59 protein-coding genes (2 of these 59 cut by a window edge) are annotated in these 55,126 nt (G+C 67.4%); 28 read left to right on the top strand and 31 right to left on the bottom strand.

The window, feature by feature from the left end; translation table 11 throughout:
- Positions 1-311 carry the 5' portion of a hypothetical protein gene (locus ADBZ9K_RS11215; protein WP_526620264.1) on the bottom strand. 4 nt of this gene lie to the left of the window's left edge, so the window shows 311 of its 315 coding nt (coding positions 1-311); its start codon is at positions 309-311; the stop codon falls past the left edge of the window.
- 323 nt (positions 312-634) lie between these two features.
- On the opposite strand from ADBZ9K_RS11215, the gene mbp1 reads away from it, so the two are divergent.
- Complete coding sequence (gene mbp1 / locus ADBZ9K_RS11210; protein WP_526620262.1) at positions 635-868, top strand: microaggregate-binding protein 1; 234 nt, start codon at positions 635-637, stop codon at positions 866-868.
- Positions 869-916: 48 nt separating this feature from the next.
- Here mbp1 and ADBZ9K_RS11205 read toward each other — a convergent pair whose 3' ends face one another.
- A complete protein-coding gene (locus ADBZ9K_RS11205) occupies positions 917-1,252 on the bottom strand; it encodes a YnfA family protein (RefSeq protein ID WP_526620260.1) in 336 nt (111 codons plus the stop codon).
- A 98-nt stretch (positions 1,253-1,350) separates the two neighbouring features.
- On the opposite strand from ADBZ9K_RS11205, the gene ADBZ9K_RS11200 reads away from it, so the two are divergent.
- On the top strand, positions 1,351-2,985 hold the full coding sequence (locus tag ADBZ9K_RS11200; RefSeq protein ID WP_526620259.1) for a long-chain fatty acid--CoA ligase: 1,635 nt from the start codon (positions 1,351-1,353) through the stop codon (positions 2,983-2,985).
- A 36-nt stretch (positions 2,986-3,021) separates the two neighbouring features.
- Here the strand turns inward: ADBZ9K_RS11200 and ADBZ9K_RS11195 are convergent, their stop codons facing one another.
- From ADBZ9K_RS11195 to mrf, 7 genes are all read right to left on the bottom strand, one after another.
- Complete coding sequence (locus ADBZ9K_RS11195; RefSeq protein WP_526620918.1) at positions 3,022-3,879, bottom strand: metal ABC transporter permease; 858 nt, start codon at positions 3,877-3,879, stop codon at positions 3,022-3,024.
- A gap of 62 nt (positions 3,880-3,941) precedes the next feature.
- Entirely contained in the window at positions 3,942-4,730 is a 789-nt protein-coding gene (locus ADBZ9K_RS11190) for a metal ABC transporter ATP-binding protein (protein WP_526620257.1), read from the bottom strand.
- Positions 4,717-5,691 (bottom strand): metal ABC transporter solute-binding protein, Zn/Mn family, encoded by a 975-nt coding sequence (locus ADBZ9K_RS11185; RefSeq protein WP_526620255.1) that lies wholly within the window; start codon positions 5,689-5,691, stop codon positions 4,717-4,719. The genes ADBZ9K_RS11190 and ADBZ9K_RS11185 overlap by 14 nt, the downstream gene beginning before the upstream one ends.
- A 50-nt stretch (positions 5,692-5,741) precedes the next feature.
- A complete protein-coding gene (locus tag ADBZ9K_RS11180; protein ID WP_526620254.1) occupies positions 5,742-7,883 on the bottom strand; it encodes a heavy metal translocating P-type ATPase in 2,142 nt (713 codons plus the stop codon).
- 9 nt (positions 7,884-7,892) lie between these two features.
- On the bottom strand, positions 7,893-8,177 hold the full coding sequence (locus ADBZ9K_RS11175; protein WP_526620916.1) for a DUF1490 family protein: 285 nt from the start codon (positions 8,175-8,177) through the stop codon (positions 7,893-7,895).
- Between the two features lie 54 nt (positions 8,178-8,231).
- The gene (locus ADBZ9K_RS11170) at positions 8,232-8,486 is read right to left on the bottom strand and encodes a type B 50S ribosomal protein L31 (protein WP_526620252.1); all 255 of its coding nucleotides are present in this window, start codon (positions 8,484-8,486) and stop codon (positions 8,232-8,234) included.
- Positions 8,483-9,679, bottom strand: a complete 1,197-nt coding sequence (gene mrf / locus ADBZ9K_RS11165) for a ribosome hibernation factor-recruiting GTPase MRF (RefSeq protein WP_526620914.1) — start codon at positions 9,677-9,679, stop codon at positions 8,483-8,485. The genes ADBZ9K_RS11170 and mrf overlap by 4 nt, the downstream gene beginning before the upstream one ends.
- Before the next feature lie 110 nt (positions 9,680-9,789).
- Between mrf and rpmB the strand changes: the two genes are divergently transcribed.
- The 5 genes from rpmB (at position 9,790) to ADBZ9K_RS11140 (ending at position 11,122) form a co-directional block, all read left to right on the top strand.
- Entirely contained in the window at positions 9,790-10,026 is a 237-nt protein-coding gene (gene rpmB / locus ADBZ9K_RS11160; protein ID WP_526620250.1) for a 50S ribosomal protein L28, read from the top strand.
- Positions 10,026-10,190, top strand: a complete 165-nt coding sequence (rpmG, locus tag ADBZ9K_RS11155; protein ID WP_526620249.1) for a 50S ribosomal protein L33 — start codon at positions 10,026-10,028, stop codon at positions 10,188-10,190. Before rpmB ends, rpmG begins: the two co-directional genes overlap by 1 nt.
- Before the next feature lies 1 nt (position 10,191).
- A complete protein-coding gene (gene rpsN / locus ADBZ9K_RS11150; protein WP_526620247.1) occupies positions 10,192-10,497 on the top strand; it encodes a 30S ribosomal protein S14 in 306 nt (101 codons plus the stop codon).
- A 62-nt stretch (positions 10,498-10,559) separates the two neighbouring features.
- Complete coding sequence (rpsR, locus tag ADBZ9K_RS11145) at positions 10,560-10,748, top strand: 30S ribosomal protein S18 (RefSeq protein WP_526620912.1); 189 nt, start codon at positions 10,560-10,562, stop codon at positions 10,746-10,748.
- 2 nt (positions 10,749-10,750) lie between these two features.
- Positions 10,751-11,122: a hypothetical protein gene (locus ADBZ9K_RS11140; protein WP_526620246.1), complete on the top strand. Its 372-nt coding sequence runs from the start codon at positions 10,751-10,753 to the stop codon at positions 11,120-11,122.
- 13 nt (positions 11,123-11,135) lie between these two features.
- On the opposite strand, the gene ADBZ9K_RS11135 is transcribed toward ADBZ9K_RS11140, so the two are convergent.
- Complete coding sequence (locus tag ADBZ9K_RS11135; RefSeq protein ID WP_526620244.1) at positions 11,136-12,326, bottom strand: thiolase family protein; 1,191 nt, start codon at positions 12,324-12,326, stop codon at positions 11,136-11,138.
- Positions 12,327-12,471: 145 nt separating this feature from the next.
- On the opposite strand from ADBZ9K_RS11135, the gene ADBZ9K_RS11130 reads away from it, so the two are divergent.
- The 3 genes from ADBZ9K_RS11130 to ADBZ9K_RS11120 are packed head-to-tail and all read left to right on the top strand — an operon-like array spanning position 12,472 to position 14,877.
- Positions 12,472-13,530 carry an NAD(P)H-dependent amine dehydrogenase family protein gene (locus tag ADBZ9K_RS11130; RefSeq protein WP_526620242.1) on the top strand — a complete coding sequence of 353 codons (1,059 nt, stop codon included), beginning with the start codon at positions 12,472-12,474 and terminating at the stop codon, positions 13,528-13,530.
- Positions 13,531-13,544: 14 nt separating this feature from the next.
- The gene (locus ADBZ9K_RS11125) at positions 13,545-14,018 is read left to right on the top strand and encodes an SRPBCC family protein (protein WP_526620241.1); all 474 of its coding nucleotides are present in this window, start codon (positions 13,545-13,547) and stop codon (positions 14,016-14,018) included.
- A 4-nt stretch (positions 14,019-14,022) separates the two neighbouring features.
- Entirely contained in the window at positions 14,023-14,877 is an 855-nt protein-coding gene (locus tag ADBZ9K_RS11120) for a class II glutamine amidotransferase (protein WP_526620239.1), read from the top strand.
- A gap of 1 nt (position 14,878) precedes the next feature.
- Here ADBZ9K_RS11120 and ADBZ9K_RS11115 read toward each other — a convergent pair whose 3' ends face one another.
- On the bottom strand, positions 14,879-16,054 hold the full coding sequence (locus ADBZ9K_RS11115; RefSeq protein ID WP_526620237.1) for an acyl-CoA dehydrogenase family protein: 1,176 nt from the start codon (positions 16,052-16,054) through the stop codon (positions 14,879-14,881).
- 66 nt (positions 16,055-16,120) lie between these two features.
- Here ADBZ9K_RS11115 and ADBZ9K_RS11110 point away from each other — a divergent pair, with 66 nt between their 5' ends.
- Together ADBZ9K_RS11110 and ADBZ9K_RS11105 are read left to right on the top strand one after the other, a co-directional pair.
- A complete protein-coding gene (locus ADBZ9K_RS11110) occupies positions 16,121-17,314 on the top strand; it encodes an NAD(P)/FAD-dependent oxidoreductase (RefSeq protein ID WP_526620236.1) in 1,194 nt (397 codons plus the stop codon).
- Between the two features lie 17 nt (positions 17,315-17,331).
- A complete protein-coding gene (locus ADBZ9K_RS11105; protein WP_526620234.1) occupies positions 17,332-17,679 on the top strand; it encodes a cupin domain-containing protein in 348 nt (115 codons plus the stop codon).
- Positions 17,680-17,695: 16 nt separating this feature from the next.
- Here ADBZ9K_RS11105 and ADBZ9K_RS11100 read toward each other — a convergent pair whose 3' ends face one another.
- From ADBZ9K_RS11100 to xylA, 4 genes are read right to left on the bottom strand one after another with little or no spacing between them, the layout of a single operon-like run.
- Positions 17,696-18,973, bottom strand: coding sequence for a sugar ABC transporter permease (locus ADBZ9K_RS11100; RefSeq protein WP_526620233.1), 1,278 nt, complete (start codon positions 18,971-18,973; stop codon positions 17,696-17,698).
- Positions 18,974-18,984: 11 nt separating this feature from the next.
- Positions 18,985-19,761: an ATP-binding cassette domain-containing protein gene (locus ADBZ9K_RS11095; protein ID WP_526620231.1), complete on the bottom strand. Its 777-nt coding sequence runs from the start codon at positions 19,759-19,761 to the stop codon at positions 18,985-18,987.
- Between the two features lie 6 nt (positions 19,762-19,767).
- Positions 19,768-20,835, bottom strand: coding sequence for a sugar ABC transporter substrate-binding protein (locus ADBZ9K_RS11090; RefSeq protein ID WP_526620910.1), 1,068 nt, complete (start codon positions 20,833-20,835; stop codon positions 19,768-19,770).
- 53 nt (positions 20,836-20,888) lie between these two features.
- Positions 20,889-22,109, bottom strand: coding sequence for a xylose isomerase (gene xylA / locus ADBZ9K_RS11085; RefSeq protein ID WP_526620229.1), 1,221 nt, complete (start codon positions 22,107-22,109; stop codon positions 20,889-20,891).
- Between the two features lie 109 nt (positions 22,110-22,218).
- Here xylA and ADBZ9K_RS11080 point away from each other — a divergent pair, with 109 nt between their 5' ends.
- Positions 22,219-23,313 carry an ROK family protein gene (locus ADBZ9K_RS11080; protein WP_526620228.1) on the top strand — a complete coding sequence of 365 codons (1,095 nt, stop codon included), beginning with the start codon at positions 22,219-22,221 and terminating at the stop codon, positions 23,311-23,313.
- Here ADBZ9K_RS11080 and ADBZ9K_RS11075 read toward each other — a convergent pair.
- Together ADBZ9K_RS11075 and ADBZ9K_RS11070 are read right to left on the bottom strand one after the other, a co-directional pair.
- The gene (locus tag ADBZ9K_RS11075) at positions 23,310-25,343 is read right to left on the bottom strand and encodes an acetate--CoA ligase family protein (RefSeq protein ID WP_526620226.1); all 2,034 of its coding nucleotides are present in this window, start codon (positions 25,341-25,343) and stop codon (positions 23,310-23,312) included. The genes ADBZ9K_RS11080 and ADBZ9K_RS11075 overlap by 4 nt on opposite strands.
- A gap of 5 nt (positions 25,344-25,348) precedes the next feature.
- Positions 25,349-26,992, bottom strand: a complete 1,644-nt coding sequence (locus tag ADBZ9K_RS11070; protein ID WP_526620225.1) for a phytoene desaturase family protein — start codon at positions 26,990-26,992, stop codon at positions 25,349-25,351.
- 115 nt (positions 26,993-27,107) lie between these two features.
- Between ADBZ9K_RS11070 and ADBZ9K_RS11065 the strand changes: the two genes are divergently transcribed.
- Positions 27,108-27,791: a TetR/AcrR family transcriptional regulator gene (locus ADBZ9K_RS11065; RefSeq protein WP_526620223.1), complete on the top strand. Its 684-nt coding sequence runs from the start codon at positions 27,108-27,110 to the stop codon at positions 27,789-27,791.
- Between the two features lie 6 nt (positions 27,792-27,797).
- On the opposite strand, the gene ADBZ9K_RS11060 is transcribed toward ADBZ9K_RS11065, so the two are convergent.
- Both ADBZ9K_RS11060 and ADBZ9K_RS11055 read right to left on the bottom strand, forming a co-directional pair.
- Entirely contained in the window at positions 27,798-28,958 is a 1,161-nt protein-coding gene (locus tag ADBZ9K_RS11060; RefSeq protein ID WP_526620221.1) for an ABC transporter ATP-binding protein, read from the bottom strand.
- Between the two features lie 25 nt (positions 28,959-28,983).
- Positions 28,984-30,360: an aspartate aminotransferase family protein gene (locus ADBZ9K_RS11055; protein WP_526620219.1), complete on the bottom strand. Its 1,377-nt coding sequence runs from the start codon at positions 30,358-30,360 to the stop codon at positions 28,984-28,986.
- A gap of 122 nt (positions 30,361-30,482) precedes the next feature.
- Here ADBZ9K_RS11055 and ADBZ9K_RS11050 point away from each other — a divergent pair, with 122 nt between their 5' ends.
- The 5 genes from ADBZ9K_RS11050 (at position 30,483) to ADBZ9K_RS11030 (ending at position 36,073) form a co-directional block, all read left to right on the top strand.
- The gene (locus ADBZ9K_RS11050) at positions 30,483-31,727 is read left to right on the top strand and encodes a polyamine ABC transporter substrate-binding protein (protein WP_526620217.1); all 1,245 of its coding nucleotides are present in this window, start codon (positions 30,483-30,485) and stop codon (positions 31,725-31,727) included.
- 5 nt (positions 31,728-31,732) lie between these two features.
- On the top strand, positions 31,733-32,671 hold the full coding sequence (locus ADBZ9K_RS11045) for an ABC transporter permease (protein WP_526620216.1): 939 nt from the start codon (positions 31,733-31,735) through the stop codon (positions 32,669-32,671).
- A gap of 61 nt (positions 32,672-32,732) precedes the next feature.
- Entirely contained in the window at positions 32,733-33,611 is an 879-nt protein-coding gene (locus ADBZ9K_RS11040; protein WP_526620214.1) for an ABC transporter permease, read from the top strand.
- 49 nt (positions 33,612-33,660) lie between these two features.
- Positions 33,661-34,809 (top strand): aromatic ring-hydroxylating oxygenase subunit alpha, encoded by a 1,149-nt coding sequence (locus ADBZ9K_RS11035; RefSeq protein ID WP_526620212.1) that lies wholly within the window; start codon positions 33,661-33,663, stop codon positions 34,807-34,809.
- Positions 34,810-34,912: 103 nt separating this feature from the next.
- Positions 34,913-36,073, top strand: coding sequence for an ankyrin repeat domain-containing protein (locus tag ADBZ9K_RS11030; protein ID WP_526620210.1), 1,161 nt, complete (start codon positions 34,913-34,915; stop codon positions 36,071-36,073).
- Positions 36,074-36,091: 18 nt separating this feature from the next.
- Here ADBZ9K_RS11030 and ADBZ9K_RS11025 read toward each other — a convergent pair whose 3' ends face one another.
- Complete coding sequence (locus ADBZ9K_RS11025; RefSeq protein ID WP_526620209.1) at positions 36,092-36,679, bottom strand: GNAT family N-acetyltransferase; 588 nt, start codon at positions 36,677-36,679, stop codon at positions 36,092-36,094.
- Here ADBZ9K_RS11025 and ADBZ9K_RS11020 point away from each other — a divergent pair.
- On the top strand, positions 36,678-37,529 hold the full coding sequence (locus ADBZ9K_RS11020; RefSeq protein WP_526620207.1) for a patatin-like phospholipase family protein: 852 nt from the start codon (positions 36,678-36,680) through the stop codon (positions 37,527-37,529). The genes ADBZ9K_RS11025 and ADBZ9K_RS11020 overlap by 2 nt on opposite strands.
- Here the strand turns inward: ADBZ9K_RS11020 and ADBZ9K_RS11015 are convergent.
- The 4 genes from ADBZ9K_RS11015 to lpqV form a co-directional block, all read right to left on the bottom strand.
- Positions 37,510-38,565 carry a patatin-like phospholipase family protein gene (locus ADBZ9K_RS11015; protein WP_526620206.1) on the bottom strand — a complete coding sequence of 352 codons (1,056 nt, stop codon included), beginning with the start codon at positions 38,563-38,565 and terminating at the stop codon, positions 37,510-37,512. The genes ADBZ9K_RS11020 and ADBZ9K_RS11015 overlap by 20 nt on opposite strands.
- A gap of 89 nt (positions 38,566-38,654) precedes the next feature.
- The gene (locus ADBZ9K_RS11010) at positions 38,655-38,855 is read right to left on the bottom strand and encodes a hypothetical protein (RefSeq protein ID WP_526620204.1); all 201 of its coding nucleotides are present in this window, start codon (positions 38,853-38,855) and stop codon (positions 38,655-38,657) included.
- 131 nt (positions 38,856-38,986) lie between these two features.
- On the bottom strand, positions 38,987-39,976 hold the full coding sequence (locus tag ADBZ9K_RS11005) for a PE-PPE domain-containing protein (RefSeq protein WP_526620202.1): 990 nt from the start codon (positions 39,974-39,976) through the stop codon (positions 38,987-38,989).
- Positions 39,977-40,049: 73 nt separating this feature from the next.
- Complete coding sequence (lpqV, locus tag ADBZ9K_RS11000) at positions 40,050-40,472, bottom strand: lipoprotein LpqV (RefSeq protein WP_526620201.1); 423 nt, start codon at positions 40,470-40,472, stop codon at positions 40,050-40,052.
- 112 nt (positions 40,473-40,584) lie between these two features.
- On the opposite strand from lpqV, the gene ADBZ9K_RS10995 reads away from it, so the two are divergent.
- Together ADBZ9K_RS10995 and ADBZ9K_RS10990 are read left to right on the top strand one after the other, a co-directional pair.
- Positions 40,585-41,145, top strand: a complete 561-nt coding sequence (locus ADBZ9K_RS10995) for a cysteine dioxygenase (RefSeq protein WP_526620200.1) — start codon at positions 40,585-40,587, stop codon at positions 41,143-41,145.
- Between the two features lie 4 nt (positions 41,146-41,149).
- Positions 41,150-41,533, top strand: a complete 384-nt coding sequence (locus ADBZ9K_RS10990; RefSeq protein WP_526620199.1) for a rhodanese-like domain-containing protein — start codon at positions 41,150-41,152, stop codon at positions 41,531-41,533.
- Here ADBZ9K_RS10990 and ADBZ9K_RS10985 read toward each other — a convergent pair.
- The 5 genes from ADBZ9K_RS10985 to ADBZ9K_RS10965 form a co-directional block, all read right to left on the bottom strand.
- Positions 41,526-42,710 (bottom strand): PE-PPE domain-containing protein, encoded by a 1,185-nt coding sequence (locus ADBZ9K_RS10985; RefSeq protein WP_526620197.1) that lies wholly within the window; start codon positions 42,708-42,710, stop codon positions 41,526-41,528. The genes ADBZ9K_RS10990 and ADBZ9K_RS10985 overlap by 8 nt on opposite strands.
- 17 nt (positions 42,711-42,727) lie before the next feature.
- Positions 42,728-43,831 (bottom strand): PE-PPE domain-containing protein, encoded by a 1,104-nt coding sequence (locus tag ADBZ9K_RS10980; RefSeq protein WP_526620196.1) that lies wholly within the window; start codon positions 43,829-43,831, stop codon positions 42,728-42,730.
- Between the two features lie 117 nt (positions 43,832-43,948).
- Positions 43,949-45,643 (bottom strand): alpha/beta hydrolase, encoded by a 1,695-nt coding sequence (locus ADBZ9K_RS10975; RefSeq protein WP_526620194.1) that lies wholly within the window; start codon positions 45,641-45,643, stop codon positions 43,949-43,951.
- Between the two features lie 10 nt (positions 45,644-45,653).
- Positions 45,654-46,439 carry an enoyl-CoA hydratase gene (locus ADBZ9K_RS10970; RefSeq protein ID WP_526620192.1) on the bottom strand — a complete coding sequence of 262 codons (786 nt, stop codon included), beginning with the start codon at positions 46,437-46,439 and terminating at the stop codon, positions 45,654-45,656.
- Positions 46,436-47,485 carry a 3-hydroxyisobutyryl-CoA hydrolase gene (locus ADBZ9K_RS10965; protein WP_526620191.1) on the bottom strand — a complete coding sequence of 350 codons (1,050 nt, stop codon included), beginning with the start codon at positions 47,483-47,485 and terminating at the stop codon, positions 46,436-46,438. The genes ADBZ9K_RS10970 and ADBZ9K_RS10965 overlap by 4 nt, the downstream gene beginning before the upstream one ends.
- 218 nt (positions 47,486-47,703) lie before the next feature.
- Here ADBZ9K_RS10965 and ADBZ9K_RS10960 point away from each other — a divergent pair, with 218 nt between their 5' ends.
- Positions 47,704-48,552, top strand: a complete 849-nt coding sequence (locus ADBZ9K_RS10960; RefSeq protein ID WP_526620190.1) for a Bax inhibitor-1/YccA family protein — start codon at positions 47,704-47,706, stop codon at positions 48,550-48,552.
- Positions 48,553-48,683: 131 nt separating this feature from the next.
- On the opposite strand, the gene ADBZ9K_RS10955 is transcribed toward ADBZ9K_RS10960, so the two are convergent.
- A complete protein-coding gene (locus ADBZ9K_RS10955; protein ID WP_526620189.1) occupies positions 48,684-49,901 on the bottom strand; it encodes an acetyl-CoA C-acetyltransferase in 1,218 nt (405 codons plus the stop codon).
- A 38-nt stretch (positions 49,902-49,939) separates the two neighbouring features.
- The gene (locus tag ADBZ9K_RS10950) at positions 49,940-50,905 is read right to left on the bottom strand and encodes an SGNH/GDSL hydrolase family protein (protein ID WP_526620187.1); all 966 of its coding nucleotides are present in this window, start codon (positions 50,903-50,905) and stop codon (positions 49,940-49,942) included.
- A 190-nt stretch (positions 50,906-51,095) separates the two neighbouring features.
- On the opposite strand from ADBZ9K_RS10950, the gene ADBZ9K_RS10945 reads away from it, so the two are divergent.
- The 5 genes from ADBZ9K_RS10945 to ADBZ9K_RS10925 all read left to right on the top strand — a co-directional run.
- Positions 51,096-52,148: an alpha/beta hydrolase gene (locus ADBZ9K_RS10945; RefSeq protein ID WP_526620185.1), complete on the top strand. Its 1,053-nt coding sequence runs from the start codon at positions 51,096-51,098 to the stop codon at positions 52,146-52,148.
- Positions 52,149-52,182: 34 nt separating this feature from the next.
- The gene (locus ADBZ9K_RS10940; RefSeq protein WP_526620183.1) at positions 52,183-53,577 is read left to right on the top strand and encodes a cystathionine beta-synthase; all 1,395 of its coding nucleotides are present in this window, start codon (positions 52,183-52,185) and stop codon (positions 53,575-53,577) included.
- 123 nt (positions 53,578-53,700) lie between these two features.
- Positions 53,701-54,276, top strand: a complete 576-nt coding sequence (locus tag ADBZ9K_RS10935) for an Rv1078 family RDD domain-containing protein (RefSeq protein ID WP_526620181.1) — start codon at positions 53,701-53,703, stop codon at positions 54,274-54,276.
- 14 nt (positions 54,277-54,290) lie between these two features.
- Positions 54,291-54,947 carry an Rv1078 family RDD domain-containing protein gene (locus tag ADBZ9K_RS10930; protein ID WP_526620180.1) on the top strand — a complete coding sequence of 219 codons (657 nt, stop codon included), beginning with the start codon at positions 54,291-54,293 and terminating at the stop codon, positions 54,945-54,947.
- A gap of 75 nt (positions 54,948-55,022) precedes the next feature.
- Positions 55,023-55,126, top strand: partial view of a cystathionine gamma-synthase gene (locus ADBZ9K_RS10925; RefSeq protein WP_526620178.1) — the 5' portion only. It continues 1,069 nt past the right edge of the window; 104 of the gene's 1,173 nt are visible here — the first part of the coding sequence; it begins with the start codon at positions 55,023-55,025; its stop codon lies beyond the right edge, outside the window.

Here is a 55,126-nt window from a genome sequence, read left to right as displayed (position 1 = left end):
CGGCCGGTGCAGTCCAGCGACACCGAGATCGTTTGGCTGGTCACCACCGGAACCAGAATGGTGCGGTCGTTCCCGCGTCCAGGACCCACGTAGGGCACCCACTGGGTCACGGTCTGTGGATTGCGCACACTGGTGACCACGCACTTCGACATGGGACCGGTTCCGACGCGGTCGATGTTGACGGTGTAGCCCTGCTGCTGCAGCTGGTTGATCGTGCTCTGTGCCGAATCGTCGGCCCACGCCGTCGCAGCAGGCCCCGCGATGATGCCACCTATTGCCGCCATCGCGGCAAGCGTCCATGCGGTCCGCATAACCGCGCCTCCTCGTTTCCGACCCAATGATCCTCCAGGTACATCGCCGTCGCGCGGGAAAACGTTCCGTCGCGCGTCGGCGGTTTCGCCCCAAGCGGAACCCCCGGGTGTCGGCCCTGGTCCAGCCATCGCCCGGGCCGCAACGAATTGCTTTCGTGCCGAACATGTTTACTCACCGCACCAGAGGGAATCCACTGCGCGTGGGCGGCTGAGGCAGCCGGGTCGTTGCAGATCTCTGCTGATGCGATCGCCCACCGAACGGGGATGTCAGGGCGCATCAGGTGCCCCATCCTGCACAGCAATCACATTCTCGAGGAGGACCCATGGGAGAGAACAGCGGACCCGCAGAGGGCATCAAGGGCGTCGTCGAGGACGTCAAGGGCAAGGCCAAGGAGGCCGTGGGCACGGTGACCGGTCGAGGCGACCTCACCGAAGAGGGCAAGGCTCAGCAGGACAAGGCCGAAGCTCAGCGTGACGCGGCGGCCAAGGAAGCCGAAGCCGAGAAGGCTCGCGGCGAGGCCAAGGTTCAAGAGAAGCGCCAAGAGTCGCACCAGTAGCGACCAGCAACGAGCCCGGCCGGTGTATCCGGTCGGGCTCGTCTGCGTTCACCCCCGACGCGGGGCGTACATGATCAATGCCACCCCGGCCAGGCAGATTGCCGAGCCGATGACATCCCAGCGGTCGGGGCGAAATCCGTCCGCGGCCATTCCCCATAGCAGAGATCCGGCGACGAACACCCCACCGTAGGCGGCCAAGATCCGGCCGAAGTTCGCATCTGGCTGCAGCGTGGCGACGAATCCGTAAGTCCCCAAGGCGATTACACCGAATCCGGCCCACAGCCAACCGCGGTGTTCGCGCACCCCCTGCCACACCAGCCAGGCGCCCCCGATCTCGAGGAACGCCGCGGCGACGAACAAGATGATCGACTTGAGCACGCTCACCCGGTGAGCATGGCATGCCGGCGAGTTCGGCGCCGGGAGCCCACCGGCTGGCGCATCCTGGGGATCTACGCCGGCGGTGCGCGATAGCATTCGGCCCCATGCAGAGCACGATGCAAGACTTCGGATTGACGGTCTCGGCAATTCTCCGGTATGCGGTCAGCGTTCACGGCGACCGAACGGTGACCACCGCGACCGGTGACGGTGGTTACCGGCACGCGACGTACCGCGAGGTGGGCCGGCAGGCGGCGCGATTGGCCAACGCCTTGCGCCGGCTCGGCGTCGAGGGTGACGACCGGGTGGCCACCTTCATGTGGAACAACCAGGAGCACCTGGAGGCCTACGTCGCGGTGCCCTCGATGGGTGCGGTGCTGCACACGCTCAACATCAGGCTGTTCCCCGAGCAGATCGAGTTCGTCGCCTATGAGGCCGAAGACCGCGTGGTGATCGCCGACCTGTCGCTGGCGCCGATCCTGGCCCCGGTGCTGCCGAGGATGGAGACGGTGCACACCGTGATCGCGGTCGGCTCCGGGGACCTGGCCCCGTTCGAGAAGTCGGGCAAGAAGGTGCTGCGCTACGACGAGCTCACTGCCGCTGAATCGGACGATTTCGATTGGCCCGATGTCGACGAGAACTCGGCCGCCGCCATGTGTTATACCAGCGGAACCACTGGCCACCCAAAGGGCGTGGTGTACGGGCACCGGTCCAGCTATCTGCATTCGATGGCCGTCTGCAGCGGTAACGGCATGGGACTGAGCTTCTCCGACAAGGCGTTTCCGATCGTGCCGATGTTCCACGCCAATGCCTGGGGGTTGCCGTACGCGGCGCTGATGGCCGGCGCTGACATGGTGCTGCCCGACCGCTACATGGATGCCAAGTCGCTGGTGAACCTGATCGAAACCCAGCGGCCCACCGTGGCCGGCGCGGTGCCGACCATCTGGAACGACGTGATGAACTACCTGGATCATGAACAGGGGCATGATATTTCGTCGCTGCGGCTGGTCGCCTGCGGCGGATCGGCGGTGCCGGTCTCGCTGATGAAGACGTTCGAAGAGAAATACGGGGTGCAGATCCGCCAGTTGTGGGGGATGACTGAGACCTCACCGATGGCGACGCTGGCCTGGCCCGCGCCAAACACACCGGCGGACAAGGTGTGGGACATCCGCGGAACGCAGGGCCGCCCGATGTGCGGCGTGGAGGCCCGCATCGTCGACGACGAGGGAGCGGTGCTGCCCGCCGACGGTGAGTCGGTCGGCGAACTGGAGGTCCGCGGCCCGTGGATCACCGGGTCCTACTACCGCAACACCGACGAATCGAAATTCCAGTCGGGCTGGCTGCGCACCGGCGACGTGGGCCGCATCGACGGGCAGGGATACATCACCCTGACCGACCGCGCCAAGGACGTCATCAAGTCGGGCGGCGAGTGGATCTCGTCGGTGGACCTGGAGAACCAGCTCATCGCGCACCCGGCGGTGCGGGAGGCAGCGGTGGTCGGAGTGCCGGACGACCGGTGGCAGGAACGCCCGTTGGCCGCGGTGGTTGTGCAGGAGGGTGCTCAGGTCACGGCGCAGGAGTTGCGGAATTTCTTGGCCGACAAGGTAGTCCGCTGGTGGTTGCCGGAGCGTTGGACGTTCGTTGACGAGGTCCCGCGCACCAGTGTCGGAAAGTACGACAAGAAGACGATCCGGGCACGCTATGCCGAGGACGCTTACAAGGTCGTACTGGCGACGGACTGACCGTCAACGATCGCGGCGCACCGTCCGGTCCGCCGATCATGCGGTCGGAGCGGCCCGCGTCCCCGACGTGGTCGGTGCGGAGGAAATACTCGGCGCGACTTGGGGATCGGGCCGAGCGACCCGGCGCGTCCGACGGCTCAGTGGCCACACCGTCAACCAGATCCCGCAGGCGATACTCACGATCAGAAAGCTGGGTGGCATGTTGAACACCGCCGCGGCGACGAGCCCGGCCCAGACCGACAGCAGGCTGATGGCGGCCGAGACCGCCATGGCGATGACCGGTCGTGGCGTGAGCGTGATCGCCGTCGCCGCGGGAGTGATGAGCAGCGCGAACAACAGCAGGGTTCCGACGGCCTGAACGGCCATTGTCACCGCCAGGGCCAGCAGCACCATGAAGACGACCGAGAGCGCACGTACCGGAACACCCTTGGCCTCGGCGACCGGGGGATTGACCGAGCTGTACAGCAGCGGGTGGTACATCGCGCCGACGCTCAGGGCAAGGGCGAGCAGCAGTCCCGCGAAGGTGAGCAACTGGTCGGTGGAGATGGCCAGCAGATTGCCGAACAGCACGTTGGTCATGGTGTTGGAGCTCTTGGTGGCCATCGAATTGAAGAACAGCCCCAACCCGGTAGCGAAGGCCAGGGTGGTTCCGGTGACGACGTCGCGGTCGGTGGCCCGCTTGCCGAGAATGCCGATCACGAACGCGCCGCCCAGGCAGAACACGCCGAGGCCCACCACCGGCGGGATGCCGAGTAGCACTGCCCCGGTGGCGCCGGGAAGTCCGATGTGTGCCAGCGCGTGTGCGGCGAATGCGGTCTGCCGGACCACGATGAAGTACCCGATCAACCCGGCCGCCAGGGCGACGATGGTGCCGCCGGTGATGGCGTTTCGCATGAACGGTGAGGTGAGGATTGCCCACCAGTTGTCCTGGTAACCCATCGCCACCAACGTGGTTGTCATAGCTGGCTCCTCATGTACAACTCGCCCTGCGGTGTATGCGCCACCTGGATCGGCGTGCCGTAGAGATGGGTCAGCAACCTGTCGTCGACCACCTCGCCGATGGGCGCGTAGTGCGGATGACCGTCCAGCAGATAGATGGCGCTGTCGAGAATCGGCAACAGCGGATTGATGTCGTGGGCGACGAGCAGGATCGTCACGCCGAGGTCGCGATGCAGGCGTGCGAGCAGCAGGACGATCTCACGCTGGCTACGCAGGTCGAGTGATGCCAGCGGTTCGTCGAGGATCAGCATCCGCGGTGCAGACACCAGTGCCTCGGCGATCGCGACCCGCTGCCGCTGCCCGCCGGACAGCGCCGAAAGCCGTTCATGGGCAAAGCTGTCCGCCTCGACTGCGGTCAGCGCCTCGTCGACCTGGCGCCGCTGTTGCTTGGTGGCCCGGCCGAGCCTCCAGCCGTTGCCGGTCAGCCCGAGTAGTACCGCATCGGAGGCCCGGATGGCGTCGCCGGCCGTGGCCGCGTAGTGCTGGGGAACGTAACCGATGCCGTCGTTGTCCTCGCCCGGCTTGCGGCCGAACACCCTCAGATCGCCGGATGCCACCGGCAGCAGGCCGAGCACCAGGTGCAGGAGAGTGGTCTTGCCCGCGCCGTTCGCACCGATCACCGCGACGATGCCGCCGGCAGGAACGGTGAACGTCGCCTGCGACCAGATCAGCCGCCCACCGCGCACCGCACTGACGTCGTTGAACGCCAGTGCGGTGGGTGAAGCCTCGCGGTCAGACTGCGACACCGAGTGCCTTGGCCAGCGCCGTCAACTGATCGTCCTGCCAGGTGACGAACGAGGTGATGCCCGGCGGGACGGTTTCGGTGACGTTGACGACCGGGACGCCGGCCTTCTCCGCCGCGGTGCGGATCTGCTCAGGGATGGACCCCTCGGTCTGGGTGTTGTAGATCAGCACGTCGATCTGGTGGTTGGCCAACGCATTCCGGAAGGCTTCGATGTCGGCGGGGGAGGGATCGGACTCGTTGGCCGAAGCCTTCTGGTAGCCCTCGGGCGTCTTGTTGACCAGACCCATGGCCTCAGCCTGGTAGTCGAAGATCCCCTCGGTGGCGGCATATGACTTGCCCGCAGCGGCGGCCTTGATCTTCCCGATCAGGGTGTCGTAGGGCTGCAGCGAGGTGGTGAACTCCGACCGCTTGCCCGTGAAGTAGTCGGCGGCCTGCGGGTCGATCTTGCTCAACTCCGCCGTCACCGCGTCGGCCACGGCCGTCACCGCGGTCGGGTTGTACCAGAGGTGCGGGTTGGCGCCGTCGGGCGTCTTCGTCACGTCGGCGGCGCTGACCACCGGTGCCGAGGCGGCCGACGTGGCGGCCAGGTCCGCCGCCCAATGGTCGTAATCCGCGCCGTTGAGGACCACCAGCTTGGCGCCGGCGAAGGTGGCGGCGTCCGACGGGGACGGCTCGTAGTCGTGCGGATCGATCGAGGAACTGGCGATGACCGTCTTCACCGTCGTACACGCGCCGCCGAGCTGGGACACGATGTCGCCCCACTGGTCCACGCTGACGACGACGTCCACCGGTGCGGTCGGGCAGGCCTGCGGTGCTGCCGCGGTGCTCGCGGATCCTGTCGGGCTCGAGCTCGCCTGCGACTGATGCGAGGACTTATCCGACCCGCACGCGGCGAGGGGGAGGGCCAGCGCCAGGAATCCGGCGGCGGCGACAAGCAGGGGGCGAGGACGAAGTGCGGTCATGTTGGAAACGATAATCATTTCCAATTAAGAACGCCAGCCGTGGTGGTGTTCTACTTGCCGGCTTCGAGCTGGAAGCGGATCAGGCGCGAGCTGTTGGCCACGACGGCCACCGATGACGCGTTGTGCAGGATGGCCGCCAGTACCGGTGAGAGCGCGCCGCCGGCACCGATCAGCAGTCCCACGGCGTTCACCGCGATCGACATGGCGTAGTTCTGCCGGATGACGGTCACCGCGTGCTCGCCCAGGGTCTGCAGATCGAGAACTCGGCTCAGGTCATCTCCGGCGAGTGCGACGTCGGCCGTCTCCACCGCGACATCGGTCCCGGCCATCCCCATAGCGATGCCGATATCGGCGGCGGCCAGTGCGGGGGCGTCGTTGACACCGTCGCCCACCATCGCCACCACGAACCCCTCGTCGCGCAGGCGGCGCACGACGTCGAGCTTGTCCTCGGGCAGGACCTCGGCCTGCCAGTCGTCGATACCCACCAGCTGCGCGACCGCCTTGGCGGTCTCCGGGTGGTCCCCGGTCAGCATGACGACCCGTTGCACGCCCCGTCGGCGCAGGTCCTCCACCACCGCGGCGGCGTTGGGTCTGGCTTCATCGCGCAGGCTGATCAGCCCGACGAGCTTGCCGTCCACCGCCAGCAACAGCGGCGTCTCGGCCTGCTGCTGCAGCCGGCTGACCCAGTCGGCGGCCTTCTTGGTGACGCGCACCTTCTCCCGGCGCAACAGCTCGCCGCTGCCCAGCAACAACGTCCGGCCGTCGGCGCGGGTACGCATACCGAGTCCGACGAGTACCTCGCACTCCTCGTGGGGCGGGATCACGATGTGCCGCTCCTCGGTGGAGCGGATGACCGCCTGGCCCAGCGGATGCCGGGAGTGGATCTCGGAGCTGGCCGCGTAGGCGAGGACCTGCTCTGGCTGCCAATCCTTGTGGAAGGCAATGACGTTGGTCACCACGGGGCGGCCGAAGGTCAGGGTTCCGGTCTTGTCGAAGACCACCGCGGTCACGTCCCCGGCGCGCTCGAGATGCGAGCCGCCCTTGATCAGGATGCCGCGCCGGGCACCGTTGCCGATCGCGGCACTGATCGCCGTCGGTGTGGCCAGCCCGACCGCGCACGGGCACGCCACCAGCAGCATCGTCATGGCGCGCCGGACATCGCGGGTGATGGCGAAGGTCAACGCGGAGAGCAGGAACGATGCCGGCACGAAGCGGCGGGAGAAGTTCTCGCCGATGGTCTGGATCGGGGCGCGATCGCGCTGGGCTTCTTCCACCCGGGCAACGATCCGGCCGATGGCGGTCTGGGGCCCGACCGCGGTCGCGGCGACCGCGATACGACCCTGGACCACGATCGAACCGGCGTGCACGCGGTCGCCCACACCGATGCTCACCGGAAGGGGCTCGCCGGTGATGGCGGACTGGTCGACGATGGCCTCCCCGTCGACCACGTCACCGTCGACGGGGATGGCCACCTGCTCGTGGACCACCACGACATCGCCAATGCTGAGGACCTCCGATGCGACCTGGACCTCGGTTCCGTCCTCGAGCCGGATCCAAGCGGTGTCCTGTTCGCCGGCGAGCAGGTCGGAGATTGCGCGTCGGGTGCGCCTCAGGGTCAGGTCTTGCAGGTACTCGCCGATGTTGAGCAGCCACAGGACGGTCAGCGCGACCACGTTCTCGCGCAGGATCAGGCTGGCGATGGTGGCGGCCGAGACCAGGAGATCCGTTCCGGCCGACCGGTTGCCCCGCAATGAGGCCAGGGCGCCGCGCAGGAACGGGTAGCCGGTGATGATCGTCACCGCCGATGCCAGCAGTCGACTGGTGGGCCCGAGCAGGAGCGGGCGGCGCAGGAGGTAGCGCCGCGCGGCCAAGGCCACCAACGCGAGCCCGCCGACGGTCATGCGCATCACCTCGGCGTTGGCGACCTCCGCCGATCGTGGCACCACCGCGGTCGTGGACTCGACCGGCTGGTTGGCGATCTCGGCGATCGCGTCGATCAGGGCCGCGGTATCGCAGCGGGCGGCGGTGTACCAGACGACGACCGACCCGGTGCGGGGGTATGCATGGACCGCGCGCACACCGGGGAGCCCAGCGAGGTCATCCTCGATGCGGACCGCGTGGCGGGGGCTGTTGCGGAGGCCCGAGACGGTGACCCGGAGCCGGCCGGCGGCATCCGATACGACGGCTATCACGCCGGCAGCTCAGTGGTCGTGGTCGTGGCCGGCTTCGCCGGCCACCGGCGCCGGCGCCTGCTCACCGATCTGTTCGCGGGCTTCGGCCACGACGTCGCCGATCGCCAACCGTGCGCGCTCGGCGTTGGCTTCGGCAGCGCGCACTCCACGCAGGCCGAGCGCGGTGGCGTTCACCGCTGCCTGCCGGGCCGGGAAGGCGGCCGAGGCTTTGCGTAACGCCTCGAAGGCCGCCACTCCGACCACCCCGGTGACCACCGTCGTCGCGGCCTTGGTGACTACTGCATGCCACACCATCATCATCATCCACCTATCTCTGTTGCACTTCACCAATGTCCTTGGCGGTCAACATCATCGCTGTCCGTACCGCCGTCGGAACTTCTCCACCTGCCCCGCGGCGTCCATGATCCGGCGCTCTCCGGTCCAGAACGGGTGCGAGTCCGCCGTGACCTCCACGACCGCAAGCGGATAGGTTCTCGTCCCGCTGGGGGTCTCGATATCTATGGTCCGCGAGGTGGTGATGGTGGAGCGGGTGAGAAACGTGCGACCGGTGGTGGCGTCTTGGAAGACCACCGGGCGGTAGTCCGGATGGATGCCAGGTTTCACTGCTCGTCTCCGTACGTGGTTGAAGGGGTGGACAATTCAGCATGCGAGGGTGCGCCTTCGCACGGGTCTTCGTGCCAGTCTCCGAACGGGTCGGCGTAGTGCGCCCAGAGTTCGGGGTGGTCCATCTCGTCGTCGGTGAGCAGGGCGGCGCCCAGCGCGGTGATGATCTCGTCGCGGTCGGCCCCGCAGGCCAGCACCGCCATTGCCGTCCGGCGATCACCGTGGCGCTCATCCCAGATCAGGCTTGCCAAAGCCCGTCGCTCCGAATCCACGTAAGCGATCTCCGAATCACCCATTGCAGCAAGCCATTTCCCGCCAGAGCTGACTCGGAGACCGCCACCAGCGGACTCCAGATACATCATCTGCTCGGCCTGGCTGGCCAGCCACAGGCGGCCGCGGGTGCGCACCACGCCGTTGAGCAGCACATCGACCGCGTCATGCAGACGTTGCGGATGGAACGGCCGGTCGGCGTCGAACTCGACGATGCCGACGTCCCCGTCGGCGTCCAGCGGTGGTTCGCCGGCAAGCAACGGACCGCAGGGATCGTCGCTGCAACCGCGCCGGGCGGTCGCGTCGAGGTTGGCCACCGCTTCTTCGACGTGGTCCTCGGCTTGGATGATCCACGCCCGCGGCGCCAGCCGTCGCAGCACCGCCAGGGTTCTCGGATCCAGCTGGGGTGCGACGACGATATCGGCGAACTCGGTCTGCTCGACCACGACCTGGGCCACGGTGCGCCCGTCGTCGAGTTCGTCATCACCCAGTGCGCTCGGCAACCACGCGGAGGAATCCACGCAGGTGATGACGCCGGCGATCTCGACATCGCGGGCCGCGGGGCCGTCCGCGTACCCGGGTCCCATCCGTACCCGGACATGGTTGATGGCCCAGCAGATCGGCTCCGGCTCCAGCCACGGTGCCAGGTGCACGGCGATCCGGTCGATGTCGTCTCGACGGTGCAGCCTGCGCAACAGGACCAGCAGGTCGTTGCGAATCGTGCAGGACACGCACGCGTGCAACAGTTCCAGGACGGAATCCGACGTGGTCAGGATCCCGTTCTGCACGGTGGTGACCAGCCGGTGCACCACGTGTCCGTCGAACCGGTGTCGGACGACGATTGTTCTCTCGTGCCGTAGTAGGTCTCTGGCCACGGCGTCGGTGTCGCCTTGTCCCGCGACGAGCAGTACCGGGGTTCGCACCACACCTCCAGTATTGAAAACGATTTTCATTAGTGACGATCACACGCTACAGTGCGAGGCGCCGCTTGTCGAAAATCATTTTCAGTAACCTTACTTCGCGGGAGGTCGTCATGTCCGCACATTGCCAAGTCACCGGGCGCGCACCGGGTTTCGGTAACTCGGTGTCGCACTCGCACCGGCGCACCCGGCGGCGCTGGTCGCCCAACATCCAACTCAAGACCTACTACCTGGCCTCGGAGGACCGCCGCGTCCGGCTCCGGGTCAGTGCCAAGGGCATCAAGGTCATCGATCGTGACGGAATCGAGGCCGTGGTCGCACGGCTTCGCCGAGAAGGACAGAAAATCTGATGGCACGCAACGAGATCCGGCCGACAGTCAAGCTCCGGTCGACGGCTGGAACCGGCTACACCTATGTCACCAAGAAGAACCGGCGCAACGACCCCGATCGTCTGATGCTGCGCAAGTACGACCCGGTGATCCGGCGTCACGTCGAGTTCCGCGAGGAGCGCTGAGATGGCCAAACGATCCAAGATCGTCAAGAACGAGCAGCGCATCGCGGTCGTCGCCAAGTACGCCGAGCGGCGCGCGGAACTCAAGCGCATCATCGCCTCGCCGCACAGTTCTGCCGACCAGAAGATCAGCGCGCAGCAGGAACTGGCGCGCCAGCCCCGCGACGCCAGTGCGGTGCGGGTGCGCAACCGCGACGCGGTCGACGGCCGACCCAGGGGGCACCTTCGGAAGTTCGGGCTGTCTCGGGTACGGATGCGCGAGCTGGCCCACCAGGGTCAACTTCCCGGAGTGCGGAAGGCAAGCTGGTGAAGGCGAACAAGTCCCGGCGGCGCGCGGCCCCGGTTGCCGAGGGCAAGCCGAGGCGCAACCAGCTGACCAGCATGGGCCTGACGACGGTCGACTACAAGGACACCGCAACGTTGCGGGTGTTCATCTCCGAGCGCGGAAAGATCAGGTCGCGCCGGGTCACTGGGCTCACTGTCGGTCAGCAGCGCCACGTAGCGATGGCGATCAAGAACGCCCGGGAGATGGCGCTGCTGCCCTACCCGAAGTCGAAGTAGGAGTGTCCACGAAGCGCGCCTTCACACTCGTGGTCTGCGTCGGGTGCGGGGCGCCGCCCGACGACCCTTGGATGGACCGGTTGCGGGCCGTCGTCCGGCTGTTCCCGCACGGGATGCTGGTGTCCACCACGTGCCTGCTCGGATCGGTCTTCTGTGCGACCCGCCCGGGCGGTGGGGTGATCGCGATGTTCCAGCCCTGTACAGCCGACCGCTCGCCGGCTGGGCCCGCATGCTGGATCGGCCCCATCGCCGACGACGCGGACGTCGTCGAGCTCTGTGACTGGATCATTAAGGGCGACTGGCGCTTACCCGCGTTGACGCCACGTCTGCAGAATCCGCTACGGCACGTGACCCACGCCAGCCAGCACAACTGATGCCGGGGCGGGCCTAGCGCTCGGCGCGCTGGTAGGCCGTCACGACGGCCGCCCCACCCAGGCCGATGTTGTGCTGCAGCGCGGCGCTGACATTGTCCACCTGACGCTTGTCGGCGGTGCCGCGCAGCTGCCAGGTCAACTCGGAGCACTGGGCCAGGCCGGTCGCGCCGAGCGGGTGGCCCTTGGAGATCAGCCCGCCGGAGGGATTGACCACCCAGCGACCGCCATAGGTGGTGTCGTTGTCGTCGATCAACTTCGGTGCCTCACCCTCGCCGCACAGGCCCAGGGCTTCATAGAGCAGCAGCTCGTTGGCCGAGAAGCAGTCGTGCAGTTCGATGACCTGGAAGTCCTCCGGACCCAGGCCGCTCTGGTCGTAAACCTGGCGCGCCGCTTGGACATTCATGTCGTAGCCGATGATGTTCTTGGCCGAGCCGTCGAAGGTCGAGGCGAAGTCGGTGGTCATCGCCTGACCGACGATCTCGACCGCCTGCCCGGCCAGCCCATGGTCGTCGACGAAGCGCTCCGAGGCCAACACCACCGCACCCGAACCATCCGATGTCGGCGAGCATTGCAGCTTGGTCAGCGGATCGGAGATCATCTTCGCCGCCAGGATGTCCTCCAGGCTGTACTCGTCCTGGAACTGGGCGTAGGGGTTGTTCACCGAATGCTTGTGGTTCTTGTACCCGATCTTGGCGAAGTGCTCCGCGGTGGCACCGTATTGCCGCATGTACTCGCGGCCGGCCGCGCCGAACATCCACGGCGCGACGGGGAACGCGAATTCGTCGATCTCGGCCAGCGCCTTGACGTGCCGGCCCAGCGGAGTCTCGCGATCGGTGGCGCCGCCGCCCAGTGAGCCGGGCTGCATCTTCTCGAAGCCCAGTGCGAGCACACAGTCGGAAAGCCCACCGCGAATCGCCTGCGCCCCCAGGAACAGCGCCGTCGAGCCGGTCGAGCAGTTGTTGTTGACGTTGACGATCGGGATGCCGGTCATGCCGAGTTCGTAGAGCGCGCGCTGGCCGGAGGTCGAGTCGCCCGAGCAGTAGCCCACGAATCCCTGTTCGATCTGGCCGTAGTCGACACCGGCGTCGGCCAGTGCCTTGGTGCCCGACTCGCGTGCCATGTCCGGATAGTCCCAGCCCTCCCGGCTGCCCGGCTTCTCGAACTTCGTCATCCCGACCCCGACGACGAAAACCTTGTTCGGCATGACTGGCCCTCCTGCTTAGGTACTTTCTGCGAGCAGACGCAGAATGGCATACCCGACGCCGGAATAATGCGAGTTTGTGTCTGCTCGCGAGCACTTCGTGTACATGTAGTTGTAACACGTTCTAGTTTTCCGCGGAGGTGCAGCAATGGCGTTGCGAGTCGTGCAGTGGGCCACCGGCTCGGTCGGGGTCGCGGCCATCAAGGGCGTGCTGGAGCATCCCGAGCTCGAACTGGCCGGCTGCTGGGTGCATTCCCAGGACAAGGCCGGCAAGGACGTCGGTGACATCATCGGCACCGCGCCGCTGGGCATCACCGCCACCAACAGCATCGACGACATCCTCGCCCTGGACGCCGACGCGGTCATCTACGCTCCGCTGTTGCCGAACGTCGACGAGGTCACCGCGCTGCTGCGCTCCGGCAAGAACGTCGTCAGCCCGCTGGGCTGGTTCTATCCCAGCGACTCCGAGGCCGCCCCGTTGGAGGCCGCCGCCCGCGAGGGCAACGTCACCCTGCACGGTGCGGGTATCGGGCCGGGTGCGGCGACCGAACTGTTCCCGTTGCTGCTCTCGGTCATGTCCACGGGGATCACCTTCGTGCGCGCCGAGGAGTTCTCCGACCTGCGCACCTATGGCGCCCCCGATGTGTTGCGCCACGTCATGGGCTTCGGCGGCACGCCCGAGAGCGCACTGACCGGGCCCATGCAGAAGCTGCTCAACGGCGGGTTCTTCCAATCCGTGCGGCTGATCGTCGACCGGCTCGGATTCGCCGCCGAGCCCAGGATCCAAACCTCCCAGGAGGTCGCCGTCGCGACCGCCCCGATCGAGAGCCCGATCGGCGTCATCGAGCCGGGTCAGGTCGCCGGGCGGCGGTTCCACTGGGACGCGGTGGTGACCAACAAGATCGTCGTGCGGGTCACCGTGAACTGGCTGATGGGCGAGGAAAACCTCGACCCGGCATGGTCTTTCGGCCCAGCGGGGGAGCGCTACGAGATGGAGGTGCGGGGTAACCCGAACACGTTCGTCACCGTGAAGGGATGGCAGCCCGAAAGTGTCGAGGAGGGGTTGATCAGCAACCCCGGTGTGGTGGCCACCGCCGCACACTGCGTCAACTCCATCCCTGCGACGTGCGCGGCCGCACCCGGTATCGCCGGGTTCTTCGACCTGCCACCGATCACCGGACGGGCCGCCCCACAACTGGCCCGCTGACTACCATCGGGTGGATGGCTCACCCGATCGTCGTCCAGCAGTCCCGTGCGATACCCGTCGCGCCGCGCGACGCGTTCGCCAAGACCATGCCGGTGCCGCTACCCGCGCTGTTCAACCGGTGGTACGGACCGATCCCGCCGATCAAGGCCGTGCACGGCCAGACCGGCGACTGGTCGACCGTCGGACAGACCCGCACCGTCGCGCTCGTCGGCGGCGGGGGGATGCGGGAAACGCTGACCAGAGTGGATGCCCCCGATGCCTTCGGCTACACGCTCAGCGAGGTCAGGGGTCCGATGGCGGCACTGATCGACCACGTCGAGGGCGTATGGGAGTTCGGCGCGCATGGCACCGGCACGCTGGTGACGTGGCGCTGGACGCTGCACCCCAAATCGGCGCTGAGCGCCCCGGCACTGCCGGTGTTCGCCAGGATCTGGCGCGGCTACGCCAAGCAGGCCTTGGAAACGCTGTCCGACCACCTGCTGGGTTAGCACGATGTGTCGACTGTTCGGCCTGCACGCCGGTCGCAACGCGGTGACCGCGACGTTCTGGCTGCTCGACGCACCGGACAACCTGGCCACCCAGAGCCGGCGCAACCCGGACGGGACCGGGCTGGGCGTGTTCGACGAGCTGGGGCATCCCGAACTTCGCAAACAACCGATGGCTGCCTGGCATGACCGCGAATTTGCCTGCGAGGCAAAGCAGATGACGGGCACCACCTTCCTGGCTCATGTCCGCTACGCCACCACCGGGTCGCTCGACGTGGTCAACACCCATCCCTTTCTGCAGGACGGGCGGCTGTTCGCGCACAACGGTGTCGTGCAGGGGCTCGACGCGCTGGACGAGCGGTTGGACTCGCTCGGGGTGTCGGCGCTGGTCAAGGGGCAGACCGACTCCGAGCGGATCTTCGCGCTGATCACCGCATCGGTGGCGGCCAGGGCAGAGGTGAGCGCCGGACTGGTCGACGCCGTCGGCTGGGTCGCCGACCACCTGCCCGTATACGCGGTCAACATCCTGCTGAGCACCGCCACCGACGTGTGGGCGTTGCGCTACCCCGACACCCATCAGCTGTATGTGCTCGACCGGCGCGATCCCGCAGGGACTTTCGATCTGCGCACCCATCGAATCCACGCCCGTTGCGACCATTTGCAGAGCCACGGCTCGGTGGTGTTCGCCAGTGAGCCGATGGACGACGACCCGCGCTGGCGGCTCCTCGACGCCGGCGAGCTGATCCATGTCGACGCCGACCTGAACGTGACCCGACGGCTGGCATTTCCCGATCCGCCGCGGCATCAGCTGCGCCGCCAGGACCTCAGCGGGTCGGCCAACGACTCCACGGTCGGTCCGTGAGTCAGTGCGGTTCGAGCACCGCCTGCGGGCCGCGCAGCATCAGCTGACGGCCGATGATGATGCGCTGAATCTCGCTGGCGCCCTCCCAGATCCGCTCGACGCGCAGCTCGCGGAACATCCGCTCGGCGACGTTCTCGCGCATGTAACCGCGGCCGCCGAAGATCTGCACGGCGCGATCGGCGACCCGGCCGGCCATCTCCGAGCAGTACAGCTTGGCCATTGACGCCTGACCGTGAAGTGCCTTGCGGTCCAGGCCGGCGTCGATGCCGCGAGCTACCTCGTAGAGCAGGCTGCGGGCGGCGAAGAGTTCGGTGGCGCTGTCGGCGAGCATGCCGGCCACCAGCTGGTGCTCGCCGAGCGGCTTGCCATCGACGATCCGATCCTTGGCGAACGCGGTCACCTCGTCGACCAGCCGTTGCGCGGCACCCACGCAGCGGGATGCGACCATGAGGCGCTCGAAACGGAACCAGTCCTGGGTGAACGTCATGCCCTCACCCTCGGCGCCGACCAGATGGCTGACCGGCACCCGGACGTCGGTGAACGACACGATCGGGTGCTCGTCGGGAATGTTGTGCGAATAGTGCGGTGTGCGTACGACTTCCACGCCCGGCCAGGGCAGGTCCACGACCAGCAAGACGTGGTCGCCCTCGTGCGCGCCGCCGACCAGCACGGCCTGGACGAAGACGTAGTCGGCGAGGTTGTAGGACGTGACATGCCACTTGATTCCGTTGATGACGTACTCGTCACCGTCGAGGCGGGCGGTGGTCTCCAGCGCGGAGACATCCGAGCCGGCGAACTCCTCGGTGATCGCGTAGGCCTCGTGCTTCTCGCCGCGCACCGCGGGCAGCAGCCAGCGTTGCTTCTGGTAGTCGGTGGCCACGTCGGCCCACCACTGCGGCGGGGTGTGCATGACCCAGGCGATTGCGTTCGTGACCCGGCCGACCTGCTCCTGGACCAGAACCTGTTGTAGCGCCGTGAATCCCGGACCGCCGACCGATGTGGGCATGTTGGTGGCGTACAGGCCCAGCTCGATGGCGCGGGCGTGGTGGGCGGCGGTCAGTTCCTTGGGTAGGTGGCCGCCGGCGGCCTCGGCCTCGGCCTCATAGGGGATCAGGGTCTCGACGAACTCGCGGGCGGTGTCCCGGATCCGTAGGTCTTCGGCTGTCAACCCGTACATTCGCCGCGTTCTCCGCTCCCTGGATGCTATTGACTGAGCGTTCAGTCTATGCCACCGTCTTGAGGTATGACCAGCATCAGTGCGGACGTCGTGGTGGTCGGTGGTGGCACCGTCGGGTCCTGGACGGCGGTACAGCTTGCCGAGCGCGGCGCCGGCCGCGTCGTGCTGCTCGAGGCCCGGACGCTCGGCGACGGCGCCAGCAGTCGCGCCTCGGGCATGGTCCGCGCGCAGGGCGGCACCGAGACCGCCATCCGACTCGGCCTGCGCAGCCAGCAGTTCTACGCCACCAGCGGCGAGCGCTATCCACTCGACTGCGGCTTCGTCGCACAGGGCTACCTGATGCCGTGCTTCACCGAGGCCGAGGTGGCCCAGGCCCACGAGCGGATCGCATTGCAGCGCACGCTCGGACTCGACGTGGAATGGCTCTCCGGCTCTGACATCGACGGCCGCGACACCGGGATGGCACCGGGGGTGACGCTCGGCGGTTCCTATGCGCCCGGCGACGGCTACATCAACGCGCCGCGCAACGTGCTGGCCTACGCCGCGGCGCTGACCGCCCACAACGTCGTCGTGCGTGAGCGGTGCGCCTTCACCGGCCTGCGGGTGGCCAACGGCCACGTCATCGGTGTCGACACCGCCGACGGGCTCATCGAGACCAGCCGGGTGGTACTCACCGGCGGGCCGCTGCTGGGCGATGTCGGCGCGCGGGCCGGCGGCCGGATACCGGCCGGGGGAACCCGCCACCAGGTGGTAGTCACCGAGCCGCTGCGCGGTGCAGATATCGACGACCTGCCGATGGTCTTCGATGTCAGCGAGGGAATCTATTGGCGGCCAGGGGAATTCGGTGGCGTGCTGTGGGGGATGAGCAATCCCGAGGAGCAGCCGGGCGAGGCGAGCGAGTTCGACTGGGCCTACTACGAGAAGGCACGCGCCCGCATCGAGGCGCTCTTTCCGCCGGTGCGTGGCTTGGGCCTGCGCCGCACGTGGGCCGCGACGATCGACTACACGAACGACCATCTGCCGATCCTGGGCCCGTTGCTCACCGACGACGGTGCGATAGACGGCACGGTGGTGGCCAGCCCGGCCGGGCACGGCATGATGTGGGGCCCGGCGGTTGCCGAGGCGGCCGCCGACCTCACCCTCACCGGGGAGTGCGGCTGGCTCGATCTGACCGACCTCGGACTGGACCGTTTCGACGCCGACGGCAACAGCCGCCTGACGCCGGAGCCGATTTCCCTGCCTTTTCCCGAACACGCCTGACAACGAAGGGTTTTCGAATGACCGCTGCTGTGCTCACCGCCGTCCTGGCCAATGCCGCCGACGCCGAACTGGAGGACTGGGGTCCGCTGGAGGAGGCCACCGACCACCCGATGGCAACCCACGGCCTTGAGGTGTGGGCCGACGGGGAAAAGTCCGGTGGCATCTGGCAGTGCGAGCCCGGTCCGTCGCATTGGACACTCGAGACCAACGAGGTCATCTATGTGGTCTCCGGCCGGATGACCGTCACCCCCGACGGCGGCGAACCCAGCGAGGTCGGCGCCGGCGATCTGGCCGTCTTCCCGCTGGGCTGGACCGGCACCTGGGTGATCCACGAAACCCTGCGCAAGGCCTACGCCATCTTCTGATTCTGAGCGGGTGTGCTCAGCCCACGCCCGTCGCTGAGCGACGCCGCCGGGAGATGGCATCGACGCTTGCCGCCAGCAGCAGCACTGCGCCGGTGACCAGGAAGTTGATGTACGACGACTGGTTGAGCAGGCCGAGCCCGTTGGCGATCGTCGCCACCACCACGCCGCCGATGACCGCGTCCAGGGCTCGGCCCCGTCCGCCGAACAGACTGGTGCCGCCGATCACCGCCGCGCCCACCGCGTACAACAGCGTGTTTCCCGCACCGGAGGACGCCGATACCTTGCCACCGTAGGACGCGGCGATGATCCCACTGAGCGCCGCCAGCGACGAGCAGACCACGAACACCGAAATCCGGATCCGGTCGACACTGATGCCGGCACGACGGGCGGCTTCGGCGTTACCCCCGACGGCATAGATGTGCCTGCCGTAGGCGGTGCGGGTGAGGGCGAACGTGCACGCGATCAGCAGCACCGCGACAAGCGGGAGTACATAGGGCACTCCGCGGATCTCGACGCGGGGGTTGACGCTGCGGTTGACGTTCATCAGGTAGGTGACCCCGACGATGACCGCCGCCACCGCGGCGGTGCGCGTCGCCACCACACCCAACGGTGCATGGTGCAGGCCCAGGGCCACCTTGCTGCGGTAGCGGTAGAACTCGAGCGCGGCGAAACCGACGACGATCAGCACCGCACAGACCCAGCCCGCCGGCACCGACATGTTGCTGATCGTGATACCGCGGATGACGGGGTCGTCCACCCGAACCGATCCGCCTTCGCCGATCAGCTTGAGGGTCACCCCCTGGAGCCCGAGGAAGAAGGCAAGTGTCACAACGAAAGACGGGATCCCGAGCTTGGCCCGCAGCATGCCGATGACGAGCCCGATCAGCGCGCCGGATACCACCCCGGCGAGCACACCCGCCCACCACGGCCAGCCGTGGCCGGCGATCGCCAAGGCCATCGCACATGCCGACACTCCGCCGGCCACTCCCGCCGACAGGTCGATGTCGCCGAGCAGCAGCACGAACACCAACCCCATGGCCAGCACGCAGATGGAACCGGCCTGGGTGACCAGGTTGGCCAGGTTGAGCGCGGAGGTGAACCGCTCGTTGGCCAACCCGAACACGACGAACAACACGATGAGCCCCAGCACCGCGGGCAGTGATCCCATGTCCCCGCCGCGGACCCGTCGGGCGTAGCCGCGCGCGGCATCGAAGAAGGTCTCCTCCGAGCGCGCGTCGGCGGCGAAATCCGACTCCGCGAGTTCGGTTTTGGGTTTGGGGCTCACAGTGGTCATCCGGTGTTCCTTCACATCGACTGAGCGGCCTCGGCCGGGGCGAGCCCGAGGCTGCCCGAACGACCGGCGGTGATGAGTTCGACGACCTGGCTGTGGGTGACCTCCGAGGTCATGACTTCGGCCGCGACCCGGCCCAGGTACAGCACGCAGATCCGGTCGGCGACCTCGAAGACGTCGGCCAGGTTGTGTGAGATGAGCACGACGCCCAAACCCTGATCGGCCAGCCGGCGCACGAGGTCGATCACCTGGCGGGTCTGGGCCACCCCCAGGGCGGCGGTCGGCTCGTCGAGCAACACCACCTTGGAGTTCCACAGCACCGACTTGGCGATGGCAACGGTCTGGCGTTGGCCACCGGACAGACTCGAGACCGTCTGGCGTACCGAGGCCATGGTGCGCACCGACAGCGAAGTCAACGCCTCACGGGCCAGGGTCTCCATCCGTGCCTCGTCGAGTACACCGCGTCGGATGATCTCCCGCCCGAGGAACATGTTCTGCACGATGTCGAGGTTGTCGCACAGTGCCAGGTCCTGGTAGACGACCTCGATACCCAGGGCTGCAACGTCATTGGGGCCATGCACGGTGACCGCCCTGCCCTCGAACAGGTAGCTGCCGCTGTCGATCGGGTGGATTCCGGCGATCGTCTTCACCAGGGTCGATTTCCCGGCGCCGTTATCGCCGACCAACGCGGTCACCTCGCCGGGATACACCTGGAAGTCGACGTCGTGAAGTACGTGCACGACACCGAAACTCTTGTTGACGGCCCGTAGCTCGAGGATGGGTTCGGGCATGGTGGCCTACAACCCGGCTGCACTGCACATGGCGGCGAACTGCCCGGTACACACCTCGTCCTTGGACTGGCCCTGGTCGGCGAATACCTGACCGACGGTGTCCTTGGTGATCGACTTCGGGGTCAGCAGAACCGAGGGCACATCGCGCTTGCCCTTGTCGTCGCGCGAGGTTGAGTTGGTCTTGGGCTGGCTGCCCTTGACCAACGCGATGGCGGCGTCGGCGAGCGCGTTGGCCTCCTCGGTGGCCGACTTGTACACCGTCATGCACTGGGTGCCGGCCAGGATGTTCTGCAGCCCTTCGACGGTGGCGTCCTGGCCGGTGACGGCCACCTGCCCGGCGCGGTGGTTCTTCTGCAGGATCGAGATCACCGATCCGGCCAGCCCGTCGTTGGCGGCGTATACGCCGTCGACCTTGCCGTCGGCGGCGGTGTACATCTGTTCGAAGATGGTGACCGCCTTGTCGTTGTCCCAGTCCGGCACCGCCTGCTCGCCGGTGATGGTGATCGACGGGGTCTTGTCGACGACCGAGTGGGCCCCGGTGGTGAACAGCGTCGCGTTGTTGTCGGTAGGAGAACCGTTGAGGAACAACACATTCGACGGTTTGCCCGCCAGGCAGTCGACCAGGCCCTGACCCTGAAGCTCACCGACCTTGGTGCCGTCGAAGGAGATGTAGGCATCGGCCGAGCCGCCCAGCGTCAGCCGGTCGTAGTCGATAGTCTTGACCCCCTGCGTGGCCGCCTTCTGCTGGATGGCCGCGCCGCTGTCGGAGTCGAGGTTGACGATGGCCAGCACGGTGACACCGTCGGCGATCATGCCGTCGGCGATCGTCGCCATCTTGTCGGCCGAGCCCTCGGCGTTCTGGATCGAATACGGGATTCCAGCGGCGGTGAACGCGGCCTCCAGTGCGGGGCGGTCCTTGGTCTCCCAGCGCACCGAGGACTTGGTGTCGGGAAGGATCACGCCGATCTTGCCGTTCTGGGCCTGTCCGCCGCCACTGCCCCCGCCCCCGCAGGCGGTCAGCGTCAGCGCGGTGCAGGCCACCACGGCGAACGTCAGGGCGCGCAGTGTCTTCATGTCGATCGCCTTCCTTCGGTGCGTCACGTCCGGGGTGGTGGCGCTTGTCGGGGTCATCGAGCACCCATGAGGTGCTCGACCGCCAGCTGCTGCAACCGCACGAATCCGAAACCCTTTCCACCGAAATAGGATTCGGCGTCGAAGTCCTCGTAGGCGGAGCGGTCTGACAACAGGTCCCGGTAGGTCTCCCCGGGGTTGAGGGTGGGCGTGCGTAACTCGTCTACCCGGGCCGCGGCCAGGGCCTCGGCGACCTCGGGGTCGGCGCGGAACGCCGTCGCGCGCTCCCTGAGCAGCAGGTACATCCGCATGTTGGCCGCCGCCGATGTCCAGACGCCCTCGATGTCCTCGGTCCGGCTGGGCTTGTAGTCGAAGTGTCGCGGGCCGGTGTAGGCGGGCGATCCGTCCGGTCCGCCGTTCTCCAGGAGGTCCACGAGGGCGAACGCATTGGCCAGATCGCCGTGCCCGAACACGAGGTCCTGGTCGAACTTGATGCCGCGCTGACCATTGAGGTCGATGTGGAACAGCTTGCCGCTGTAGAGCGCCTGGCTGATGCCGTGCATGAAGTTGAGTCCGGCCATCTGTTCGTGCCCGGTCTCCGGGTTGACGCCGACCAGGTGCGGCTGGGCCAGGGTCTCGATGAATGCCAGAGCGTGCCCGACAGTCGGCAGCAGGATGTCGCCACGGGGCTCGTTGGGCTTGGGTTCGATGGCGAACCGCAGGGTGTAGTCGTTGTCCAGCACGTACTGGCACAGCAGGTCCATTGCCTCGCGGTAGCGCTCCAGCGCGGCCCGGACGTCCTTGGCGCTGTCGTACTCGCTGCCCTCCCGACCGCCCCAGAGCACGAACGTCTGGGCGCCCAGCTCGGCGGCCAGGTCGATGTTGCGCAGGGTCTTGCGTAGCGCAAACCGCCGGACCGCGCGATCGTTGCTGGTGAACGCGCCGTCTTTGAAGACGGGTTGGGTGAACAGGTTGGTGGTGACCATGGGTACGACGAGGCCGGTGGCCCGCAGTGCGGCGGTGAGTCGATCGATGGCGCGTCGGCGCTCGTCCTCGGTGCAGCCGAACGGGAACAGGTCGTCGTCGTGGAACGTCAGTCCGTACGCGCCGAGCTCGGCGAGGCGTTCGACCGCCTCGACTGCATCCAGGGGTGGGCGGGTGGCGACCCCGAACGGGTCGTTGGCCGTCCATCCGACGGTCCACAGGCCGAAGGAGAACTTGTCGGACGGCTGGGCGGTCAGCTCCGCGGCGGGGGCACTCGACTCGAGGACGGACATGGCGAACTCCTGACCTAGATTTGTTCTAATTCCGAACATAAGATGTGGCGTGCGCCACTGTCAATGCTTGTGGCCGGCAGGCGGGCCGAAAAGCGGAAAGGTGGCTCTGGTGACCCGTGCAGCGAGAATCGGCACCAGCACCGACGATGTCCGGCGGCGAAACCTGTCCGGAGTGTTGACCCTCGTCCACCGGCATCGGGCGCTCAGCCGTGCCGAGCTGACCCGCCGGACCGGGTTGTCCCGCTCCACCGTCAAGGATCTGGTCGAGGAACTGGTCGCGCTCGGCCTGGTCGCCGAGGTCCAGGCCGCGCCGGCCACCCAGGTCGGCCGCCCGAGCCCGATCGTGTGTCCGCAGGCCAAGACTTTGTGCGTCGCCGTCAACCCCGAAATCGACGCCATCACAGTGGGTTTGGTTGGGCTGGGTGGCATGGTGCTGGCGACACGGCGCTATCCCACCGACGGTGCACCCACCGCCGAAGCCGCGGTGGCCATCGCGGCGGGCGCCGTCGAACAGCTGCGCTCGGAGCTGGAGCCGGGATGCAGCATCGTCGCGATCGGTGCCGCGGTACCGGGGCTGGTGCACGGCGGCTCGGCGGTACAGCTGGCGCCGCACCTGGAGTGGCATGACGCCGACTTCGGCCAGCTGCTCACGGTGGCGACGGGTCTGCCGGTGTTCGCCGCCAACGACGCCAACGCCGGAGCCATCGCCGAACACATCTTCGGCCGTCATCACAATGCCGACCACATGATCTACGTCAACGGCGGTGCCGGCGGCATCGGTGCGGGGTTCGTGGTGGCCGGCGAACCGCTGCACGGACTGGCCGGTTACGCCGGCGAACTCGGCCACACCTACGTCGGCGGCGACGGACACTGCCACTGCGGCAATGTCGGCTGCCTGGAGACTCAGGTCAGCCAGACCGGCACGAGCGTCGAAGGGCAGGCGCGGTATCTGGGGATCGCACTGGGCAACGCGGTCAACATGCTCAACCCGGGACTGATCGTGCTCGGTGGCTTCCTGCGGGTGTTCCCCGAGCTGGCCGGCGACGTACTGTCCGCCGAGATGGCCCGGCACAGCCTGCGCGCGGCGCACGAACTGGTGCGGGTCGTGCCCGCGACACTGGGTGCGGAGGTGCTGATGATCGGGGCGGCCGAGTTGGCGTTCGCCCCGCTACTGGACAACCCGGCAGCGGCCCTTCCCGCCTAACGGCCGCGCGGTATCACCAATGCGTCGACGGCCACCACACCGGTGGGGGAGGCGATGACCGGATTTGCCTCCACTGCGTCGAGGTGCTCGCCGAGTTCGATTGCCAGTTGGGCGAATCCGACGATCACATCCGCAAGCGCGTCGATGTTGACCGGCGGCGCGCCACGCCACCCCGCCAGCTGCGGGGCGGTGCGCAACGACCTCAGCATCGCGCATGCCGACTCCCGGGTCAGTGGCGGACAGGCCACCGCGCGGTCGGCCAGCAACTCCACCAGCGTGCCACCGGCGGCTACGACGATCAGCGGCCCGAAGTTCTCGTCGCGCACCATCCCGACCGAGATCTCCACTCCGGCAGGAGCCATCGCGTCGATGCTGACCTCGGGCCCCAGCCGCTCGGCGATACTGCGGTAGGCGCTCCGCACCGATTCCTGATCGGCGACATCGAGGATCACCCCGTCGACATCGCTCTTGTGTTGGGCGCCAAGGGTCTTCACCGCCACCGGGTACCCGACGGCCTCCGCGGCGGCCAGCGCTTCGGTGACATCGCGCGCGACCCGCGACCGCGTCACCGGGATGCCGTAGTCGGCGAGCAGCTCGAACGCGGTGGGGGCGTCCCACACCGTCGGCGTCGACCACCGCTGGGTGCGGCGATCGTCGGGCGGCGGTGCCCCGGCCGGAACCGGTAGCGGCCAGCGCGCCAGATGACCCAGCGCCGCGATCCCGCTGCGGGCACCCTCGAGCACCGGAATGCCCTTGCCGCGCAGCCGTTCAGCGGTGGCATGGTCGACGGCGGAGGCCACCGACGCCAGCACCGCCAGCGGGGCGTCGGTGGTGGCCGCGACATCGATGGCGGCGTCGGCATAGGCGGTGTCACCGTCGTACTCAGTCACCAGATCGATGGCCAGCGCGGTGACCGCGACACCCGGATCGGCGACGATTGCCCCCAGGCAACCGCCGAACAGCTCGCGGGTGTCGGCCCCGGTTCCCCACACGTCGAGGGGGTTGCCGGGGGCCAGTCCCTCATCGAGCAGCTCTCCGATCGCGCAAAGCGTCGGCCCGGCGAGTTCAGTGAAGTCCACGCCGAGATCGTGCGCAAGGTCGGCGCACAACGCGCGCTCGGCACCCGAGTCGTGCACCGTGGCGATGCCGTGCGTACCAGGACGGCGGCGCCGGCCCGCCTCGAAAAGCTCGATGGTGTCCACGAACTCGGTCATATCGGCGACGCGGACCGCGCCGGTGGCGGCACAGAACGCTTCCCAGCCGGCGGCGTCACCGGCCAGCGCCCCGGAGTGCGCGGCGACCATGGCCCGCCCGCGCGGGGAATGGCCGACCGGCAGGATCACCACCGGGATGCCGCGCTGCGCGGCTCGAAGCAGCCCCGCCCGCAGCCGGCCCACCGACCGAGGAGTCTCCAGCAGCAGCGCGATCAGCGTGGTGTGCGGGTCCTCGAGGATGTAGTCGAGGTAGTCGGCGGTGTCGGTCACCAATTCCTGACCCGAGGAGACGGCCAGGCGGAACCCGAAACCGCGACCGGTGCGCAGGAGGGTGGAGAACGCCGACCCGGAGTGCGTCACCAGCGAAACCCCGCCGGCCGGAAGGGGATCGGGCTCCAGATAGCCCAACGCCCGCAGGCCGGTGGCGTTGTTCACGAAGCCCATGCAGGCCGCGCCGCACACCGCCATCCCGGCCTCGGTGGCGGTGGCGGTGACCGCCTCGCGCAGGTGCCTGCCGTGGGCGGAGCCGAAAATCACCGCCGAGCGCGCGCCGATCGCCGCGGCCGCCTGCAACTGCGAAAGCAGGGCGACGTCGGGAACGCCGAGCAGGACCAGGTCGACCGGTTCGTCGAGAGCGGCCAGCGCGGGGGCGCAGGGGACGCCGTCGATCTGCTGGTAGCGCGGATTGACCAGATGCATGCGCGCGGAGCTGCGGCGGGCCTCGATGATCATCCGCTCCCCGAAGCTGCCGGGGCGCGGGCTGGCGCCCACCAGGGCCACCGATCGGGCACCGAGCATCGCGGCGACCGCGTTCATCCCGGTCAGGAGCGCCGACCCAGCTTCGAGAGCAGCCGGTGCTCGCTGCGCTTCTTGTCGGCCAGCGCGGCCTTGGCGGCCTGCCAGCCCGGGATGCCGCAGACCCCGCCGCCGGCATGGGTGGCCGAGCTGCCGTTGTACAGGCCGGCGATCGGGGTGCGGTAGTCGGCGAATCCCGGTGCCGGCCGCATGTGGAACAGCTGCTCCAGCGACAGCTCGCCATGGAAGATGTTGCCGCCGATGAGCCCGTACTCGACCTCCATCTCGTGCGGGCCGACGACGTCGCGGTGCAGGATCGAGCCCTTGAAGCCCGGCGCCACCTCGTCGTAGAGGTCGATCAGCCGGTCGGCGTAGGCCTCGAGCTCCTCGGTGTGCGGTTCGTCGGCCCACTGCGCGGGCACCCACTGGGTGAACAGCGACATGATGTGGGTGCCATCGGGATTGAGCGTCTTGTCCAGCGTGGTGGGGATGACGCCGTCGCTGAACGGCGCCAGCGCCGGACGGCCGGCGCGCGCGTCCTGGAACGCGGCCTCGATGTAGTCCATGGTCGGGGCCATCTCCACCGAGCCGGTGAGGTGCTCGGCGATGCCGCTGCTGGGATCGGCGGTGAAGCTCGGCAATTCGCCCAGCGCCAGGTTGATCTTCACCACGCCGCTGCGCGACTTCCAGTGTTCGATGTCGCAGACAAAGTCCTCGGGCAGTTCGTGGCGCGAAATCTGGTCCAGGAAGGCGATCCGCGGGTGCAGCGTCGTGACGACCAACGGCGCCCGGATCTCGTCGCCGTTGTCCAGCACCACGCCCTCGACACGGCCGTTGCGGACGAGCGTGCGCGATACCCGTGCGTTGGTCCGGATTTCGGCCCCGAAGCTGCGTGCCGAGCGGGCGATGGCCTCCGACACCGCGCCCATGCCACCCTCGGGGTAGCCCCAGCTGCCGAGCTGGCCGTCGCCGACGTCACCGATCGAGTGGTGAGCCATGACGTAGGCGGTACCGGGCTCGTACGGGCCGGCCCAGGTTCCGATCACCCCGTTGACCGCCAACGCGCCTTTGATTTGCGGTGATTCGAACCAATCGTCGAGCAGGTCGGCGATGCTCATCGTCAGCAGGCGGGTGATGTCGGCGGTAAGCCGGGTGGTGATGCCGCGCTGCCCCCATGCCAGCTTGGCCAGGTCGAGCAGATCCGAGGGCTTGTGCGATCCGATGTTGGGCGGTACCTGGGTCAGCAGCGGCCCCATCACGTCGGCGATGCCCTCCAGCCAGGCGTTCCACTTCGGCCACGCGTCGGCGTCCTTCTTGGAGAACTTGGCCAGTTGCTCGTGGGTGCGGGCCGGGTCGTCCTCGTAGATGATCAGCGACCCACCCTCGGGAAACGCCTGGTAGTACGGGCCCATCGGATGCACCTTGTAACCGTGGCGCTCCAGGCTCAGATCGCGCACGATCGTCGGCGGCATCAGGCTCATCACGTAGGACAGCCGGGTCACCCGCAGGTGCGGCGCATCCTCCCAGGGCGCCTCGGTGGTGGCCGCGCCGCCGAGCGCCCCGCGCGCCTCCAGCACCACGGTCCGCGCACCCGAGCGGGCCAAGTAGGCCGCTGATACCAACCCGTTGTGCCCGCCGCCGATGACGATGGCGTCGTAGGTGTTCGACATGGCGCCCCACTTTCGTTCGCCCCGAGCGGGCATCTTTGACTGACTGTTCAATCTAACCAAGTGTTAGGCTTTCAACAAGTGCCAGCGCAGGCACCGCCGAGGGGAGTACGACACGATGGCCGAACCCGCACCCGCGACCGAGAACAACGAGGCGAGGCGAGTCCAGATGTTGCGCGCCGCAGCAGAGCTCGTCTGTGAGCGCGGCTTCTCCGAGACCCGCATCTCCGATGTCGCCAAACGGGCGGGGGTCAGCTCGGCGTTGGTGATCTATTACTTCGGTACCCGCGATCGGTTGCTCGTCGACGCCCTGCGCTATTCCGAGGAGTCGTTCTACGAGGCCGCCGAGCGGATGCTCGCCGAGGTGCCCGTGTTGCGCGACCGGTTGTCTCTGTTGATCCAGTGGACCTGCGTCCCGGGGCCTGATGTCGCCGGCCCGGCGGCTCCGGGAGCGCACCACGAGATCCCCGGCGCGTGGGGCCTGTGGTTCGACCTGTGGGCGCAGGCGTTCCGGCACGACGAGGTCAAGGCCGGCCGGGTCGAACTCGACGCGCGCTGGCGGCGGATGATCGTCGACGCGGTGGAGTCGGCCGAGCTGGATTCCGACGTCGATCCGCGCATGTTCGCCCTGGAATTCTCCGCACTGCTCGACGGGCTGTCGATCCAGGTGGCCCTGGAGGATCCGGAAGTCGACTCGAACGTTGCCTATGACATCGCGATGCGATTCGCCGAGCGGGAGCTGAACCTGCCGCGCGAGAAGCGGCGCCCGGTCGCCGCGGGCAGCGGCAGGCGCTCGCGCTGAGTTGTCTCAGTTGGCGCTGAGCGCGTCCACCGGCCCGGCGATCAGTTCTGCGGCGGGATCTTTGACGACCGCCGCCGTGCTGCGGGCCAGCACCCGGACCGCGTCCGTGGTGCACACGCAGGTGACCGACATCCCCGCGGAGTAGCCGACCGAGTTCGGTCCGGATTGGTTGGGTACGTCGACGACGAGTGCGGTGGGTTCGCCGATGTTGACGTGGACCTGGGTCGACGCGCCGTGGTAGACCACCTGGGCCACCGTGCCGCTGATCGCGTTGTGTCCCGGGGATACCGGGTCCGCGGGGGCCTGCAGCGTGATCCGCTCCGGCCTGATCACGATGGCCGCTGGCCCGGGCCGGCATGAGCTGTCCACCGCCGCACCCAGGCGCGTCGCCAGCGCGGAGCACACCGCCGCGCCGTCGGCACATTCCAGCACATCGGCGTCGAAAATATTTGCCGCACCGAGGAATCCGGCCACATACGTGGTCGCCGGGGCGGAGTAGATCTCCTGCGGCGGACCGACCTGCTCGACCCTGCCCTCGGCCAGAACGGCGATCTGGTCGCTCATGGTGAGCGCCTCGTCCTGGTCGTGGGTCACGTAGACGAAGGTGATCTCGACCTCGCGTTGCACGGCGCGCAGCTCGAGCTGAAGTTGCCTGCGCAGCTTGGCATCCAGCGCACCCAGCGGTTCGTCGAGCAGCAGCACCCGCGGTGCCAGCACCAGCGCGCGCGCCAGCGCGACGCGCTGCTGCTGGCCGCCGGAGAGCTGGGTGGGCCGTCGCTTGGCGAACCCACTCATCCGCACCAGCTCGAGTGCCTCTCCTACCCGACGCTTGATCTCGTCCTTCGGAGTCTTCTGGTAGCGCAAACCGAAGGCAACGTTGTCCCACACGCTCATGAAGGGGAACAGTGCGTAGGTCTGGAAGACGGTGTTGACGGGACGTTTGTGCGGCGGATCCTGTGCGACATCGCGGCCGTCGAGCTCGATGCGCCCCGAGTCCGGCTTCTCGAATCCCGCGATCATCCGCAGGGTGGTGGTCTTGCCGCACCCGGAGGCTCCGAGCAGCGAGTAGAACTGGCCGGCCGGGATATCCAGGTCGATACCCGTGACGGCGGGGACTCCCTCGAACGACTTCGCCAGCTGATGCAGCCGGATCGCGCCGCCGGTCACCGGCGGGCGTCCTGACAGCAGCCGGTCAGCTCGCCACCGCCTGGGCTAGCCGGGCGAAGTTCGCGGCGAAACGGTCGACATCGGCCTCGTCGTGCTGAACAGACAGCAACCATTGCTCCACCTTGCCCCATGGCGGAAGGAAGACCCCGCCATTGTGTTGCATGAGCCAATGCAGGTGGCCCAATCGGTCGTCGATCTGGAGGAAGTCGCGGAAGTCGCGGACGGGCTCGCGCTTGAACGTCACGCAACCCTTGGCTCCTACGCTGACCACGTGCCAACCGTAACCGTGTTCGGCCGTTGTCGCTTCCAAAGCGCCGCGCAACCGGGCCGCAAGATCGGTCATCTTGGCGTAGGCAGCCGGGGTGAGCACCTCGGAAAGGGTGGCACGGGTGGCGGCCATGGCCAACGGATTGCCGTTGAAGGTGCCCACCTGCTCGTAGCGCCCGTCGGCGATCGCCGACATCACCGCAGTCGTTCCACCGATCGCGGCCACAGCGATTCCGCCACCCAAAGCCTTTGCCAGACAAACAATGTCGGGAACAACACCAGTCATAGCGGTGACGCCGCCCGGGCCGGTGGTGAAGCCGGTCTTGACCTCGTCGTAGATCAGCAGCGCCCCGGCGGCGTGGAGAAGGTCTCGAATGGCGGCCAGATATCCGTCGTCGGGGGGGATGATGCCGGCGTTCATCATCACCGGTTCCACGATCATCGCGGCCACCTGGCCGCGGTGCTCGGCCAGTGCGCGCGCCACCGCATCGGGATCGTTGAATCCCACCACGACGACCAGGTCGCGGATCGCGGCGGGGATGCCGCTGTTGCCGGGCACGCCGATGGGATGGTCGCGGGGGCCCACCTGGTCGGCCTCGGGCAGCACCGAGACCTCGACCGAGTCATGATGGCCGTGGTAGCAGCCTTCGACCTTGATGATCAGATCCCGCCCGGTCACGCAGCGAGCCAGGTGCACGGCATCCATGGTGGCCTCGGTGCCCGAGTTGGCGAAGCGCCACAGCGGCAGGTCGAACCGGCGAGCGAGTTCGGCGGCGATCCAGATCGCGTCCTCGGTGGGCTGGGCGAAATGGGTGCCGCGGCGAACCTGTCGGCTGACCGCCTCGACGATGGCGGGGTGCGCGTGCCCGGCGATGGAAGCCCCGTAACCGCCGTGCATGTCGACATATTCGTTACCGTCGACGTCGTAGACCTTCGAGCCTGCGCCGTGACTCATCCATACGGCCTGGGGTTGGGCGATCTGCCAGTTCGAGGTCGCGCCGCCGGCGAGGTATTCGCCTGCGCGGGAGATCATTTCGGCGCTGCGCGGCTGGCGCGCCAAGAACACCCTCTCCTCGTCGGTGATCAACTGATCGACCGCGTCGTGAACCGGGCTCTCGATAATCGACGAAGCCACGGGAAAACCTCCACTCGATTGTCCAGCGGACCTGCGAAAAAGCGCTGGCGCAGCTATTGACTGAGCGTTCAGTCTATGTCAGAGTCCAAGGAGCTACAAGACTTGAAACCACGGAGGCGCGGATGCCAGCACCCAACGGACCCGGCCCGAATCGGCGACAGTTCCTGCAGCGGGCCGCGCTGCTGGCCGCTGGAACCCCCGCGCTCGTGGCCTTTCTCGACGCGTGTTCCAAAGGGGGACAGTCGACTTCGGCACCGACGCTGAAGATCGCGTCGCCGCAGAATCCGGTCAAGTGGGACATCGCGGGCGACAACCAGCCGATCGCCGACGGGCTCGCCCCCGAGAAGGGTGCGACGCTGCAGCTCTACAGCTACGCCGATTACATCGCCCCGGATGCGTTGAAGTCCTTCGAGGATCGGTACGCCGTCAAGGTGCAGGTGTCGACGTTCAACGACACCGACGAAGCGCTGACCAAGATCCGTGGCGGCAACGTCGACTACGACCTGTTCTTCCCGAGCTACGACCAGATCAGCCGGCTGGTGACCGGGGGACTGGTCCGTCCGCTCAATCACAGCTACATCACCAACATCAAGAACGTCTGGCCGTTCTTCGCCAACCCGTGGTACGACCAGGAATGGCGCTACACCGTTCCCTACACCGTCTACACCACCGGGCTCGGCTGGCGAACCGATCAGGTGCCAGCCGACATCGGTGCGCAGGCCAATCCCTATGCCGCACTGTGGGATCCCGCTTACAAGAACAAGACCGCCGTCATCGACGACTGGCACACCGCGATGGCCATGGTGCTGCTCAAGCTCGGCATCACCGATGTCAACACCTCCTCGGCCGACGACCTCAAGAAGCTCGGTGACGAGCTGACGGCGCTGGTGTCGGCGACCTCACCGAAGGTCACCGTCACGATGTACAGCGACCTGCCCGCCGGCCAGATCAGCCTGTCGCAGATGTGGTCCGGGGACATCATCAACGCCGTCAACTACCTGCCGGAGGGAACCCAACCCGACATCTTGCGCTACTGGTTCCCCGCCGACGGCAAGGGGTTGGTGGACAACGACCTGATCGTGCTGCTGCGCGGTGGCAAGAACCCGGTACTGGGGCACCTGTTCCTCAACCACATGTTGGAGACCGAGGTCGCCAAGCAGAATTTCCAGCAGATCGGGTATCAGCCGCCGCAGGTGTCGCTCAACCCCGATTCCCTGGTGTCCGACGGACTGGTCCCGGAGAACCTCAAGTCGGCGATCGTGCGACCTGAATACTTCGACGTCGGGTATCGACTGCTCGAACTGGATGCCGCCAACGACGCCGCGTGGCACAACGTCTGGCGTGGCTTCAAGGCCGGAGGGTCCTGACCCCAGTGAGCCTCGCCGAGGCCCCCGCCCCTGCCGCGCCGCCATCGCGGCGGGAGCGCACCAGTGCGCTGTGGCCCGCTCTGGCCATGCCCGGCGTCATCTGGCTGTTGCTGTTCTTCCTGGCTCCGCTCTATGTGGTGCTGGCCATCGTCTTCGGGCAGGTCGACCCGATCTTCCGCACTCCCGTGCCGGTATGGAACCCGTTGGAGTGGGACCCCTCTCAGTTCAACTACGTCCTGACCCACATCGTCGGCGAGAACGGCGTGTTCGGGCCCGCGTTGCTGCGCACGGCCGTCTACGTCGTCCTGGCCAGCGTGCTGTGTCTGGTGATTGCGTTCCCGGTGGCCTACTACACCGCACGGCTGTCGGGCCGGTGGGCCGGCGTGCTGCTGGCCGCGCTGATCGCGCCGTTCTGGATCAGCTACATGATGCGAATGCTGGCCTGGGTCAACCTGCTTCAAGATGACGGCCTGGTGAACCGGGTGTTCAGCCTGGGCGGGCTGTTTCACGTCAACGTGCACTGGCTGACCGGCCAGCCGGTGGTGGTCGTGCTGGGCCTGGTGTACGGCTATGTGCCCTACATGATCCTGCCGCTGTATGCCGGCCTGGACCGGCTGCCGCAGTCGACGCTGGAGGCAGCCCGGGATCTGGGCGCCAACCGATTCGAATCGTTCTGGCGGGTGACGCTACCGATGTGCCGGCCCACGATCGTGGCAGCGGCGCTGTTGACCTGTCTACCGATGCTCGGCGACTACTTCACCTCCGACATGCTCTCGGCTTCCCCGAAGACCGCGATGGTCGGCAACCTGATTAACGACAGTGTGCAGGCGCCCGGTCAGACCGGGCAGGCCGGGGCATTCGTGATGCTGGTGCTGATCGCGACGGTGGTCCCGATGTTCTACTACGTGCGGGTCACCGCGCGCGGCGACGAGGTGTCCACATGAGCGACGCTTGCGGAGCGAATCATGGGCGGACATGGCGCGACCGAGCCTGCGAGGGGGCGGCATGAGGGGTCCGCTGGCCTGGTGGAAAGACCCGTGGCGTCCGCCGCGGGTGCTGATGGCGGTCACCGTGGGGTACCTGGTGTGGTCACTGCTGCCGGTGCTCATCGCGATCCTCTTCTCGTTCAACGACGGTAAGTCCCGCACCACCTGGCAGGGCTTCTCGTTCCGCTGGTACTGGGGCGACGCCACCCGATCGGTCTGGCACGACGCGTCATTGCATACCGCGCTGCTGCAGACCCTGAAGCTCGGGGTGATCACCACCGTGATCACCGTGCCGCTGGGCGTGCTGTTTGCCATTGGTATCGACCGCTGGCGGGGTCGGTTGCCGGCCGGGGCCAACATGCTGATGCTGGTGTCGTTCGTGGTGCCCGAGGTGCTGCTGGCCGTCGCGCTGCTGTTCGTGATGACCTCCTTGGCGCTGCCGATCGGGTTGGGTACCTCGGCACAGGTGATCGGGTTGATCACCTTCCAGATCGCCTACCCGGCGGTGCTCGTCCGGGCCAGGCTGGCCACCATCGGCGACCAATATGAGGAAGCGGCAATGGATTTGGGTGCCTCACCGATGGAGGCGCTGCGGCGGGTGACGGTTCCGATGCTGGTCCCGGCGATCTTCGCCAGCACGGTGCTGGTGTTCGCCGACGTCATCGACGACTTCGTGCTGGTGCGCTACCTGTCCGGAAACTCCTCGACCGAGCCGGTGTCGGTGAAGATCTACAACACCGCTCGAGCCGCGCCGACCCCGGCGCTCAACGCACTGGCCACGCTGCTGCTGGTGTTCGCGTTGGTCGCCGTGACGGTCGGATATCTGGTGTACCGGCGTATGACTCGCGGTGATGACACCGCAGGCGGCGGCATCGCGGCGTTCGCCGGCGAGGCCTGAGTCGTGCTCATCTCTGGACCAGTCGCGCCCCAGCGACTAGTCTGACTGTATGTTCAAACAGTATCCCGCCCCGGTACCGGCCGACGATCTCGCCGCCGCACTCGCACCGTTCGGCCAGTCGCGGATGCTGCCGCGGGAGGCCTACGTCGATCCGGCCGTCTTCGAGTGGGAGAAGCACAACATCTTCTCCGGCTGGCACTGCGTGGGCCACGCCTCCGACCTCGACGGTGTCGGCGCGCAGAAGGCCGTCGGATCCGGCCCGAACGGGATCCTGTTGGTGCGTGGCGACGACAACCAGGTGCGCGCCTTCGCCAACGTGTGCCGGCACCGTGGCCACGAGATGCTGGCCTGCGGTGCCAGCGCCAAGCGACGCGGCATCGTCTGTCCCTATCACTCGTGGTCCTACAAGCTCGACGGACAACTGCGCAAGGCGCCCGGCTTCGACGCCACCGAGGGATTCGAGCCGGGCCAGTTCGGCCTGACCGAACTGAGACTGGTCAATTGGCACGGTTATCTGTTCGTCGACCCCAGCGGCACCGACGCCGACTTCGACCAGCACGTCGCCGGGCTGGAAGGCATTGTCGGCCCGTACCGCCCGGAGGAGCTGACCGTGGTCGCCCGGCACTCCTATGAACTGGAGACCAACTGGAAGGTCATCGTCGAGAACTACCAGGAGTGCTACCACTGCGCGGCCATCCATCCCGAGCTGTCCAAGATCAGCCCGCCCACCAGTGGCGAGAACATCGACCTGCCCGGCGACTGGATGGGCGGCTGGATGAGCATGATCGACGAGGCCGAGACGATGTCGCTGAGTGGGCGCAGCGGCGGGGTGGCGATCAAGGGGCTGTCGGAGCACGAGCTTCGCACCGTAATGTACCTGGTGGGCTTCCCCAACCTCCTGGTCAGCCTGCACCCCGATTACGTCATGACCCACACGATGACCCCGTTGGCCGTGGACCGCACCCACGTCGAATGTGCGTGGTCGTTCCCGAAGGAAGCACTGGAGAAGCCGGATTTCGACCCCTCCTACGCGGTGGATTTCTGGGACCTGACCAACCGGCAGGACTGGGCGGCGTGCGAGTCGGTGCAGCGTGGGCTGAGCTCGCCGCATGCCCGGCCCGGGCCGCTGGCGCCCGACGAGGACGGCGTCTACCAGTTCGTCACCCGGGTGGCGCGGGCCTACACCGGATCTCGCTGACGCCGGGCTGGTAGCGTCGCGATCGGGCGCGCAGGACCGCCCGACGTCCGCTCGAAGGGGCTCAGCCTCCCTGCTCTTCACGCTCCACCCGACTGAGGCCGTCATGGCCAGCACCCTGCCCGACAACCCGTCACTCGATCGGCTGCGCGCGCAGGCTCGTGCGCTGCAACGCGATTTGAGATCGGGTGAGCAACGGGCCGTTGCGGTCGTCCGAGCTCACCATCCCAGCGCTGGCGTTGCATTGGAACGGTTTGCCTTACATGACGCACAACTGACCGTCGCCCGCAGCTACGGGTTCAGTGGTTGGCCCGCGTTGGTCGGGTACCTGAACATCGCCGTGGACCTGGCCGTCGACCCCAGCACGGTCGACGAGCACGCCATTGGCACTGCCGACCGGGTCTGCGCGCTGGCTTCGCTGCGCTACTACCACACCGACGCCCCGCCCCGATGGCGGGCCGCCGCCGAGTTGATCGCGGCGAATCCCGATGTGCCGCAACGTCATATCTGGGCTGCCGCCGCGGCAGCCGATCCGGCGGCGCTGCACGGACAGATCAGCCTTCGCCCGGAACTGGCCAACACCGCGGGCGGGCCCTTCGGCTGGGTACCGCTGCTGTACCTGTGCTATTCGCGAGTGCCGTTGCCGCACAACGAGGATCAGGTCCTGGCCGCGGCCAGCGTTCTACTCGATGCCGGCGCCGACCCCAACGCCGGCTACCTGTGGCGCGCAATGGCGACTCCGTTCACGGCACTGACCGGGGTGTTCGGCGAGGGCGAGCAGGGGCCGGGCCGCCAACCGCGGCACCGGTTCGCCTCCGCGCTGGCCGGCCTGCTCTTGACCCGCGGTGCGCACCCGGTCGACCACCAGACGCTCTACAACCGGATGTTCCGCCCCGACGACTCCCACCTCGAACTCCTCTTCCAGCACGGCCTCGCCGAGGCCGGGCCCAGCCCGTGGGAACGGCGGCTCGGTGAGGCGATCGAAACCCGTGACCAGATGTGGCGGCGCCAAATCGATTGGGCCGCCGGACATGGCTTCGCTGATCGACTCGATCTGCTGGCCCGCGACGACGACGGCGCCACCGCGCTGCACCACGCGGCCTGGAGCGGTGATCTGGGACTGATCCGACAGCTGCTCGACGAGGGTGCTGATCCAGACGCGGTTGACCTGCGCCATGGGGCGACGCCGCTGGGCTGGGCCGAGCATGCGTATCAAGCCGAAGCCGCTGAGTTACTACGCCGTCATCGAGGGCGTAGGGAATCGTGAGGAGGCCAACGGATCCAACTACCAGAGATCGCCGACGCGCCAGTCGCAGATCAGCGGTGATGATGCCGAGAGCCGACGACCGGCCGCGGCCGTTGGCAAGATGAATATCCGGTCATCGGGGTGATAGGTGTCGACCACACCGTCGGCGGAGTCGGCCTGGGTGTGCCCGGTCCAGAGCTGCCAGCCGCGGGCGGCGTAGAACGGCGCGGCGCTCTCGACAGCATTGAGCGCGCCGAGCTGATGCTGCGCGCGGATGATCGCTTCGGCGTGATCCATGACCACACGGCCCAAACCGCGGCCTTGCTGGTCGGCACGCACTGCGACGCTTTCGACGTAACCGGTGGCCAAGACGTCACTGTCGGAGCGCAGAACACGGGCCACCACCGACGCGTGGGCCAGCAGCTCGCCCGACTCCTTCACCAGCACATGCGTGCCATCGACGCCGTGCAGCCAGTCGTGAGAACGGAAGCTGTTCCCGAACGCCGACCGGACCACTGCTTCGGCGATCCGCAGGTCATCGTGCGTCAGGTCCTCGGCATCGGCGATCACCACATCCACCACCGGTTCAGAATCCCACGCCGCCAGGCTGGCAGACTCGAACGACATGAGGGCAAAGCGGGCTCTGATCCTGGCGGGTGGCGGGATCGCCGGTATTGCGTGGGAGACCGGCATCCTGCGCGGAATCGCCGATGAAGCACCGCGCACCGCACGGGCACTGGTCGAATCCGATGTGCTGGTCGGTACCTCGGCCGGCTCGACCGTTGCCGCGCAGATCAGCAGCTCGGCCTCGCTCGAGCAGCTCTACGAACGTCAGGTCGCCGACGCCTCGTCCGAGCTCGACCCCGGGGTCGACATCGATGCGATCACCGAACTTTTCGTGACGGCGATGTCGCAACCTGGTGAGGTCGTCGACAAGCTGCGGAGCATCGGGGCGGTCGCACTGAACACCCCGACCGTGCCCGAGCCGCTGCGCAGGCGGGTCATCGAAGCTCGCCTGCCCGACCACACCTGGCCCGACCGCGACCTGCGAATCACCGCGATCGACACCGCAACCGGCGAACTCGTGGTGTTCACCGCAGCGTCGGGAGTGGAGCTGGTCGACGCCGTCGCCGCGAGTTGCGCGGTGCCCGGAACCTGGCCGCCGGTGACCATCGGCGACCGGCGCTACATGGACGGCGGTGTCAGCAGCGCGGTCCACACCGCCGTCGCCGACGACTGTTCGACCACGGTGGTGCTGGTGCCGGCGGGGCAGAACGCGCCCTCGCCGTTCAGCAGCGGTACCGCCGCCGAGATCGCCGCGTTCGACGCCCGCACCTTCGCCGTCTTCGCCGACGGGGCGGCGCTTGCGGCGTTCGGGCCCAACCCGCTCGACCCGCGCTGCCGGGTCCCCTCGGCCGCCGCCGGCCGCGAGCAGGGCCGCCGGGTGGCTGCCGCGGTCACGGAGTTTCTGGCGTGATGACGATCCCCGAAGCGGTGTGGTTGTAGCCGTCCAGGGCCTGGGCGGCGAGTTCACGCCCGAGCCCGATGATCTCGGCAGCGCGGTGGAAATCCAAGCTGCGGCAACAGGTCCGGGGAACCTCGATCAGTAGGTCGGGGGGATAGGTCGCCATCTGATGACGCGCCAGCGCGGCCTGCGCGATGTCGATGGTGCGGTTCATCACCGCAAAGCTGCCGAGCTTGGGGATGGCAGACCCACCCGGACTGTCCACCAGCTGGTCCTCGCTGCCGGGCTCGATGTCGTCGGCCGAGTCCGCGTCCAACGTGGTGCCGAACCGGTTCAACATCGACTTGGCCGCCGGGGTGTCGAGGATGCTGCGGGCTGCGTTGGTGTCCAGCAACGCGGATGTGCTGCGCAGCAATCTGTTGAGCCATTCGGTGCTGGACCTGGCATCGGTGCCGGCGGCGGCTTCCTCCTGCGTGCCGCCGGTATCGGCGCCGGACAGGCTCACCGCGATGGTCAAGTCGGCGTTGACCGCGGAGATCGGGGCCATCGGCAGCGGATCGAGGATGCCGCCGTCGGCCAGCAGCCGGCCGTCGAGCACATGCGGTGCGATCACACCGGGTATCGCGATCGAAGCGCGGATCGCCTCGTCGACCGGCCCACGTTGCAGCCACACCGACTTGCCTGCGATCAGGTCGGTGGCCACTGCCGTGTAGGGGATCGGCAGGCTCTCGATCGTGGCCTCACCGAGAATGTCGCGCACCGCGTCGAGAATCTTCTCGGCGCGAAGCACACCGGCGGCCGTGATGGACGGGTCAAGTAGGCGCAGCACCGCCCGCTGGGTCAATGTCATTGCCCAGTCCGAGAATTCGTCGAGCGATCCGGCGGCGTGCAGACCCCCCACCAATGCCCCCATCGACGAGCCGGCGACACCCACGATCTCGTAACCGCGGCTGCGCAGCTCGTTGATGACGCCGATGTGCGCGTACCCCCGCGCACCACCGCTGCCGAGCGCCAACGCCACCCGGGCGGTCGGGGATTGTCCGGCCATGGGTCCATTCTGCTCGCCGCACCCCAACGAGGAAGGGCACCCCGTTGGGGGTGCCCTTCCGTCGTCGGTTGCGCGCCGTCGCGCCCCCGCTAGTCGCGCTGGATCGCGTCGATGGTTCCGAGCTTGTCGTTGCCCACCGTGTAGCCCAACGAGTCGACTGTGCTGGTGTCGCGGGCATCACCGGGCCCGACCGGGGCGGCGACCGCCGGAGCGGCCAGGCCAATGACGACCGCGCTCATCGCCGTACCGATGAGGGTCGCGATTCCGAACTTGGTCAAATGTGGTGCCATCTTTCCTATCTCTCCCTGCCGGCGGGTGTTTCCGTGCCGGTACGAATGTGTAAACCGGCAGGTCAGGCAAATAATTCCGCTGGCAGGAACTGAGGGGGGGTTGGCAGAAATCGATTGTTGCTGCCTGCGCATCAACCGGTGCGCGCCGAACGTTTCGCCAGGTGGGCGACCGAGCGGGTGGGGGCTGCGTCACGCTTGGGTTGTGATGTGGCTGCGGCCACCGCGGTGCTGCCGTGGTGGCGAAGCCGGCCGGTGGACCGCGCGTCGTTGCGGGTGTAGCCGGCGTCCACGATCGGTTTGAGGATCCGGTTGAGAGTCGCGATCGCGTTCTCCGGCACCCCTTGATCGTGCAGCGGGCGCAGCAGTGGCAACTCGTCGGTGGGGACGACGTAGGTCGTTGTGGTGCCGCCCAGGGAGTTCGTCGTGCTGCTGATGTTCTTGGCCGGCACCTCCGACAGATCGGCCCAGATGCTGGCGTAGTGCACCGAGCCGAAGCCGGGGACGGTGCCGGTACCCACGAAAGCGTTGAGGTCGGCCAGCAGGTTCCACGGCCGATCCGGCCAGTCCCCGAAGCCGTCGTACTCGCCGGTGACCACGGTGACGTCGTAGGGGGTCACTGGCACGGTCGGGACGTAATCGAGCCCGGGGAAGTACAACCCGTTCCAGGAGCGCAGCATGCTGCGGTTGGCGTCGCCGATCACCACGAACGAAAGTTCCTCGGGTGCAGGAGCGTTCGGGTCCTTGGCCAGTCTGCGCATCTCCTCGTCGATGATCTGCGAGCTGCCCGAGATGCCGGCGGCGACCTTGGGGCCCGGCGTCGAACGGATGGCGGCATCAAGGTTGTCGACACCCACCGCGATCGACTGGCCGAGTGTCAGCGACTGCCAGCCGGATTCCGGCCAGGTCTGAGCCGGCCAATAGATGTTCACCCGGGTGTCGTTGCCGAAGTAGCCGCCCAGGATCGCGGCCATGGTCCCGTCGTCGATGACGGGATAGTCGTTGCCGCTGAGGATGAGTGCCGTCGCGGTGAGCTGGTAGTCGACGGTGGGCACGGTCAATGCGGCGACCGTTGCGAATCCGGCGACCGCCGCGCCGGTGAACCTGGCCAGTATGCCGAGCATTGCGCAACCCCCTCGGGCTCCCCGGTTCGACCCTACCCAATCACCCGGAGATTTTTGCTAGCCGTGATTGGAATTAACAGCCACCCTGGGCTGCTGCGCGCACCGCGATGATCACCGCGGCCCGCTGTGCGGGCGACAGCTGTGCCCAGGTGCTGTTGAACGTCGCCGGTCCGGCGATCGTGCCGTTCTGCAGCTCCTTGAGAAACGGCTCCACCAGGGTGGTCGGATCGCCGCCCTTGGATTCCATCCACGCCTTGGTAGCCAGGCACGACTGGCCGTACTGCTCTTCGGTCGACTCGGCCGGCACGTCGATTCTGGTGGTCACACCGCCGGGGGACACGCCGATCGGGCCGACGGCCTCCGCCGTCGGCTGCGCCCCGCTCGACGGCGTTGTCGTCGACGACGTCTGGTGGTCACCGCCGCCCGACGAGCATGCCGCCAGCGCGACAGCCGCGCCCGCGACGGCCATCAGGGCACGGCCTGGGTACCTGCGCATGGGCTCAATCTATGCAACACTGGCCGCCATGACGCAGTGGTCCGGGTTTCGGGAGTGTTGTCGGCGCTAGCCGCCCACCGAATTCGTCCACGTAACCTCGAAAGTTCTCGTCATGCCTTACTCGGGCTCGGCCCCTTCACTTGCCACGTTTCCGTCCATCGCCCCAGCCGTTTCGGCGCCCACCCGGCTGCGGCTACCCGATCTGCTGCACACCACCGACCAGTACGCCGACCGGGTGCTGCGCGGTCAGTTCAACGACCTGCTGCCGGCCGGTGGTCCACCGGACGACCAGCGTTGGTTCACCCGGCTGCACGCCGACGACGAACTCGACGTCTGGCTGATCAGCTGGGTGCCGGGCCACACCACGGAGTTGCACGACCACGGCGGCTCGCTGGGGGCGCTCACCGTGCTCTCCGGCGCGCTACACGAGTTCCGTTGGGACGGTGAGCGACTGCATAGGCGCCGCCTCGATGCCGGAGACCAGGCCGCGTTCCCGCTGGGGTGGGTGCACGATGTCGTCGGCGCCCCGACCGTCGCCGCGCCGGAGTCGACGACGCTGAGCGTGCACGCGTATTCGCCGCCGCTGACTGCGATGTCCTACTACGAAGTGACCGAACGCGACACCTTGCGGCGGACCCGCACCGAGCTGACCCACGAACCCGAAGGACGATGAGCAGGTGACCAGCCGTATCGACCGGATCCTGGCCGACGCCCGGGCCCGGCTGAATCGGCTGGAACCCCGTGACGTCCCCAAGGCGCTGGCCCGCGGCGCGATCCTCGTCGACATCCGCCCGGCCGCCCAACGTGCTGCCGAAGGCCAGGTCCCGGCCGCACTAGTCATCGAGCGCAACGTGCTCGAATGGCGCTGCGACCCGACCAGCGATGCCCGGCTGCCCCAGGCCGTCGACGACGATGTCGAGTGGGTGGTGCTGTGCTCACAGGGCTACACGTCGAGCCTGGCCGCCGCCGCACTGCTTGACCTCGGACTGCATCGGTCCACCGACGTCGTCGGCGGTTACCAGGGCTTGGCGAGTACCGGGGTGCTCGGCGCGCTCAGCTAGAGCTGCGACCGCTCTTGCCGACCCCGCCGCCGGCCTTCGGGCTGCTGCCGGTGTTCGACGCGCTGGGCGCCGAGCCTGCGGCCGCTGACTTGGCCGCTGCCGGCTTTGCTCCGGACTTGGCGGCCACCGGCTTGCTGTCGACGACTCGCGCGGTCCCCACCGCCCGAATGGCCGAGGCAGACGGGACGGTGGCGTCAGCCGTGCGGGTAGTGACCACCCGGGGCGAGGAACCGTTGTCCAGCGGATCGTTGCGGATGTAGGCCGAATCGATGATGGGCCGCAACACCTTTTCGAGGGTGTCAATGACGGGCTGGGGAACGCCCAGGCCCTTGAGCGGCCGCAGCAACGGCAGGTCGGGGGTGGGCACCAGATAGGTTGTGGTTACGCCGCCGAGTTTGTTCGTCGACACGGTGATGTTCTTCGCCGGCACCTTCGTGAGGTCTGCGTCCATGGCGACCCGGTGTACCGAACCGAAGTCCTCCAGATGCCAGGCACTGACGATGTCTTCGGGCAGTATCTGCTGGAACAAGCTGGTGCCCGCCAGTGCGTTGAGGTCGGCCAGCAGGTTCCACGAGCGGTCAGGCCAGTCGCCGAGCCCGTCGTACTCGCCGGCGACGACCAGAATGTCGTACTTCGTCACCGGAATCTCGGGGACGGTGTATTCGAAGAGTGGGAGCTTCAGGCCCCGAAGCTGGTTGAATATCCCGCGGTTGGCGTCGCCCAACACCACGAACGAGAGTTCCTCTTTCGGTGGCGCGGTCGGGTCATTGGCGAGGGCACGCATCTCCTCGTCCACCACCAGCGTGCTGCCCGAAGCGCCGATCACGATTTTCGGGCCAGGGGTGTTGCGGATCGCCGTGTCCATATTGACGATGCCGACCTGCACCGACTGGTTCAGTGACGGCGACAAAGAACCCGGCCACGGTAGGCCCCGTAGGCAGGGATCGTTGGCGCACGTCTCGGTGGTGTAGCGGCCGCCGAGCAGGCCTGCGATCAGCTCCGGGTCGACGTCCTCGTACCCGAGCCCGCCCATCGTCAGCACCGTCGCACTCAAGGTCACCGGCGACGTCAGGGTGGGTGCGCGATGGTCGGAACCGGCCACGCTCGCTGTTACCGAGGCGGTGACAACCAGACCCGCCAGTACCGTCGCGGCGCGCCGGACCACGTTGTCAGCCATGAGTGGGGAACCCTCCGTCAGTTGGTTGAGTTGGAGCTGGCTGCCGAGCGCTTGCTCCCAGCTGTACCGGGCCCCTTCGAGGTGCTGCGCGTCTTCGACGCCGCTGCCGGCTGGGCTTTTGCGGCCGTCCTCTTGGCCGATCCCGCTCCAGCGGTACGTGGTGCCGATGTGGTTTCCGACGACGCGGCTGGCGCCTCGTTCTTGCCGCCCCCCACGGAGCGCGGATCGTTACGGACGTACGCGGAGTCGACGATCGGTCGCAATATGACGTTGAGCTGATCGACGACATTCTGCGGCACACCCATGCCTGGTAACGGCCTCAGCATCGGCAGGTCGGCGGTCGGCACGATGTACTTGGTCGTCACGCCGCCGGCCGAATTCGTCGAGGTGGTGACGTTCTCGGCCGGCACGTCGTCCAGGTTGCTGTACAGCGCTTGTTCGTGCACGGAGCCGAACCCCGGGAAGAAGCCAGTACCTGCGAGCGCGTTGGCAACCGCCAGGACGTTCCACCACCGGTCCGGGAAGTCGGCGAACCCGTCGTACTCACCGGCCACGACGGTGACGTTGTAGGGCGTCACCGGGATGGGTTGGACGGCGTAATCCAGGATCGGCAGCGTCGGCAGGCCCACGAAGAGCTGCATCAGGCTGCGGTCGGCGTCACCGAGTACCACGAACGAGACCTGATCGGGCGACGGAGCGTTAGCGGGATCCGCGGCGAACCGGCGCATCACCTCGTCCAGGACCTCTGAGGACTGGGACAGGCCGACGGCAATGATGGGTTCGGAGCTAGCCGCGGCCTGCTCGCGGATCGCGGCTTCGAGGTTGCGCGCTCCGATCTGGGTGGATTCGCCCATCGTCATGGTGCCGTAAACCGGCGCGATCTCGGCCGGCCAATCCACGGCAATCCGGGTGTCGTTGGCATAGCGCCCCGCCAGCGTCTTCAGCATGATGTTGTCGCCGATGGATCCGCCTCCGTTGGCCCCGCCCATGATCAGTGCCGTCGCGGTCAGGCTCCAATCGGCGGAACGGACGCTGACCGGAGCAGTCGGGGTGGACACCCCCGCGACCACTCCCAGGCCGAGAACGCCCGTGCTGAGGACAGCTGTGAGCTTACCGATCATGAAGTCTTGCCCCCCGGTTTCGACACCGAACACGCGCCCCTCGCGGCTCCGCCAGCAAAGTTTACGACACCAGATTCCCATGAGTGAAAGTAGCTCACGATTTTGGCTGTCGATTCACTATTCGGGCGCCTGGACGATTGCCCGTAGTTGCTCTGTCTTCACTGGAGTCCACCCCGGTGGCTCCAAAATCGCGGCCCAGGCGTTGACAACGTCGCGGACATAGCGGTGGCCGTGCCCGTCCGGCACGTCGATGGCTACCGCCATATCGGCCGACACCTGCAGGAACGTCACGATCGGAATCCAGTTCATGTCGGGCGAGACGTCATAACCGCGCGGCTCCCGCAACCAATCCGGCTCGGTGAACAACAGATCGGGATTCCACCACGTGATGGGGTCGGAGGCGTGCTGCAGGTAGACGATGCGGGGGTTGCCCCACGGTTTGTCGGGGCGGCCGAGATTGTCGGGTCGGGCGGCAAACCTGATGTTGGCGCCGTCGTCGAAGGTTGGCAGCCACATCGGTGAGCCGGTGTCGCGGTTGACGGTGACGTCGTCCCACATGGTGTTGTTGAACGTCGGGCCGGAGAACAGGGCCCCGTTAGTGCGGGCGATGATGTTGTTCGGGCTCAGGAAGGGCGCTTCACCTCCGAAGGAACCGAGGCTTTCGCCGAACACCACGATCTTGGGCCGCTGCGCCTCGGGGATCGCCCGCAGTCGCTCATCGACCGCCTCGAACAGCGCCTGACCGGCTTGGCGGGCGTTCTCCTTGTCGACCAGGAACGACAACCAACTCGGTAGGAAGGAGTACTGCATGGACACGATCGCGGTGTCGCCGTCGTACATGTACTCCAGCGCCGATGCCTCTGCCTCGTTGATCCAGCCGGTTCCGGTCGTCGTCGCAACCGCGATGACCTTGCGGCTGAATCCGCCCGCGCGTTCCAGTTCGCGGGCGGCCAACTCAGCCGTCGCCTTGATGCCGTTCGCGGAGTTCTTGCCGGCGTAGGCGCGGATCGGCTCGACCGCGGGCCTGCCGTTGAACGTGGTGAGCTTCTCCAGGCTCGGGCCGCCGGCGACGAAAATGCGGCCCTGGTGCCCCAGCGAGTCCCAACTGACCAGCGAGCCTGGCCCGCCGGACCGCAGTGGCGTGGTGGGTGCTGGGTTGCCTGGATCGAGTTCGTCGTTGACGGCGCCGAAACTGCTGTTGAGGAAGCTCATGCCGCCCCGGATCACCACGCCGTTGAGGATGGCGATGGTCAGACCCAGGACCAGTGCAACCGCCACAATGAATGAAACACGAGGCGGTGCAACGCGATTGAGCTTACGAACCAGGAACCGGATGAGCTTGCCGACGAGTTGTCCGATCTCGACGAAAATGAACAACACGACCACGCCGATGATCGCCGCCTGCGGGTAGTTGTACCAGGTCAGCCGCGGCACCCCCATCAGGTCGCGGACTTGGTCCTGCCAGATGTGGAAGAAATAGATCGCAAAGACCAGGCCGACCAGGCCGGAGATGACAAGGATCGGCCAGGCCCAGCGCGGCGGCGGCGGACTGCTCGGACGAGACAGCATGAAGCGCACCAGCCAGACCGCGAACACCCCGAGCGCGTACCCGATGGCGCCGGCGCCACCACTGACCAAACCCTGGAACAACGGTCCGCGGGGCAATAGCGACGGGGTCAGCGACAACCAGAGGAACACCAGGCCCACAGCGGTGCCGGTGAACGTGTAACGCCGTTGCCACCAGTCGGGTTTGGGCGCTGCGGCCGGGGCAGGCGGGATGGGCTCTTCGGTTGCGACCTCGGCTTCGCTCACCTACAGCACTTTAACGGTGCGTGAAGTGGGGAGCGCGCTTCTCGGTGAAGGCTGCCATGCCCTCGGTCTGGTCGTCGGTGGCGAAGGCGGAGTGGAACAGTCGACGCTCGTAGAGAAGGCCCTCGGTGAGGGTGGACTCGAACGTGCGATTGACGGCCTCCTTGGCCATCCGGGCCGCCGAGCGGGACATCTGCGAGATCGTCGTCGCCACGGCCTTGGCCTCGGTGAGCAGATCCTCGGCCGGCACCACCCGCGACACCAGACCGCTGCGCTCGGCCTCGGCGGCGTCGATGGTGCGGCCGGTCAGGATGAGGTCCATCGCCTTGGCCTTACCGATCGCCCGGGTCAACCGCTGCGAACCGCCCATGCCGGGCAGCACCCCCAGCTTGATCTCGGGCTGGCCGAACTTCGCGGTGTCGGCGGCGATCAGCAGGTCACACATCATCGCCAGCTCGCAGCCACCGCCGAGCGCATAGCCCGCGACCGCGGCGATGGTCGGGGTGCGCACCGCGGCCAGCTTGCCCCAGGCCGCGAAGAAGTCGGCGTCGAACACCTCCGAGAACGACAGCGTCGCCATCTCCTTGATGTCGGCACCGGCGGCGAACGCCTTCTCGTTGCCGGTAATGACGATGGCACCGATACCGGGATCAGCGTCCAATTCGGCGGCGGCCGTGGTGACTTCGGCCATTACCTGACTGTTGAGGGCATTGAGCGCCTTCGGTCGGTTCAGGGTGATGATGCCGACCCGCTCCTCACGGTCCACCAGGATGGTCTCGTAGCTTGTTTCGGGGCTCACTTGTCCTCCTCGAAGGTCAGGTCCGGATTCGCCGGCGCGAAGTACTGGAGCACATCCTCCTCGGTCACCGCCGTCAGCGAGCGCGGGTCCCACTGCGGGTTGCGGTCCTTGTCCACGATCTGGGCGCGGATGCCCTCGACCAGGTCGTGGGAGCGAAGCGACGCGCTCGAAACCCGATACTCCTGCGCCAGAACCTCTTCTAGCGTCGCTAGCTGCGTGGCCCGGCGAACCGAGGCCAGTGCGACGGCCAGGGCGACCGGCGAGCGCGACGCGATGAGGTCCGCGGCGTCCTTGGCGGCGTCCTCGTCGCGTGCACGCAGGGCGGCGACGATGTCGACCACCGTGTCGCCGGTGTAGCACTCGTCGATCCAATGGCGCTGTGTCAAAAGATGGCTCGGTGGCGGCTCGGTGGCGAAGGCCTGTAGCGCAGCCTGAACACCCTGGCTGACCAGCGCGGCGGTGAACGCCTCGAGCGCGTCGTGAGGCACATAGTGATCTGCGAACCCCAGCGCGATGGCGTCGGCCCCGGAGAACGGAGCGCCGGTCAATGCGGCGTGCAGCCCCAGGGCCCCGGGGGCGCGGGAGAGCAAATAGGTGCCGCCGACGTCGGGGATGAAGCCGATGCCGACCTCGGGCATCGCGACCTTGGAGGTGTCGGTGACCACCCGGACACTGCCGTGCGCGCTGACGCCCACGCCGCCGCCCATCACGATGCCGTCCATGATGGCGACGTACGGCTTGGGGTAGCGGCCGATCTGGGCGTTGAGCCGATACTCGTCGAACCAGAACGCGCGGGCGTCGGCGCCGCCGGTGCGGGCACTGTCGTAGATGGCGACCACGTCGCCGCCGGCGCATAGGCCACGCTCGCCGGCACCGGAGAGGGCCACCGCGGTGACGGCGTCGTCGTCGGCCCACTCGGTCAGCGTCCGGGCCAGCGCCGTGACCATCGGGTGGGTCAGCGAATTGATGGCCTTCGGGCGGTTGAGGGTCAAAAAGCCCACCCCGCCCTCGATGTGGGTCAGGACTTCGTCGGTTTCGGCCGTCACGGTGGTGAGGTCCTTCCGTCCCGTGGCTAAAAGGTTGGACGTCCTAGTTTTACCATCGGTCAGACGATCGACACCCGGCGGCCGCCCGGCGCAGGTAAGGTCGGGCTTCGTAACGCCCGGACCTTCACGGAACCCGAAATTGTGGACTTCCTGGGAACCGGACCGAGGTGCCGTTCGTTGACGGTGTGTTATTCGACTTCCACGAGAGGATTCCGACGGTGCGGGAGACCAGCAACCCGGTATTTCGTTCGCTGCCCAAACAGCAGGGCGGATACGCACAATTCGGTACCGGTGTCGCCGGTGCCCAGCAGGTGGCCTACCAGACCGACCCGTACACCACGCAGTACCCAGCCCAGACCGGTGTGTCGCGGCCCATGACGATCGATGACGTCGTGACCAAGACCGGGATCACCCTCGCGGTGCTGTCCGTGGTCGCCGTCATCTCGTACTTCCTGGTGTCCGCCAATGTGGCGCTGGCCATGCCGTTCACCCTCGTCGGTGCACTCGGTGGTCTTGCGCTGGTGCTCGTGGCGACCTTCGGCCGCAAGCAGGACAACCCGGCCATCGTGCTCAGCTACGCGGCGCTGGAGGGCCTGTTCGTCGGCGCCGTCTCGTTCGTCTTCGCCAATGTCGTTGTGTCCGGTGCCAACGCCGGCGCGATGATCAGCCAGGCCGTGTTGGGCACCATCGGTGTGTTCTTCGGCATGCTCGTCGTGTACAAGACAGGTGCGATCCGGGTGACCCCCAAGTTCACCCGCATGATCGTCGCCGGCATGGTCGGCGTGCTGGTCCTGATGCTCGGAAACTTCGTGCTGGCGATGTTCGGTGTCGGCGGTGGCGAGGGCATGGGCCTGCGCAGCGGCGGCCCGATTGCGATCGCCTTCTCGCTGTTCGTCATCGCACTTGCCGCGTTCAGCTTCCTGATCGACTTCGACGCCGCTGACCAGATGATCCGCGCCGGTGCACCGGAGAAGGCCGCCTGGGGTGTTGCCCTCGGCCTGACCGTCACGCTGGTGTGGCTGTACCTGGAGATCCTGCGTCTGCTGAGTTACTTCCAGAACGACTAGTTGCCTCGTTACGCAAAGCCCCGGCCTCCTCAGGAGCCGGGGCTTTGTCGTATGCCGCGCATGGCGATCGAGTCAGAACTCAGGGCGATGAATTCGCGTGAACCACCGCTCTGAGTTCTGACTCGATGCGACTAGGACAGCCGCTCGACGATCATGGCCATGCCCTGGCCGCCGCCGACGCACATCGTCTCGATGCCGAACGTCTTGTCGTGGGTCTGCAGGTTGTTCAGCAGGGTGGCGGTGATCCGTGCACCGGTCATACCGAACGGATGGCCCAGCGCGATCGCCCCGCCGGAGACGTTGAGCTTGTCCTCGTCCATCCCGAGTGCCCGCGCTGAACCGAGCACCTGCACGGCGAAGGCCTCGTTGATCTCGTAGAGGTCGATGTCGGAGATCGAGAGCTTGGCATTGGCCAGCGCCTTCTTGACAGCCTCGATCGGGCCAAGGCCCATGATCTCCGGCGACAGCCCGGATACGCCGGTCGACACCACGCGCGCCAGCGGGGTCAGCCCCAGGTCCTTGGCCTTGGTGTCGGAGACGATCACCAGTGCGGCCGCGCCGTCGTTGAGCGGGCAGGCATTGCCCGCGGTGATCGTGCCGTTGGGCCGGAACACCGGCTTGAGCTGGCTGATCTTCTCGTAGGTCGTGCCGGCGCGGGGGCCGTCGTCGGTGCTGACCACGGTGCCGTCGGGCAGCGTGACCGGCACGATCTCGCGCTCGAAGAAGCCGCTGTTGATGGCTTCCTCGGCACGGTTCTGGCTGCGCACACCCCAGTGGTCCTGGTCCTCGCGGCTGATCCCGGTGTAGAGCGCCACGTTCTCGGCGGTCTGGCCCATCGCGATGTACACGTCCGGCACCAGACCGTCCGCACGCGGATCGTGCCACTCCTCGGCGCCGGCAGCAGCCGCCGCCGAACGCTCTTGCGCCTCGTTGAACAGCGCATTCTTGGTGTCCGGCCAACCGTCGGCGTTGCCCTTGCCGAACCGCGACACGGTCTCGACGCCCGCCGAGATGAACGCATGGCCTTCGCCGGCCTTGATCGCGTGGAACGCCATCCGGGTGGTCTGCAGCGACGACGAGCAGTATCGGTTCACGGTGGTGCCGGGCAGGAAGTCGTAGCCGAGTTCGACGGCAACCGCGCGGCCGATGTTGAACCCGGACTCACCGCCGGGCTGTCCGCAACCCATGATCAGGTCGTCGATGTCACGTGGGTCCAGCGACGGCACCTTGTCCAGTGCGGCGCGCACCATCTGCGCGGCCAGATCGTCGGGACGGATGTCGACCAGCGAGCCCTTCATGGCACGGCCGATCGGCGAGCGGGCAGTGGAAACGATGACGGCTTCGGGCATAGGGGCTCCTAGGTATGCAGCAGCTACTTCCCACGAACCTAGCTCGCGGTCACCACGATCGGTGCGGGCACCCCGGTCGTGCGGCGCCGCAGCAGCCTCATCATCGGGCCCAGCCGGTCGGTCAGCGCCCTGCCCTCCGACCGCGCCGCCCAGGGCAGGTCGGGCACTGTGGCTCCGGTCCACTCACCCAGCGCATGGCACAGCGCGGGCAGTAACTGGTTGGCGGCCAACGCATATCCCGCCGCAGAGGGGTGGTAACCATCCTCGGAGAACATCAGCTCGGGGGTCTGCAGGAAGTTCGGCGTCAGCAGGTCGGCGAGCGGGACCGGCAGGCCGCCGGCGGCGCGGACCGCGGCGGCCTGTGCGCGCGCCAGCCGCAGGCCCCGCGAGCGGGTGGCCCATCGCAGCGGTTGCGGGATGGCGGTGATGACACCGAAATCCGGACAGGTCCCGACGACAACCACCGCGCCGGAGGCGCGCAGCCGCTGCACCGCCGCGCCGACCCGCCGCGCCGAGGGGCCCAACCCGTTGAGCGCGGTGATGTCGTTGGCCCCGATCATGATGACCGCCGCGTCCGGTGGGGGACCGGCGACGAACATGGCGTCGACTTGCCCCGACAGACCCTTGGATGTCGCGCCCACGATGGCTTTGGTCGACAGCCGGATCAGCTTCCCGGATTCTTCGGCCAGGCCCCGCGCGATCACGACGCCGGGAACCTCGTCGGCGTCGCGGCAGCCGTAGCCGGTGGCTGTCGAGTCCCCGAACACCATCAGGTGCAAGTCAAACGGCACGCCGCGTTCCCAGCGCTGGACCGGTCCGCCGCCGGGAGCGTAGACGCCATCGGCCCGCGGTGGCACCTCCCAGGATTTGGGGATGACACTGCGCGCCTGCTCGGCTTGCTCGCTGAGCAAAGTGCGTGCACTCAGGACCGCGGTGCCGGTCGATGCGAGAACTCCCGCCACCGCCAGCGCCGCCGTCGACCGGCGCGGAGCGCGTATGCCCACGCGGCAAGTCTAGGTGCTGCTAGGGCCTGAATCGGATCGCCACAGTGGACCCGCGATTACAGACAGGTATCAGATCCGGTAAGAAATCAGATCGTTAGTTGTTGTATGTAATGCAGGTGTCAAGCTAAGTAACCGGGGTTCGCTCGCGGGCCCGGGACACGGATCTACAACGACGTAGGGAGTGTTGACGATGACCGCACCCAGTAAGGTCCGGGCCTCGGCCCCTCATCGTGTCCACCCGACCGCCGGCCAGCGCCCCCGTCGCTATCCGGTCAGCGACGGCGCCCCCGTCGAGGTGGTCGAAAGCGGGCCGAGCGTGGCCGCGCGGCTGGTCTCGGTCGGCACGCGGGTCACCATGTGGCCCACCCTTGCCGTCCTGAGTCATGTCCCGCACTGGCCGTGGCCCTTTGGGCTGGTCGACTTCGTGGCTCGGGCGCTGCTGCCCACCCCCGGCACCGTGCGCGCCACGGTCGGCCTACCGAACGCGTCGGCGCAATTGGTCCGCGCCCCCGGCGTGCTGCCCGCCGACGGCAGCCGACGGGTCGTGCTCTACATGCACGGCGGTGCATTCCTGACCTGTGGGGTGAATTCGCACAGCCGGATTTCAACTGCGCTGTCGAAGTTCGCCGATTCCCCGGTGCTCGTCGTCGACTACCGGCTCATTCCAAAGCACACCATCGGCAACGCCCTCGATGACTGCTACGACGCCTACCAGTGGCTGCGCCTGCGCGGCTACGAACCCGACCAGATCGTCCTGGCCGGTGACTCGGCCGGCGGCTATTTGGCGCTCTCGCTGGCCCAGCGGCTGCAGGCCGACGGTGAGGAGCCCGCCGCGCTGGTCGCCATCTCGCCGCTGCTGCAACTCGACCATGAGCCCAAGCTCGCCCATCCGAACGCCCACACCGATGCGATGTTCCCGCCCAAGGCTTTTGACGCCCTCGTGGCCCTTGTCGCCCGGGCGGCGGCCAAGCAGGTCGTCGACGGTGAACCCGAAGGTGTCTACGAGCCGCTCGACCACATCGAGGCTGGGCTGCCGCGAACCCTGATCCATGTCTCGGGATCGGAGGTCCTGCTGCACGACGCCCGGCTGGCGGCCCGCCGGCTCGCCGCGGCCGGTGTGCCCACCGAGGTGCGGGTGTGGCCCGGTCAGATCCACGACTTCCAGCTCGCCGCGCCGCTGATTCCCGAGGCCACCCGGTCGCTGCGTCAGATCGGGGAATACATCCGGGAAGCCACCGGCTGACGACCACCGCGCGCGAGCCTGACACCATGTAGGCATGCGAATCGCGTCGCACATCAGCGAGCTGATCGGGAACACCCCTCTGGTCGAATTGACCTCCGTCGTCCCGGAGGGTTCGGGACGAGTCCTGGCCAAGATCGAGTACCTCAACCCGGGGGGCAGCGCCAAGGACCGCATCGCGGTCAAGATGATCGACGCCGCCGAGGCCAGCGGAGCCTTGAAGCCCGGCGGCACGATCGTCGAACCCACTTCCGGCAACACCGGTGTCGGCCTGGCCCTGGTGGCCCAGCGTCGCGGCTACAAGTGCGTGTTCGTCTGCCCCGACAAGGTCAGTGAAGACAAGCGCAACGTGCTGCGCGCCTACGGCGCCGACGTCGTGGTCTGCCCGACGGCCGTGCCACCGGAGCATCCGGACAGCTACTACAGCGTCTCCGACCGGCTGGTCCGAGAGATCGATGGTGCCTGGAAACCCGATCAGTACTCCAACCCGAACGGGCCTGCCAGCCACTACGAGACCACCGGGCCCGAGATCTGGGCCGACACCGAGGGCGCCGTGACTCATTTCGTCGCGGGCGTGGGCACCGGCGGCACGATCACCGGCGCCGGGCGTTACCTCAAGGAGGTGTCCGGCGGAACGGTGACGGTAGTCGGTGCCGACCCCGAGGGATCGGTGTACTCCGGCGGCACCGGGCGGCCCTACCTCGTCGAGGGCGTCGGCGAGGATTTCTGGCCGACGGCCTACGACCCGTCGGTGCCCGACCAGATCATCGCAGTCTCCGACGCCGACTCGTTCGACATGACCCGCCGGCTGGCGCGCGAAGAGGCCCTGCTGGTGGGCGGCTCCTGCGGTATGGCCGTGGTCGCTGCCATCAAGGTGGCCCAGCAGGCCGGACCCGACTCGCTCGTCGTCGTGCTGCTGCCCGACGGTGGCCGCGGCTACCTGTCCAAGATCTTCAACGACGCGTGGATGTCGTCCTACGGCTTCCTGCGCACCCGTCTCGATGACACCGTGCCCGAGCCGACGGTCGGTGACGTGCTGCGCGGCAAGTCTGGTGAGCTGCCCGACCTCGTGCACACCCACCCGTCGGAGACCGTGCGCGACGCGATCGGCATCCTGCGCGAGTACGGGGTCTCCCAGATGCCCGTCGTAGGGGCCGAACCACCGGTGATGGCCGGTGAGGTTGCCGGCAGTGTCTCCGAGCGGGAGTTGCTCTCCGCGGTCTTCGAGGGACGGGCCAAGCTCGCCGACGCCGTGGCGCTGCACATGAGTCCCGCGCTGCCGCTGATCGGGGCGGGGGAGCTGGTCAGTGTCGCAGCGAAATCGCTGCGCGACTGGGACGCACTGATGGTCGTGGAGGATGGCAAGCCCGTCGGCGTCATCACCCGACACGACCTGCTTGGCTTTCTCTCGAATGGTCCCCGCCGACGCTGAAACTGCCCGTCTGGCAAATTCTGGTTTCGCGGCGTGACGGCCCATTCTTGGCCATGTGTCCCCTCTTCTCGGGTAGATTTGTGCCGCTTCACCTCAGCTGATCACTCTGCCGTGGAAGGCGCCATGACCGAGCAACCTCCCGGGCCCCCGCCCGGGAACTACCCGCCGCCCCCGCCGCAGGGCGGCTACGCGCCCCCGCCACCCGGACAACCGATTGCGCAGCTGCCGCAGGCGTCCTACACGTCCTGGTTCACCCGCGTGGTCGCCTGGGTCATCGACTACCTGCCCTACATGGTCGTGGTCGGTATCGGCTACGGCATCGAAGCCGCGACGCAGGAGACGGCCTGCGTCACTAACCAGTCCGAATACGAGGTCGGCGAATTCTGCGCCACGGGCAACTCCACCCTGGGGGTGGCCGCATTCAGCATCTGTCTGCTGATCGGTCTGGCCTACCTGCTGTGGAATTACGGCTACCGGCAGGGCACAACGGGTTCCAGCATCGGCAAGTCGATCATGAAGTTCAAGGTGGTCAGCGAGAAGACCGGTCAGCCGATCGGTTTCGGGCTGTCGATCGTGCGTCAGTTGGCCCACATCGTGGACGGCATCATCTGCTACATCGGGTACCTGTTCCCGTTGTGGGACGCCAAGCGGCAGACTCTGGCTGACAAGATCATGACCACGGTCTGCCTGCCGCTGTAGAGAAGAGGACATCGATGACACAACCCCCGCCCCCGCCCGGGAATTACCCGCCGCCCGGGAATTACCCGCCGCCGCCCGGTGGCAACTACCCGCCGCCCCCGCCCGGCAACTACCCGCCCCCACCGCCGGGGAACTACCCGCCGCCGCCCGGTGGCAACTACCCGCCACCTCCGCCCGGCGCCCCTTTCGGTGCGCTGCCCAAGGAGACCTACACGCCGTGGATCAAGCGCGTTGGCGCCTGGATCATCGACACGATTCCGGTCGCCGTCCTGTCCGGGGTCGGTCAGGGGCTGATGTATGCCACCGGTGAGAACAACTGCACGTCCAACAGCACCGACAACAGCTATGGCGTGTACTGCACGTCTCAGCCGTCGGCGCTGGGTCTGATCCTGTCCTTCGTGTTCGGGATCGCCGCGCTGGGCTTCGCGATCTGGAACTACGGCTACCGACAGGGCACGACGGGCTCGAGCATCGGCAAGTCGGTGCTGAAGTTCAAGGTGGTCAGCGAGAAGACTGGTCAGCCGATCGGGTTCGGGCTGTCGATCGTGCGTCAGTTGGCCCACATCGTGGACAGCATCATCTGCTACATCGGATACCTGTTCCCGTTGTGGGACGCCAAGCGTCAGACGCTGGCCGACAAGATCATGACCACGGTCTGTTTGCCGCTGTAGAGATCCACGGAGAGGCGCCCACCGGCCGGTGGGCGCCTTTTTCCTACCCGTCGCGTTGCCGATAGGCTTTCGGTGATGAGTGAGCAGCGCAGCGCCGCAGACCGGCACCGGGCACAGGGATTCGCAACCAAGGCCATCCATGCCGGCTACCGGCCAGACCCGGCCACCGGCGCGGTCAA

Source organism: Mycobacterium sp. (genome assembly GCF_965229265.1).
GTDB lineage: Bacteria > Actinomycetota > Actinomycetes > Mycobacteriales > Mycobacteriaceae > Mycobacterium.
Note: the sequence above shows the minus strand (reverse complement) of the source record. Positions and strands in the feature narration are given on the sequence as shown.

Excerpts from the sequence above, each read along its gene's own strand:
- mbp1 (WP_526620262.1), top strand. The coding sequence starts at position 635 with ATGGGAGAGAACAGCGGACCCGCAGAGGGCATCAAGGGCGTCGTCGAG.
- ADBZ9K_RS11200 (WP_526620259.1), top strand. The coding sequence starts at position 1,351 with ATGCAGAGCACGATGCAAGACTTCGGATTGACGGTCTCGGCAATTCTC.
- ADBZ9K_RS11195 (WP_526620918.1), bottom strand. The coding sequence starts at position 3,879 with ATGCGAAACGCCATCACCGGCGGCACCATCGTCGCCCTGGCGGCCGGG.
- ADBZ9K_RS11185 (WP_526620255.1), bottom strand. The coding sequence starts at position 5,691 with ATGACCGCACTTCGTCCTCGCCCCCTGCTTGTCGCCGCCGCCGGATTC.
- ADBZ9K_RS11175 (WP_526620916.1), bottom strand. The coding sequence starts at position 8,177 with ATGGTGTGGCATGCAGTAGTCACCAAGGCCGCGACGACGGTGGTCACC.
- rpmB (WP_526620250.1), top strand. The coding sequence starts at position 9,790 with ATGTCCGCACATTGCCAAGTCACCGGGCGCGCACCGGGTTTCGGTAAC.
- rpmG (WP_526620249.1), top strand. The coding sequence starts at position 10,026 with ATGGCACGCAACGAGATCCGGCCGACAGTCAAGCTCCGGTCGACGGCT.
- rpsN (WP_526620247.1), top strand. The coding sequence starts at position 10,192 with ATGGCCAAACGATCCAAGATCGTCAAGAACGAGCAGCGCATCGCGGTC.
- ADBZ9K_RS11135 (WP_526620244.1), bottom strand. The coding sequence starts at position 12,326 with ATGCCGAACAAGGTTTTCGTCGTCGGGGTCGGGATGACGAAGTTCGAG.
- ADBZ9K_RS11130 (WP_526620242.1), top strand. The coding sequence starts at position 12,472 with ATGGCGTTGCGAGTCGTGCAGTGGGCCACCGGCTCGGTCGGGGTCGCG.
- ADBZ9K_RS11125 (WP_526620241.1), top strand. The coding sequence starts at position 13,545 with ATGGCTCACCCGATCGTCGTCCAGCAGTCCCGTGCGATACCCGTCGCG.
- ADBZ9K_RS11120 (WP_526620239.1), top strand. The coding sequence starts at position 14,023 with ATGTGTCGACTGTTCGGCCTGCACGCCGGTCGCAACGCGGTGACCGCG.
- ADBZ9K_RS11115 (WP_526620237.1), bottom strand. The coding sequence starts at position 16,054 with ATGTACGGGTTGACAGCCGAAGACCTACGGATCCGGGACACCGCCCGC.
- ADBZ9K_RS11110 (WP_526620236.1), top strand. The coding sequence starts at position 16,121 with ATGACCAGCATCAGTGCGGACGTCGTGGTGGTCGGTGGTGGCACCGTC.
- ADBZ9K_RS11105 (WP_526620234.1), top strand. The coding sequence starts at position 17,332 with ATGACCGCTGCTGTGCTCACCGCCGTCCTGGCCAATGCCGCCGACGCC.
- ADBZ9K_RS11100 (WP_526620233.1), bottom strand. The coding sequence starts at position 18,973 with ATGACCACTGTGAGCCCCAAACCCAAAACCGAACTCGCGGAGTCGGAT.
- ADBZ9K_RS11095 (WP_526620231.1), bottom strand. The coding sequence starts at position 19,761 with ATGCCCGAACCCATCCTCGAGCTACGGGCCGTCAACAAGAGTTTCGGT.
- ADBZ9K_RS11090 (WP_526620910.1), bottom strand. The coding sequence starts at position 20,835 with ATGAAGACACTGCGCGCCCTGACGTTCGCCGTGGTGGCCTGCACCGCG.
- xylA (WP_526620229.1), bottom strand. The coding sequence starts at position 22,109 with ATGTCCGTCCTCGAGTCGAGTGCCCCCGCCGCGGAGCTGACCGCCCAG.
- ADBZ9K_RS11075 (WP_526620226.1), bottom strand. The coding sequence starts at position 25,343 with ATGAACGCGGTCGCCGCGATGCTCGGTGCCCGATCGGTGGCCCTGGTG.
- ADBZ9K_RS11070 (WP_526620225.1), bottom strand. The coding sequence starts at position 26,992 with ATGTCGAACACCTACGACGCCATCGTCATCGGCGGCGGGCACAACGGG.
- ADBZ9K_RS11065 (WP_526620223.1), top strand. The coding sequence starts at position 27,108 with ATGGCCGAACCCGCACCCGCGACCGAGAACAACGAGGCGAGGCGAGTC.
- ADBZ9K_RS11050 (WP_526620217.1), top strand. The coding sequence starts at position 30,483 with ATGCCAGCACCCAACGGACCCGGCCCGAATCGGCGACAGTTCCTGCAG.
- ADBZ9K_RS11040 (WP_526620214.1), top strand. The coding sequence starts at position 32,733 with ATGAGGGGTCCGCTGGCCTGGTGGAAAGACCCGTGGCGTCCGCCGCGG.
- ADBZ9K_RS11035 (WP_526620212.1), top strand. The coding sequence starts at position 33,661 with ATGTTCAAACAGTATCCCGCCCCGGTACCGGCCGACGATCTCGCCGCC.
- ADBZ9K_RS11030 (WP_526620210.1), top strand. The coding sequence starts at position 34,913 with ATGGCCAGCACCCTGCCCGACAACCCGTCACTCGATCGGCTGCGCGCG.
- ADBZ9K_RS11020 (WP_526620207.1), top strand. The coding sequence starts at position 36,678 with ATGAGGGCAAAGCGGGCTCTGATCCTGGCGGGTGGCGGGATCGCCGGT.
- ADBZ9K_RS11025 (WP_526620209.1), bottom strand. The coding sequence starts at position 36,679 with ATGTCGTTCGAGTCTGCCAGCCTGGCGGCGTGGGATTCTGAACCGGTG.
- ADBZ9K_RS11015 (WP_526620206.1), bottom strand. The coding sequence starts at position 38,565 with ATGGCCGGACAATCCCCGACCGCCCGGGTGGCGTTGGCGCTCGGCAGC.
- ADBZ9K_RS11010 (WP_526620204.1), bottom strand. The coding sequence starts at position 38,855 with ATGGCACCACATTTGACCAAGTTCGGAATCGCGACCCTCATCGGTACG.
- ADBZ9K_RS11005 (WP_526620202.1), bottom strand. The coding sequence starts at position 39,976 with ATGCTCGGCATACTGGCCAGGTTCACCGGCGCGGCGGTCGCCGGATTC.
- lpqV (WP_526620201.1), bottom strand. The coding sequence starts at position 40,472 with ATGCGCAGGTACCCAGGCCGTGCCCTGATGGCCGTCGCGGGCGCGGCT.
- ADBZ9K_RS10995 (WP_526620200.1), top strand. The coding sequence starts at position 40,585 with ATGCCTTACTCGGGCTCGGCCCCTTCACTTGCCACGTTTCCGTCCATC.
- ADBZ9K_RS10985 (WP_526620197.1), bottom strand. The coding sequence starts at position 42,710 with ATGGCTGACAACGTGGTCCGGCGCGCCGCGACGGTACTGGCGGGTCTG.
- ADBZ9K_RS10980 (WP_526620196.1), bottom strand. The coding sequence starts at position 43,831 with ATGATCGGTAAGCTCACAGCTGTCCTCAGCACGGGCGTTCTCGGCCTG.
- ADBZ9K_RS10955 (WP_526620189.1), bottom strand. The coding sequence starts at position 49,901 with ATGCCCGAAGCCGTCATCGTTTCCACTGCCCGCTCGCCGATCGGCCGT.
- ADBZ9K_RS10945 (WP_526620185.1), top strand. The coding sequence starts at position 51,096 with ATGACCGCACCCAGTAAGGTCCGGGCCTCGGCCCCTCATCGTGTCCAC.
- ADBZ9K_RS10940 (WP_526620183.1), top strand. The coding sequence starts at position 52,183 with ATGCGAATCGCGTCGCACATCAGCGAGCTGATCGGGAACACCCCTCTG.
- ADBZ9K_RS10935 (WP_526620181.1), top strand. The coding sequence starts at position 53,701 with ATGACCGAGCAACCTCCCGGGCCCCCGCCCGGGAACTACCCGCCGCCC.
- ADBZ9K_RS10930 (WP_526620180.1), top strand. The coding sequence starts at position 54,291 with ATGACACAACCCCCGCCCCCGCCCGGGAATTACCCGCCGCCCGGGAAT.